The organism is Actinoplanes sp. NPDC000266 (assembly GCF_042899005.1).
Classification (GTDB): Bacteria; Actinomycetota; Actinomycetes; order Mycobacteriales; family Micromonosporaceae; genus Actinoplanes.
In genome coordinates, this window is sequence record NZ_JBIAZI010000015.1 from 136,401 (window position 1) to 191,628 (window position 55,228).

53 protein-coding genes and 1 pseudogene (2 of these 54 only partly in view) are annotated in these 55,228 nt (G+C 70.8%); 28 read left to right on the forward strand and 26 right to left on the reverse strand.

The window, feature by feature from the left end; all coding sequences use genetic code 11:
• From ACFY36_RS44545 to ACFY36_RS44560, 4 genes are all read right to left on the reverse strand, one after another.
• On the reverse strand, positions 1-989 hold the 5' portion of the coding sequence (locus ACFY36_RS44545) for a type II secretion system F family protein (protein ID WP_499751989.1). 244 nt of this gene lie to the left of the window's left edge; the window shows 989 of its 1,233 coding nt (coding positions 1-989); it begins with the start codon at positions 987-989; its stop codon lies beyond the left edge, outside the window.
• A 4-nt stretch (positions 990-993) separates the two neighbouring features.
• Positions 994-2,127: a type IV pilus twitching motility protein PilT gene (locus ACFY36_RS44550; protein ID WP_499751990.1), complete on the reverse strand. Its 1,134-nt coding sequence runs from the start codon at positions 2,125-2,127 to the stop codon at positions 994-996.
• A 111-nt stretch (positions 2,128-2,238) separates the two neighbouring features.
• A complete protein-coding gene (locus ACFY36_RS44555; RefSeq protein WP_499751991.1) occupies positions 2,239-3,903 on the reverse strand; it encodes a GspE/PulE family protein in 1,665 nt (554 codons plus the stop codon).
• Between the two features lie 75 nt (positions 3,904-3,978).
• Entirely contained in the window at positions 3,979-4,977 is a 999-nt protein-coding gene (locus tag ACFY36_RS44560; protein ID WP_499751992.1) for a GlxA family transcriptional regulator, read from the reverse strand.
• Position 4,978: 1 nt separating this feature from the next.
• Here ACFY36_RS44560 and ACFY36_RS44565 point away from each other — a divergent pair, with 1 nt between their 5' ends.
• Positions 4,979-6,319 carry an MFS transporter gene (locus ACFY36_RS44565; RefSeq protein ID WP_499752065.1) on the forward strand — a complete coding sequence of 447 codons (1,341 nt, stop codon included), beginning with the start codon at positions 4,979-4,981 and terminating at the stop codon, positions 6,317-6,319.
• A gap of 50 nt (positions 6,320-6,369) precedes the next feature.
• Here the strand turns inward: ACFY36_RS44565 and ACFY36_RS44570 are convergent, their stop codons facing one another.
• The gene (locus ACFY36_RS44570; protein WP_499751993.1) at positions 6,370-8,064 is read right to left on the reverse strand and encodes a putative bifunctional diguanylate cyclase/phosphodiesterase; all 1,695 of its coding nucleotides are present in this window, start codon (positions 8,062-8,064) and stop codon (positions 6,370-6,372) included.
• A gap of 213 nt (positions 8,065-8,277) precedes the next feature.
• Between ACFY36_RS44570 and ACFY36_RS44575 the strand changes: the two genes are divergently transcribed.
• Both ACFY36_RS44575 and ACFY36_RS44580 read left to right on the forward strand, forming a co-directional pair.
• The gene (locus ACFY36_RS44575; RefSeq protein ID WP_498694772.1) at positions 8,278-8,700 is read left to right on the forward strand and encodes a YbaB/EbfC family nucleoid-associated protein; all 423 of its coding nucleotides are present in this window, start codon (positions 8,278-8,280) and stop codon (positions 8,698-8,700) included.
• Entirely contained in the window at positions 8,681-9,079 is a 399-nt protein-coding gene (locus tag ACFY36_RS44580) for a hypothetical protein (RefSeq protein WP_499751994.1), read from the forward strand. The genes ACFY36_RS44575 and ACFY36_RS44580 overlap by 20 nt, the downstream gene beginning before the upstream one ends.
• Positions 9,080-9,101: 22 nt before the next feature.
• Here the strand turns inward: ACFY36_RS44580 and ACFY36_RS44585 are convergent, their stop codons facing one another.
• Positions 9,102-9,386 carry a DUF427 domain-containing protein gene (locus tag ACFY36_RS44585; RefSeq protein ID WP_097319443.1) on the reverse strand — a complete coding sequence of 95 codons (285 nt, stop codon included), beginning with the start codon at positions 9,384-9,386 and terminating at the stop codon, positions 9,102-9,104.
• A gap of 150 nt (positions 9,387-9,536) precedes the next feature.
• Between ACFY36_RS44585 and ACFY36_RS44590 the strand changes: the two genes are divergently transcribed.
• The 4 genes from ACFY36_RS44590 (at position 9,537) to ACFY36_RS44605 (ending at position 13,081) form a co-directional block, all read left to right on the forward strand.
• Entirely contained in the window at positions 9,537-10,112 is a 576-nt protein-coding gene (locus ACFY36_RS44590; protein WP_499751995.1) for a hypothetical protein, read from the forward strand.
• Complete coding sequence (locus tag ACFY36_RS44595; protein WP_499751996.1) at positions 10,109-11,140, forward strand: hypothetical protein; 1,032 nt, start codon at positions 10,109-10,111, stop codon at positions 11,138-11,140. The genes ACFY36_RS44590 and ACFY36_RS44595 overlap by 4 nt, the downstream gene beginning before the upstream one ends.
• Positions 11,137-12,594 carry a hypothetical protein gene (locus ACFY36_RS44600; protein WP_499751997.1) on the forward strand — a complete coding sequence of 486 codons (1,458 nt, stop codon included), beginning with the start codon at positions 11,137-11,139 and terminating at the stop codon, positions 12,592-12,594. The genes ACFY36_RS44595 and ACFY36_RS44600 overlap by 4 nt, the downstream gene beginning before the upstream one ends.
• Positions 12,595-12,682: 88 nt before the next feature.
• Positions 12,683-13,081, forward strand: coding sequence for a DUF6232 family protein (locus tag ACFY36_RS44605; RefSeq protein WP_499751998.1), 399 nt, complete (start codon positions 12,683-12,685; stop codon positions 13,079-13,081).
• Here ACFY36_RS44605 and ACFY36_RS44610 read toward each other — a convergent pair.
• The 7 genes from ACFY36_RS44610 to ACFY36_RS44640 all read right to left on the reverse strand — a co-directional run bounded on the left by ACFY36_RS44610 (position 13,067) and on the right by ACFY36_RS44640 (position 19,577).
• Positions 13,067-13,396, reverse strand: a complete 330-nt coding sequence (locus ACFY36_RS44610; protein WP_499751999.1) for a nucleoside triphosphate pyrophosphohydrolase family protein — start codon at positions 13,394-13,396, stop codon at positions 13,067-13,069. The genes ACFY36_RS44605 and ACFY36_RS44610 overlap by 15 nt on opposite strands.
• A gap of 135 nt (positions 13,397-13,531) precedes the next feature.
• Entirely contained in the window at positions 13,532-15,319 is a 1,788-nt protein-coding gene (locus ACFY36_RS44615) for a SpoIIE family protein phosphatase (protein ID WP_499752000.1), read from the reverse strand.
• A 182-nt stretch (positions 15,320-15,501) separates the two neighbouring features.
• Positions 15,502-16,176, reverse strand: coding sequence for an SRPBCC family protein (locus tag ACFY36_RS44620; protein WP_499752001.1), 675 nt, complete (start codon positions 16,174-16,176; stop codon positions 15,502-15,504).
• Between the two features lie 59 nt (positions 16,177-16,235).
• A complete protein-coding gene (locus ACFY36_RS44625; RefSeq protein ID WP_499752002.1) occupies positions 16,236-17,084 on the reverse strand; it encodes a bifunctional DNA primase/polymerase in 849 nt (282 codons plus the stop codon).
• 36 nt (positions 17,085-17,120) lie between these two features.
• Positions 17,121-17,930, reverse strand: coding sequence for a beta family protein (locus tag ACFY36_RS44630; RefSeq protein WP_499752003.1), 810 nt, complete (start codon positions 17,928-17,930; stop codon positions 17,121-17,123).
• Between the two features lie 32 nt (positions 17,931-17,962).
• Complete coding sequence (locus ACFY36_RS44635) at positions 17,963-18,241, reverse strand: beta family protein (RefSeq protein ID WP_499752004.1); 279 nt, start codon at positions 18,239-18,241, stop codon at positions 17,963-17,965.
• A gap of 13 nt (positions 18,242-18,254) precedes the next feature.
• Positions 18,255-19,577, reverse strand: a complete 1,323-nt coding sequence (locus tag ACFY36_RS44640; RefSeq protein WP_499752005.1) for an AAA family ATPase — start codon at positions 19,575-19,577, stop codon at positions 18,255-18,257.
• A gap of 554 nt (positions 19,578-20,131) precedes the next feature.
• Here ACFY36_RS44640 and ACFY36_RS44645 point away from each other — a divergent pair.
• Together ACFY36_RS44645 and ACFY36_RS44650 are read left to right on the forward strand one after the other, a co-directional pair.
• Positions 20,132-20,800, forward strand: coding sequence for a hypothetical protein (locus tag ACFY36_RS44645; RefSeq protein ID WP_498657333.1), 669 nt, complete (start codon positions 20,132-20,134; stop codon positions 20,798-20,800).
• A 47-nt stretch (positions 20,801-20,847) separates the two neighbouring features.
• Positions 20,848-21,582, forward strand: coding sequence for an SDR family NAD(P)-dependent oxidoreductase (locus ACFY36_RS44650; RefSeq protein ID WP_499752006.1), 735 nt, complete (start codon positions 20,848-20,850; stop codon positions 21,580-21,582).
• Positions 21,583-21,649: 67 nt separating this feature from the next.
• On the opposite strand, the gene ACFY36_RS44655 is transcribed toward ACFY36_RS44650, so the two are convergent.
• Positions 21,650-22,615: a hypothetical protein gene (locus ACFY36_RS44655; RefSeq protein ID WP_499752007.1), complete on the reverse strand. Its 966-nt coding sequence runs from the start codon at positions 22,613-22,615 to the stop codon at positions 21,650-21,652.
• A 117-nt stretch (positions 22,616-22,732) separates the two neighbouring features.
• On the opposite strand from ACFY36_RS44655, the gene ACFY36_RS44660 reads away from it, so the two are divergent.
• On the forward strand, positions 22,733-27,640 hold the full coding sequence (locus ACFY36_RS44660; protein ID WP_499752008.1) for an arginase family protein: 4,908 nt from the start codon (positions 22,733-22,735) through the stop codon (positions 27,638-27,640).
• A 139-nt stretch (positions 27,641-27,779) separates the two neighbouring features.
• Here the strand turns inward: ACFY36_RS44660 and ACFY36_RS44665 are convergent, their stop codons facing one another.
• The 3 genes from ACFY36_RS44665 to ACFY36_RS44675 all read right to left on the reverse strand — a co-directional run bounded on the left by ACFY36_RS44665 (position 27,780) and on the right by ACFY36_RS44675 (position 31,149).
• Positions 27,780-28,520: an alpha/beta fold hydrolase gene (locus ACFY36_RS44665; protein WP_499752009.1), complete on the reverse strand. Its 741-nt coding sequence runs from the start codon at positions 28,518-28,520 to the stop codon at positions 27,780-27,782.
• Between the two features lie 91 nt (positions 28,521-28,611).
• Positions 28,612-29,442, reverse strand: coding sequence for a calcium-binding protein (locus ACFY36_RS44670; protein ID WP_499752010.1), 831 nt, complete (start codon positions 29,440-29,442; stop codon positions 28,612-28,614).
• A gap of 99 nt (positions 29,443-29,541) precedes the next feature.
• Positions 29,542-31,149: a restriction endonuclease gene (locus tag ACFY36_RS44675; RefSeq protein ID WP_499752011.1), complete on the reverse strand. Its 1,608-nt coding sequence runs from the start codon at positions 31,147-31,149 to the stop codon at positions 29,542-29,544.
• 460 nt (positions 31,150-31,609) lie between these two features.
• Here ACFY36_RS44675 and ACFY36_RS44680 point away from each other — a divergent pair, with 460 nt between their 5' ends.
• The 4 genes from ACFY36_RS44680 to ACFY36_RS44695 all read left to right on the forward strand — a co-directional run bounded on the left by ACFY36_RS44680 (position 31,610) and on the right by ACFY36_RS44695 (position 35,468).
• Positions 31,610-33,325: an EAL domain-containing protein gene (locus ACFY36_RS44680; RefSeq protein ID WP_499752012.1), complete on the forward strand. Its 1,716-nt coding sequence runs from the start codon at positions 31,610-31,612 to the stop codon at positions 33,323-33,325.
• A gap of 19 nt (positions 33,326-33,344) precedes the next feature.
• The gene (locus ACFY36_RS44685) at positions 33,345-33,734 is read left to right on the forward strand and encodes a cupin domain-containing protein (RefSeq protein WP_360244573.1); all 390 of its coding nucleotides are present in this window, start codon (positions 33,345-33,347) and stop codon (positions 33,732-33,734) included.
• 160 nt (positions 33,735-33,894) lie between these two features.
• Complete coding sequence (locus ACFY36_RS44690; RefSeq protein WP_499752013.1) at positions 33,895-34,386, forward strand: MarR family winged helix-turn-helix transcriptional regulator; 492 nt, start codon at positions 33,895-33,897, stop codon at positions 34,384-34,386.
• Positions 34,383-35,468: an S-(hydroxymethyl)mycothiol dehydrogenase gene (locus ACFY36_RS44695; RefSeq protein ID WP_499752014.1), complete on the forward strand. Its 1,086-nt coding sequence runs from the start codon at positions 34,383-34,385 to the stop codon at positions 35,466-35,468. Before ACFY36_RS44690 ends, ACFY36_RS44695 begins: the two co-directional genes overlap by 4 nt.
• On the opposite strand, the gene ACFY36_RS44700 is transcribed toward ACFY36_RS44695, so the two are convergent.
• From ACFY36_RS44700 to ACFY36_RS44710, 3 genes are all read right to left on the reverse strand, one after another.
• Positions 35,465-36,799, reverse strand: coding sequence for an MGH1-like glycoside hydrolase domain-containing protein (locus ACFY36_RS44700; protein ID WP_499752015.1), 1,335 nt, complete (start codon positions 36,797-36,799; stop codon positions 35,465-35,467). The genes ACFY36_RS44695 and ACFY36_RS44700 overlap by 4 nt on opposite strands.
• A 131-nt stretch (positions 36,800-36,930) precedes the next feature.
• Positions 36,931-38,115: a DUF1996 domain-containing protein gene (locus ACFY36_RS44705; RefSeq protein ID WP_499752016.1), complete on the reverse strand. Its 1,185-nt coding sequence runs from the start codon at positions 38,113-38,115 to the stop codon at positions 36,931-36,933.
• A gap of 18 nt (positions 38,116-38,133) precedes the next feature.
• Positions 38,134-39,201 (reverse strand): DNA polymerase ligase N-terminal domain-containing protein, encoded by a 1,068-nt coding sequence (locus ACFY36_RS44710; protein ID WP_499752017.1) that lies wholly within the window; start codon positions 39,199-39,201, stop codon positions 38,134-38,136.
• A 190-nt stretch (positions 39,202-39,391) separates the two neighbouring features.
• Between ACFY36_RS44710 and ACFY36_RS44715 the strand changes: the two genes are divergently transcribed.
• From ACFY36_RS44715 to ACFY36_RS44740, 6 genes are all read left to right on the forward strand, one after another.
• Positions 39,392-40,498, forward strand: coding sequence for an FAD-dependent monooxygenase (locus ACFY36_RS44715; RefSeq protein WP_499752018.1), 1,107 nt, complete (start codon positions 39,392-39,394; stop codon positions 40,496-40,498).
• A gap of 123 nt (positions 40,499-40,621) precedes the next feature.
• Positions 40,622-42,376 carry an aa3-type cytochrome oxidase subunit I gene (gene ctaD / locus ACFY36_RS44720; protein ID WP_499752019.1) on the forward strand — a complete coding sequence of 585 codons (1,755 nt, stop codon included), beginning with the start codon at positions 40,622-40,624 and terminating at the stop codon, positions 42,374-42,376.
• A 97-nt stretch (positions 42,377-42,473) separates the two neighbouring features.
• Positions 42,474-43,049, forward strand: a complete 576-nt coding sequence (locus ACFY36_RS44725; protein WP_499752020.1) for a TetR/AcrR family transcriptional regulator — start codon at positions 42,474-42,476, stop codon at positions 43,047-43,049.
• Positions 43,046-43,699: a lysophospholipid acyltransferase family protein gene (locus ACFY36_RS44730; protein ID WP_499752021.1), complete on the forward strand. Its 654-nt coding sequence runs from the start codon at positions 43,046-43,048 to the stop codon at positions 43,697-43,699. The genes ACFY36_RS44725 and ACFY36_RS44730 overlap by 4 nt, the downstream gene beginning before the upstream one ends.
• 115 nt (positions 43,700-43,814) lie before the next feature.
• Positions 43,815-44,342: a GrpB family protein gene (locus ACFY36_RS44735; protein ID WP_499752022.1), complete on the forward strand. Its 528-nt coding sequence runs from the start codon at positions 43,815-43,817 to the stop codon at positions 44,340-44,342.
• Positions 44,339-44,965: a DUF4241 domain-containing protein gene (locus ACFY36_RS44740; RefSeq protein ID WP_499752023.1), complete on the forward strand. Its 627-nt coding sequence runs from the start codon at positions 44,339-44,341 to the stop codon at positions 44,963-44,965. The genes ACFY36_RS44735 and ACFY36_RS44740 overlap by 4 nt, the downstream gene beginning before the upstream one ends.
• 2 nt (positions 44,966-44,967) lie before the next feature.
• Here ACFY36_RS44740 and ACFY36_RS44745 read toward each other — a convergent pair whose 3' ends face one another.
• The 5 genes from ACFY36_RS44745 to ACFY36_RS44765 form a co-directional block, all read right to left on the reverse strand.
• The gene (locus ACFY36_RS44745) at positions 44,968-45,546 is read right to left on the reverse strand and encodes a TetR/AcrR family transcriptional regulator (RefSeq protein ID WP_499752024.1); all 579 of its coding nucleotides are present in this window, start codon (positions 45,544-45,546) and stop codon (positions 44,968-44,970) included.
• Complete coding sequence (locus ACFY36_RS44750) at positions 45,543-45,863, reverse strand: DMT family transporter (protein ID WP_499752025.1); 321 nt, start codon at positions 45,861-45,863, stop codon at positions 45,543-45,545. The genes ACFY36_RS44745 and ACFY36_RS44750 overlap by 4 nt, the downstream gene beginning before the upstream one ends.
• A gap of 133 nt (positions 45,864-45,996) precedes the next feature.
• Complete coding sequence (locus ACFY36_RS44755; RefSeq protein WP_499752026.1) at positions 45,997-47,277, reverse strand: MFS transporter; 1,281 nt, start codon at positions 47,275-47,277, stop codon at positions 45,997-45,999.
• A 60-nt stretch (positions 47,278-47,337) separates the two neighbouring features.
• Positions 47,338-47,916 carry a nicotinamidase gene (locus tag ACFY36_RS44760; protein ID WP_499752027.1) on the reverse strand — a complete coding sequence of 193 codons (579 nt, stop codon included), beginning with the start codon at positions 47,914-47,916 and terminating at the stop codon, positions 47,338-47,340.
• On the reverse strand, positions 47,913-49,199 hold the full coding sequence (locus ACFY36_RS44765) for a nicotinate phosphoribosyltransferase (protein WP_499752028.1): 1,287 nt from the start codon (positions 49,197-49,199) through the stop codon (positions 47,913-47,915). The genes ACFY36_RS44760 and ACFY36_RS44765 overlap by 4 nt, the downstream gene beginning before the upstream one ends.
• Positions 49,200-49,304: 105 nt before the next feature.
• Between ACFY36_RS44765 and clpS the strand changes: the two genes are divergently transcribed.
• The 5 genes and pseudogenes from clpS (at position 49,305) to ACFY36_RS44790 (ending at position 52,003) form a co-directional block, all read left to right on the forward strand.
• Positions 49,305-49,595: an ATP-dependent Clp protease adapter ClpS gene (clpS, locus tag ACFY36_RS44770; protein ID WP_097319498.1), complete on the forward strand. Its 291-nt coding sequence runs from the start codon at positions 49,305-49,307 to the stop codon at positions 49,593-49,595.
• A 19-nt stretch (positions 49,596-49,614) separates the two neighbouring features.
• Positions 49,615-50,115: a DUF2017 domain-containing protein gene (locus ACFY36_RS44775; RefSeq protein WP_499752029.1), complete on the forward strand. Its 501-nt coding sequence runs from the start codon at positions 49,615-49,617 to the stop codon at positions 50,113-50,115.
• Between the two features lie 47 nt (positions 50,116-50,162).
• Positions 50,163-50,653: pseudogene (locus tag ACFY36_RS44780) on the forward strand (M67 family metallopeptidase).
• 64 nt (positions 50,654-50,717) lie between these two features.
• Positions 50,718-51,032 carry a MoaD family protein gene (locus ACFY36_RS44785; protein ID WP_499752030.1) on the forward strand — a complete coding sequence of 105 codons (315 nt, stop codon included), beginning with the start codon at positions 50,718-50,720 and terminating at the stop codon, positions 51,030-51,032.
• 5 nt (positions 51,033-51,037) lie between these two features.
• Positions 51,038-52,003 (forward strand): PLP-dependent cysteine synthase family protein, encoded by a 966-nt coding sequence (locus ACFY36_RS44790; RefSeq protein WP_499752031.1) that lies wholly within the window; start codon positions 51,038-51,040, stop codon positions 52,001-52,003.
• On the opposite strand, the gene ACFY36_RS44795 is transcribed toward ACFY36_RS44790, so the two are convergent.
• Positions 52,000-52,410 (reverse strand): hypothetical protein, encoded by a 411-nt coding sequence (locus ACFY36_RS44795; RefSeq protein ID WP_499752032.1) that lies wholly within the window; start codon positions 52,408-52,410, stop codon positions 52,000-52,002. The two genes, ACFY36_RS44790 and ACFY36_RS44795, sit on opposite strands and share 4 nt — an antisense overlap.
• A gap of 262 nt (positions 52,411-52,672) precedes the next feature.
• Between ACFY36_RS44795 and ACFY36_RS44800 the strand changes: the two genes are divergently transcribed.
• The 3 genes from ACFY36_RS44800 to rph form a co-directional block, all read left to right on the forward strand.
• On the forward strand, positions 52,673-53,419 hold the full coding sequence (locus ACFY36_RS44800; protein ID WP_499752033.1) for an MBL fold metallo-hydrolase: 747 nt from the start codon (positions 52,673-52,675) through the stop codon (positions 53,417-53,419).
• 46 nt (positions 53,420-53,465) lie between these two features.
• Complete coding sequence (locus ACFY36_RS44805) at positions 53,466-54,683, forward strand: glycosyltransferase (protein WP_499752034.1); 1,218 nt, start codon at positions 53,466-53,468, stop codon at positions 54,681-54,683.
• Positions 54,684-54,809: 126 nt separating this feature from the next.
• Positions 54,810-55,228, forward strand: the 5' portion of a protein-coding gene (rph, locus tag ACFY36_RS44810; protein WP_499752035.1) for a ribonuclease PH. Its footprint extends 310 nt past the window's final position; the window shows 419 of its 729 coding nt (coding positions 1-419); the start codon lies at positions 54,810-54,812; the stop codon falls past the right edge of the window.

Genomic DNA, 55,228 nt, shown 5'->3' on the forward strand with positions numbered 1-55,228 from the left:
TTGCGCAGCGCCGAGGACATGGTGTTGCCGTCCCGGACGGCGTTCTGCACGTCCTTCATGGCCGCGTTGATGACCTCGTTGCCGGTGGTCTCGCCGACCACCGTCAGCGCCTGCATCACCGGCACGCCGACGTTGAGCAGCAGGCCCAGGTTGCGGGAGAAGCGGCTCATGGCGAGCTTGCGCAGGAGCGACCCGAAGACCGGGGTTCGCACCTTGAGCTGGTCGATCTTGAAGCGGAAGTCGGCGCTGGTGCGCATCTGCTGCTTGTAGGTGACGGTCGAGGCGACGCCCACGATGATCACGAGCGGCCCGATCCACACCATGTTGTGGCTGGCCGTGACCAGGAACTGGGTGGGCGCCGGCAGTTCGCCGCCGAGGCTGGCGAACATGTTCTCGAAGATCGGCACGATCCAGATCAGCACCGCGGCGATCATGATGAAGGTGAACGACAGCACGATGACCGGATAGGTCATCGCGCTCTTGATCTTGCCGCGGAGCGCGGTGTCCTTCTCCAGGCTGTCCGCGATCTGCTCGAGCGCCTGGTCGATCATGCCGCCGGTCTCGCCGGCCCGGACCATGGCCACCATCAGACGGGGGAAGATCCGGTCGTGTTTGGCCATCGCGCCCGACAGCGACGCGCCGGCCGACACCTCCGCCCGGAGCTCGCCGATCGCCTTCTTCAGCGGCGGCGCCGAGGCCTGCTCCTCCAGGATCGCCAGCGACCGCAGCAGCGACATGCCGGACGAGGTCATCGTGGCGAACTGGCGGGCGAACAGCGCCAGGTCCTTGAGCTTGACCCGGCCACCGAGTCCCGGGATCTTGAGTTCCCGGTCGAGGCCCTTGCCCGCCTCGCTCAGCTCGAGCGGCGTCTCGCCGCGCTGGCGGAGCAGGTGCCCGGCGGCAGCCTCGTTGGGCGCCTCGACGGTGCCCTTGCCCCGGTGGCCGGCGGCGTCGATGCTGCTGTACCGGTAGACCTTGGTGACCGGCATGTGATCACATCCGTCCCACGAGCCGTTTGAGCTCTTCCTGGGAGTGGCAGAGCTCGAGGGCGGTCGCCATGGTCACGGTCTGCTCGCGCACCTTCTCGGCCAGGTGCTGGTCGAAGGCGAGCATGCCGTCGCCGGCGCCGGCCTGCATGAACGAGGGGATCTGGTGCGACTTGCCCTCGCGGATGAGGCTGCGGATGGCCGGGGTCGCGGTCAGGATCTCGGCCACCACGACGCGGCCCTTGTTGTCGGCCCGCGGCGCCAGCGCCTGGGTGACCACACCCTGCAGCGAGGCGGCCAGCTGGGCGCGGATCTGCAGCTGCTGGTGCGGCGGGAAGATGTCGATGACGCGGTCGATGGTCTGCGTGGCGCTCTGCGTGTGCAGGGTGGCCAGCACCAGGTGACCGGTCTCGGCCGCGGTCAGCGCGGTGGCCGTGGTCTCCAGATCGCGCAGCTCGCCGACCAGGATGACATCGGGATCCTGCCGCAGGGCGTGCTTGAGGGCGCTCGCGAAGTCCTCGGTGTCCGCGCCGACCTCGCGCTGGTTGACCACGCTGCGCTTGTGCGGGTGGAGGAACTCGATCGGATCCTCGATGGTGATGATGTGCGACGCGCGGCTGCGGTTGATCAGGTCCAGGATCGAGGCCAGGGTGGTGGTCTTGCCGGAGCCGGTCGGGCCGGTGACCAGCACCAGGCCGCGGGGCAGTTGGGCGAAGCGGGCCACCGAGTCCGGCATGCCGAGCTCGTCCAGCGGCTTGATCTCGTGCGGGATGGCCCGGAAGACCGCGCCGCAGGAGTTGCGCTGCACGTAGAGGTTGCCGCGGAAGCGCGAGACGCCGGCGATGCTGTGCGCGAAGTCGAGCTCCTGCTTGTCCTGGAACGTCCCCCACTGCTCGGCCGTGATGGCGGCCCGGGCCAGCAGCGCGGTGTCGGCCGAGTTCAGGTTGCCGTAGCCCTGAAGCGGGCGCAGCGAGCCGTTGACCCGGATCATCGGCGGGGTGCCGACGGTCAGGTGCAGGTCGGAGCCGCGGGACTCGACCAGGGTGACGAGCATCTGGTTGAGCACGGCCAGGTCGCCCGGCGCGGGAGCGGCCGGCTCGAGGGGCGCCGCCTGCTGGGGCACCTGCTGGGTCGTGGACATCTGCTGCGGCATCCTTTTCGTTGGGTGGCGCCATCTGTATTCGGCACGCCGGGTGGCCGGTTGAGGGGCTCTTTGGGGCTATTCGGGTGAAGCGCTCAAAAACCGGATAAGCTAAACGGCCACGCGGGAGACCTCCCGTACCGAGGTCAACCCGCCCGCCGCCTTGGCCAGGCCGTCCGCGCGCAGGTCGTACATGCCCTGGTAGAGGGCGACCTCGCGGATCTCGTTGGCCGAGGCGCGGCGGATCGTCAGCGACTCGATCTCCGGGCTGATCGGCATCACCTCGTGCACCGCGATGCGGCCGCGATATCCCGTGTTGGCGCAGTTGCGGCAGCCCTTCGGCGCGTACAGCGCCTCCGGCACGGCCAGGTCCTCGAACGGCCAGCGGGCGCCGATCAGTTCGGCCTCGGTCGGCTTGTACGCCTCCTTGCACCAGTCGCACAGCCGCCGGGCCAGCCGCTGGGCCAGCACGCAGTCCAGCGACGAGCCGACCAGGAAGGGCTCGATGCCCATCTCGGTCAGGCGGGTGACCGCGCCCGGCGCGTCGTTGGTGTGCAGGGTGGAGAGCACGAGGTGACCGGTGAGCGACGCCTCCACCGCGATCTGCGCGGTGGCCGCGTCCCGGATCTCGCCGATCAGCACCACGTCCGGGTCGGAGCGCAGGATGGCCGGCAGCACCGCGGCGAAGGTCAGGCCGGCCTTCGCGTTCACCTGCACCTGGTTGACGCCGCGCAGGCGGTACTCGACCGGGTCCTCGACGGTGATCACGTTGACCTCGGGCTTGCTGATCCGGCCCAGGGTGGCGTAGAGCGTGGTCGACTTGCCGGAACCGGTCGGGCCGGTCACCAGCACCATGCCGTGCGGCTTGGTGAACGAGGCGGCGAAACGGTCCAGGTTGTGCTGGGTGAAGCCCAGCTTGCCCATGTCGAGGTCGATGCCGCCGGTGTCGAGGACACGCAGGACGATCTTCTCGCCCCAGACCGTGGGCAGCGTGGCGGTACGCAGGTCGACCGTGCGGTCGCGGATCATGACCGTGATGCGGCCGTTCTGGGGTACCCGCTTCTCGGTGATGTCGACGCCCGACATGATCTTGATGCGGGAGGTCAGCGCGGCCATGACGCCCCGCGGCACGATGTCGACCTCGTGCAGCACGCCGTCGATGCGGTAACGCACCCGCATGTCGTCCTCGGTCGGCTCGAGGTGCAGGTCGGAGGCGCGGTTCATGACGGCCTGCTCGATCAGGCTGTTGACGTAACGCACGATCGGGGCGTCGTCGGCGCTGGTGGCCTGCGCCGTCATCGCGGACTGGTCGTCCTCCTGGTCGACCATCTCGCCCAGGTCGCTGGCCTCGCGCTGGAGACGTTCGATGATCCGGCGGACCTCGCTGCGGGCGACCACGGCCGGGCGTACGGTCATGCCGGTCGCGGCCCGGACATCGTCGAGCGCCACGACGTCACCCGGGTCGGTCACGCCGACCACGAGCTCACCGTCGGACATCGACAGGCCGATGACGCGGTGGCGGAGCACGACCGGAAGCGGGATGCGCTTGAGCGCGGCCGGGTCGGGGGTGAAGCTGACCAGGTCGACCGTGTTGATGCCGAACGCGGCGGCGGCCGCGGTGGTGAGCTGCTCCTCGGTGACGACGTTGTCGTTGATCAGGACGGCGCGGACCGACCGGCCGCTGCGCTGGGCCTCCTCGGCGGCCGCGTCGACGGCGCGCGGATCGATCCCGATCTGCTTGAGCGCGTCCAGCAGCGGGCGGAAGGTCTGGTCCATGACGTCCTTTGCATCGGCTATCGGTGCTTGCCTCTGCCCATCGGACGTACGCGGACCTAGCTGAGCCGTGCCCGGTTAGGACCCGGTTGGCACCGGTTGCCGGAAGGTTCGCCGGTACGCCGTCGGCGCCACCCCGATCGACTGCTGGAAGTGCTGCCGCAGGGCAGTGGCGCTGCCCAGGCCGGAGCGGCGGGCAACCGTCTCGACACCCAGATCGGTCGACTCGAGCAGCATTTGAGCGTGCGTGACCCGCTGCTGGAGCAGCCACTGCCGGGGGCTGGTGCCGGTCTCCTCGCGGAAGCGCCGGGTGAAGGTGCGCACGCTCATGCTCGCGTGCGCGGCCATCTCCTCCAGGCTGACCGGCTCGGCCAGGCGGTCGAGCGTCCAGGCCCGGGTCGGCGCGGTGCCGTTGTCGGTGGCCTGGGGGACCGGGCGCTCGATGTACTGGGCCTGGCCGCCCTCGCGCCAGGGCGGCAGCACGCAGCGGCGGGCCGCGCGGTTGGCCACCTCGGCGCCGAAGTCGCTCCGGACGATGTGCAGGCAGAGGTCGACGCCGGCCCCGACGCCGGCCGAGGTGAGCACGTCGCCGTCGTCGACGAAGAGAACGTCGAGGTTCCAGAGCACCTGGGGATAGAGCGCGGCCAGGGTGTCGCCCCAGGCCCAGTGGGTGGCGGCCGGGCGGCCGTCGAGCAGGCCGGCCGCCGCCAGAACGGACGCGCCGGTGCAGATCGAGACGATCCGGGCCCCACGCTGAGCTGCCTCGCGCAACGCGGAACGGACGTCCTCCCGAAGAGTTCCGTCGGTGACGGTGCTGCCGGCGTCGACTCCGGGCACGACAATGGTGTCAGCAGTCGATAAAAGCGACAAATCATAATCTGGCGTGACAGTGAAGCCCGATGAGCTGCGAACCGGTCCGGGGCCGCAGACCCGCGTCTTGTAGTGCCTCCGCAGATCGGCGTCGCGGGCCGTACGGAAGACCTGGCAGGCGGTGCCGAGATCGAAAGGGACCACTCCGTCGAGGACGAGGACGGCCACCAGATGACGCGAATCAGGCATGGCCCGATTCTTGCGCATGATGGCCTCTCGGCCACTCGTCGGAACGGGTGAAGATTCGCAGACTGTGTACGTGCTCAAGAACCGCATCCATCCGGCCTGGTACGTCGCCGTGGTCGCCTTCGTCGCGCTCGTCGGTGCGGCCGGCTTCCGCGCCACCCCCTCCGTGATGCTCCGCCCGCTGCACGACGAGTTCGGCTGGTCCCTCGGCACGATCTCGGCCGCGGTCTCGGTCAACCTGCTGCTGTACGGCCTGACCGCGCCGTTCGCGGCCGCCCTCATGGAGCGCTTCGGCATCCGCCGCGTGATCATGGCGGCCCTGGTGCTGGTCGCGGCCGGCTCCGGGCTCACCGTCTTCATGCGGACCAGCTGGCAGCTCGTCCTGCTCTGGGGCGTGCTCGTCGGCCTGGGCACCGGCTCGATGGCCCTCGGGTTCGTCGCCACCATCACCGGCCGCTGGTTCGTCAAGCACCGCGGCCTGGTCACCGGCATCCTCACCGCCGGCGGCGCGGCCGGCAACCTGGTCTTCCTGCCGGTGCTCGCCTCGCTCACCGAGAGCCACGGCTGGCGGACCGCCGCCCTGACCGTCACCGGCGCCGCCCTGCTGGTCGTGCCGCTGGTCTGGTGGCGGCTACGTGATCATCCAGCCTCGCTCGGCATCGGGCCCCTGGGCGGCGAGTATGAGGAGCCCAAGCCGATCGCCCCGCAGGGCGCGGCCCGGATCGCCCTGCGCTCGCTGCGGGACGCGGCCAGGACGCGGCCGTTCTGGCTGCTCGCGGGCGGTTTCGCGATCTGCGGGGCGACCACCAACGGGCTGGTCGGCACCCACTTCATCCCGGCCGCGCACGATCACGGCATGGCCGAGACCACGGCCGCGAGCCTGCTCGCGCTCGTCGGCCTGTTCGACATCGTCGGCACGATCCTGTCCGGCTGGCTGACCGACCGGGTGGACAGCCGCATCCTGCTCGGCGGCTACTACTTCCTGCGCGGGATGTCGCTGCTGGTGCTGCCGTCGCTGTTCGCGGCGACCGCCCACCCCAGCATGGTGCTGTTCATCCTGTTCTACGGCCTGGACTGGGTGGCCACCGTCCCGCCGACGGTGACGCTGTGCCGGGAGTACTTCGGCGACCGCGGGGCCGTCGTCTTCGGCTGGGTTTTCGCCTCGCACCAGTTCGGCGCGGCGGCCGCCGCCACCGCCGCCGGCCTGGTCCGCGACCAGCTCGGCGCCTACACGTGGGCCTGGTACGGGGCCGGGGCGCTGGCCGTGCTGGCCAGCCTGCTGAGCCTGATGCTGTTCGCGGGCAAGCGGATCAAGCCGATCGCCCCGGGCATCGGCCTGGCCGTCCAGCCGGCGAAGGCATAGAAAGGGCCACCCGGCCGGACGGTGGCCGGGTGGCCCTGGGAGGGGAGCGCCTACCCCCGTTGGAGGGCGCTCTGCTTGGTCAGCAGACCGGTCAGCTCGTCGGCCGGCATCGGGCGGGCGAAGTGGTAGCCCTGCGCGTGCACGCAGTCCAGCTCGCGCAGGCGGTCGGCCTGCTCCCGGTCCTCGACGCCCTCGGCCACCGGGGACAGGTTGAACGTGCGGGCGATCTGCAGGACCGCCTCGGCCACCGAGCCGCCGCCCGAGCTCTCGTGCATGGCCTGGACGAACGACTTGTCGATCTTCACCACGTCGACCGGCAGGGCGCCCAGGTGGCTCAGCGACGAGAAGCCGGTGCCGAAGTCGTCCAGGGCGATCCGCACCCCCAGGGTCTTGAGCGAGGCCAGGATGCGGGCCGACTCCTTGAGGTCGGTCAGCGCGACCGTCTCGGTCAGCTCCAGCACGAGCAGCCCGGACGGGATGCCGGTCTCCTCGATCACCGCGCGGATCTCGTCGGTCAGCTCCGGGTTGGCCAGCTGCGAGGCCGAGAGGTTGACGTTCAGCTCGAAGCCGGGGTTCTGGCGCTGCCACTCGACCGCGCGCAGGCAGGCCTCGCGCAGGATCCACAGGCCCAGCTTGGGCATCATGCCGATCGTCTCGGCCAGCTCCAGGAAGGCGCCCGGCGGCAGCAGGCCGCGGTTCGGGTGCTGCCAGCGGACCAGCGCCTCGACGCCGACCGTGTGCTCGCCGTCCAGGTCGACGATCGGCTGGTAGAAGACCTCGAACTGGCCCTCCAGGAACGCCCGGCGCAGGTCGGCCTCGTCGCGGCGGCGCTGTTCCATCTCGGCGAAACGGGCCGGGTCGAACCGGCGTACGACACCTTTGCCGTCCTCCTTCGCCTGATAGAGCGCCTCGTCGGCCTCGCGCAGCAGGGTGTCGACGTCGCGTTCGCCGCCCTTGGTGATGGCGATGCCGGCGCTGGCCCGGATGGTCAGCACCACCTCGCCGATCTCCAGCGGCTGCTCCAGATCGCGCAGGATCCGGCCCGCCACCGTGTCGGCGATCGTGTCGTCGACCAGCCGGGGGAGCAGCACCACGAACTCGTCGCCGCCGAGCCGCGAGACCGTGTCGTTGGCGCGCACGTTCGCGTTCAGCCGCTCGGCGGTGACCTTGAGCAGCGCGTCGCCGGCCGCGTGGCCGTACGTGTCGTTGACGCCCTTGAACCCGTCGAGGTCGAACAGGACCACGGCGGTCATCGTCTGGTCGCCGTCGGCCAGCGCGTCCGTGGCGTGGTCCATGAACATGGCCCGGTTGCCGAGCTGGGTCAGCGGGTCGCGGAACGCCTGCCGGGCCAGGATCGCGCGCTGCCGGGTGAGGTCACGCATGAGCCCCTCGTTCGTGTGCGAACCGAGGAACTGCCGGATCAGGATGATGCCGGCCACGATGATGATCAGCCAGGTCAGCTCGGGATCGGCGCCGCCGAGCTTGCCGTGCTGCACGGCGGCGGTCACGACGGCCGCCGCGACCGGCGCGTACTGCACCAGCGGCCAGGCGTCGGCGAGCCGCGCCACCGCCGCGCCGACCAGGACCACACCCGCGATGGGGAGGATCCAGCCGACCGCGCTCGCGTTCTCCTCGGTCAGCCGCTCGAAGAGCAGCGGCCACGCGAGCGCCATGAGCGAAGCGAAGATCAGGGCGTCGTCGACGCCGCGACGCACCCTGTCCATGGCCTTGCTGGAACGAACCATGGCCGTTCCATCGGCCACCCGGGTGAGGACTTGAGCACAGTCGCGTAACTCGTCGGTGCTGACAGCGGAGGTCGATGTGTTGCGTGGAGGTTACGGTGGTCGCCAGGTCGGGTGACGGCCCGGCGGGCGGGGTAGGGGTGTGCGGCGCGACGTTGCGTCACCGTGATCTCATAGAACGCCAACAGCACGAATGTCGGCAACGGAGGACAAACTGTGCCGAGTGGAAACATCGCGGAGCGCCTCGCGACGCTCAGCGCGACCGCGACGGACGACGACGGGGTCGTCACGGTCACGGTCGCCGGGCCCGGGGTCGTCACCGGTCTGCGGCTCGACGACCGGGTGCGGCAGCTCAGTGGCGCGACGCTCTCGTCCGAGATCCTGCGGACCATGCGCCGGGCACAGGCCGCGCTGGCCGAGCGGGTGACCGCCGCCGTCGACGAGACGGTCGGCGCCGACACCGAGGACGGTAAGGCCCTGTTGGACAGCTTCACCCAGAACTTCCCGGACGAGCCGGAGCCGCCCGCGCCGGTCATGCCCGCGGCGCCGCCCTTCCCCACCTTTCAGAACACGCCGTCGCTGCCGCACCAGGCGCCCGGAAACGGATTCGAGAGTGGTCGTGACAGTCGTGCCCGGTGACAAACCCTCGCTCCCGCGGCGCGGTCCGGCGCCCGCCGTCGACCAGATGTCGAACGCGGAGCTGGCCCGGATGGTCGAGGCCGAACACCCCTACCGGGGCAAGGCGCTCTTCGAGCTCTCCGACCGGATCCCGCTCGACGACGACGCGGCGACCAAGGTCGCGATGCTGACCCGGCTGACCTCGCTGCGCCGGGCGCGGCTGTTCGACCGGGTGTCACTGGCCTGGTCGGGGATCATCGCGCTGCTGGCCGGCGAGACCGAGCACTCCCGGGAGGCCGCGTACGAGGCGTTCGGCGCGCTCGAGGAGGAGGAGCAGCGGGACATGCTGGACTACCTGGAGGTGTCCACGATCGAGGAGGCCCACCCGCGCATCGTGTGAGCGTGAGCGGGCCCCCGGCCGGTCACGCTTCGACGCGAACGTCCTTCCAGAAGGCGACGCGATCGCGTACGGCCTTGGCGTCGGGTTTGGGTTCGGGGTAGAAGAAGACGGCGTCGGGGGTGGTGTGCCCGTCGGCCGTGAGCGTGTAATAGGACGCCTTGCCCTTCCAGGGGCAGACGGTGTGGGTGTCGGAGGGCGTCAGCACATCCTCGCGCAGGGACGCGCGCGGGAAGTAGTGATGTCCCTCGACAACCACGGTGTCGTCGCTCTCGGCGATAACTTCGTCGTTCCAGATGGCCTTAGGCATGCTCCGAAAGTAGCGCGGACCAGGCCGGTCGTCCGATATGCGGAAGTTAATCGCTATCGGGAGTGAAAGGTGATGATCCGTCCACAGGGTGCCGATGCTTTGTACGAAGATCTACCCTCGATCCAGGCCCACCCCCCGAAGAGATGCGGCATGAAGATCCCGATCACGCTACCCAGCGCCGGTGAGCAGGCGCGGCATGCTCTGGTGCTGCTCGGCGCGCCCGCACCGGCCCGGCTCGTGGCGCGGGTGCACGCGGCCCTGTTCGACGGGGATCTGTCGATGCCGGCCCTCGCCGCCCTCGTGCGCGACCGCGAGGCGGGGCTGTGTGCGGCGCTCGACGCCGATCTCGCGGCGGTGCCGGGGCTGATCGCCCTGGCCGACTGGCCGCTCGAGCGCCGGCTGATGACGCCGGTGGCGCGCCGGGCGTCCGCGCTCGCGATGATCATCCGGGTCGTGGAGTTCGTCGGTATGCGGGCCTCGCTGGGTCACGCCGCGGTGGGACCCGCCGAGCACGGGCTGCTGCGGGAGCTGGCCCGGGACGTACCCCATGGGCCCGAATCTGTTGATCTCGCGGACGGGGCGCGGGTGGCGTTGGAGTCGTTGTGCGCGGCCCAGGCCGCCGAGGAGCCGTTGCGCGCGGCGGCGCTCGCGCGCGCCGTTTCCCTCGACGCCGATCAGCTGTTGTACGGGATTCCGGCCGTTCCCCACCAGCGAGGACGCGAGTGAGCCGAGTAGATCAACTGCGGGGCTCCGGGCCGCGCAAACGGCACAACGCGCGGACGATCGCCGCGCTGACCGGCAACCCGGGCTGCACCCGCCGGGCCGTGCTCGACGCCTCCGGTGTCGACAAGCCGCGGCTGGCCGAGACGATCGGCTTCCCGGGCAGCTTCGGGCAGTCACGGTTCGCGCTGGCTCGCGGTAACGCGTTCGAGGCGATGCTCAAGGCCGATGACTGCGCTCTGCTGCGGTCGGTGCTCTCCCTCCCGGAGGGCCGGTACGAGGATCTGGGCGAGGACAGCGACGACACGCTGACCGCCCGGCACTCACGGACACGGGACGTGCTCGCCGACGGTGACGCCGGGCTGCTCGATCACCCGCTGCTGACACTCTCGGTGGCCGGCCAGACCGTCTTCCTGGAGCCCGACCTGATCGCGGTTCAGCGGGGCGAGGTCCTCCAGGTCGTCGAGATCAAGTCGTTCGCCATCGTCGACGGGCAGGCCGAGAGCGCCGCGGTGTCGTCGGCGGCCGTCCAGGCCGCGGTCTACGTGCTCGCCCTGCGCCGGCTGCTCGGCGACGACCGGGTCAGCCATGAGGTCGTTCTCGTGTGCCCGGAGAATTTCTCGCTCCAGCCGGCGGCCGTGGTTCTTGACGTACGCAAGCAGTTGTCGACCCTCAAGCGGCAGCTCAGTCGGCTCGCGTCGGTGTCGTCGCTGATCGACGAGCTGCCCCCGTCGGTGACGTTCGACGTGGCCCAGCCCGTGCCGGCGCTGCTCGAATCGCTGGCCGCGGTCGAGGCGCGGTACGCGCCGGAATGTCTGTCGACCTGCGAATTGTCGGTCTACTGCCGGCACGAGGCGACCGGGTCGACGGCCGCTCTGGGCCGGCCCGTGCGCGACGCCCTGGGCGGGGTGGCGACGGTCGACGAGGCCCTCGGGCTGGCCGCCGGCACGGTGGTGCCGGCGCCGGAGCAGACCGAGGCGGCGGCCCTGCTGGCGGCGGCGGCCCGGCTGCGCAACGAAGCCCTTTCGGCGTGAGTACGCTCGTCGCGCTGGCCCGGGCGCAGGCCTTCGCCTCCGGGCGGGCGCAGCCCATCGCCACCGTCCGCCACCTGCACGTGAGCGACGATCCGCTGGTGCTGATCCCGCTCGCGATGGCGGGTGAGGCCAACGCGCCGCTGGCCGCGATGATCGGCACATCGGCCGAGAAGCCGCGCCTGCTCGTCGTCTCGCAGCCGCGCAACCGCGACGAGCGGTTCGCCTTCACGGCTGCGCTGGCCGGGGAGCTGCTGCCCTATCTGGAGTCGTTCGCCACCGAGACCGAGGCGGTCGCGGTCGACCGGGGGCGCGACGTGCGCTACCGCTACGTCGACGCGCCGCAGGTCTGGGTGCCGAACCCGGGCGGTGCCGACTTCCTCCGGCTTCTCGGGCGATCAACCCGATTTCGCCGTACGGACGGCGACTACCCGGTGCCGCCGTCCGTCCCGCTGCTCGGGCAATGGCTGACCTTCCTGGCCTCGGCGGCCGAGATGCCGGGGTCGATGTTGCTGGCCAACACGGTCCAGGCGCTGGGCATGCACTGGACGACCGGGCAGAGCGCGGCCGAGGACGCCCAGCTGGGTTCGCTCTTCGCCTGGATCACGGAGGGGGCGGCGGCGGCCCGCGAGGCCGAGAACGGGCCGGTGGCCGGCCCGGCCACCGATCCCGAGTTCGACAACAAGGTGCTGGCGCCGCTGATCGCCGACTCGTCGCCGCGGCTCGAAGAGGTGATCCGCGAGCTGATGACACCGACGTGGGAGCGGATGTGGCGCTCGCTCGACCTGCTGCGGGCGCTGCCGGCCGGGGCGCGGGTCGGCACGCGCTGGGACAGCGACCGGGACACGTACTCGGCCTTCGTCGAGCACCTGGCCTCCGACGGCGCCCCGCAGCCGCGCCGCGACGGGGCGGTGGCCGCCGCGTCCCGCCTCCAGCGGCTGGAGAACGCGGCCGCCCGCTACGCGGTACAGCGCGCCTTCGACGACCCGCTGATCATGGCCGAGCATCGCCTGACCGGCGCGGCCTTCGCCGGGGTGGTGACGCTGGCCAACCCCGACCGGATCGACGACTCCGGCAAGCGGCCGGTCCTGCGGCCGCGGATCATGGTGGCCACGACCGAGCCGGTGCGGGTCGAGGCGGGCGCGAACCTGACGTCGCCGGCCCGGCCGTCGCAGAAAGCGAAGGTCATCTCGGTGACGCCGACCGCTGACGGGTGCGACGTGCTGCTCGAGCTGTCCGGCGGGATGGGGCGCAAGCTGGTCGCCGAGCCGGGCAGCGTGCCCGCGGTGGGCGAGCGGATCCTGCTGACGACCTTGAGCGAGGCGTACCGCCCGGGTGCGGCCTTCCCCGACCCGGCCGACACACCGTGGACCCACGGCGGCCCCCCGTCCAACCACCCCGCCGCCACCCTTGACTCGAGTGAACGCTCTCCTTCGGTGCCCGTAACATCCGCGTAACACGCACCCTCGGAACGCTGTCGATCATGGAACGGCGTCGATAAGGTGACGCTGTGTGCTCCACAATGATGTTGGGCTCGGCGAATTCATGACGGTCTACTATCGCGGGCCCGCCGGGACGGTGACCGAGAGTCACTTCGTGACGCATTCCCCGGACGGCTCGGCGTACGACCTGAACGATCTTCGAAACATCATGCGCGCGCGGCGGCGCGGCCCCCGGTTCGCCGCGCTGACGGCCGCCGCCGTCACGGTGATCCTGGCCGGGGTGATCGTGGGCTGGGTCATGAGCGACATGGTCAGCCTGGTGGTCGTGCTCGTGGCCGTCGTGGCCGCGGTCTTCGTGCTGCGGCTGGCCAGCCCGGTCTACACACTCCGGGCCGACCATCGGGACCAGCCGGTCGAGCTGTATTCGACGACGGACAAGGTCGACTTCGAACGGGTCTGCCGCAACCTGGAGCGGGCCCTCGAAGATCTACGCCCCGCCTGACGCCAGATAGCGCTCGATGCCGTCGGTCATGCGCTGGAACTCGGCGCCCAGATCGACGTCGTAGTGCTTCGCCAGCACCAGCACCGACCACAGGCAGTCGGCGAGCTCGTGCCCGAGCGCGTCCCGGGCGTCGTCGCCCTGGTCGGCGCGGCGGCCCTCGGCCGCCATGACCAGCTTGGCCAGATCGCCGACGTCGCCCACGAAACCGGTCATGAACTGCTCGGGTCCCCAGGCCTGGCGGCCGGCCGCGAGGTTGTGCCGGTCGTAGAGAGCGGCGATGGCCAGGGCGCGTTCCTGCATGTGCTGGAGGTCCATCGGGGTCTTCCTTTCGTCGCAGGACAGCCCGGCGGCCGCGGCGGAGAGGGTGACCACGACGGCGCCGGGCCGCCGAAGCGTAACGACTTGTGGCCCTCGCTGTGCCTCGTCCGGGTGCGGCGAGAAGGCGTACCTCTAAAGAAGCCGAGCCAGGAGAAGAGCGATGTCATCGTCGCGGCGGCGAGCCGTTCTGATGAGATTTGTGCAGATCTCCTCGGCGGGACGGGTGGGTGCGCCGCGGAGGACGTTGTGGAGGCGCGCGATGCCCTCGTCGATGAGGTGGGCCGGGTCCTCGACCAGGCCGTCGGTGTAGAGGACCAGTGTGGAGCCGGCCGGCACGCGACGGCGATGGGTGGTGCGCGGGTCGCGGGGGAGAAGGCCCAGCAGCGGCTCGGGGATCTCCCACCAGATCTCCACCTCGCCGTCGGGACGCAGCAGCAGGGGCGGGGGATGGCCGGCGTTGGCGAACGAGACCAGATAGTCGTCGCCGTCGCGGCGCAGGCGGGCCAGGACGGCGGTGGCGGCGGCGGGCACGTGCAGGCCGTGCAGGGCCCGGTCGAGCTGGGCGAGCAGCGGGCCGGGCGCGTCGTCGCGGCCGTAGGCGTCGCCGCGCACGAGGTTGCGGACCTGGCCCATGGTCGCGGCGGCCTCGATGTCGTGGCCGGAGACGTCGCCGACCGCGAGCATCAGCGTGCCGTCGGGCTGGGCGAAAGCGTCGTACCAGTCGCCGCCGACCTCGGCCCCGGCCTGCGCGGGCAGATAGCGCCCGTGCAGGTCGATACGGTCCACTTTGGGCAGATCGGGCAGCATGCTCTGCTGGAGGACCTCGGCCACGTGCCGCTGGTGACCGTAGAGCCGGCTGTTGTCGACGGCCATGCCGGCCCGGCGGCCCACCTCGGCCGCGGTCTGCTCGGCGGCGTCGGTGAACGGGGTGGCGTCGTTGGCCAGCAGGACGACGCCGTGGACGCGTTTGGTGACGGGCGCGGTGATCGGCACGACGAGCAGGGACGAGACGCCCAGCTCGGCGGCGGTCTCCGCCAGCTCCGGCGCCTGCTGCCGGAGCAGATTGACGCCCCCGTCCCGCCGGATCGGGCGGCCGGCGCGCTGCGCCGACCGGAGCAGGGGCTTGAGGTCGGTGGTGCGGGCCAGGCTGGTCAGCCGGCCGGCCGGTTCGGCGTACGCGGGGTCGTGGTGGGCGGCCGACATGTGCCGGATCGAGCCGGACGGGTCGGCGAGCGCGATGAAGCACCAGTCGGCGAGGCGTCCGGCGACGAGGTGACCGAGCTTGGTCAGCGCGGCGTCGATGTCCATGGTCTCGGCCAGCGCGTCGGTCAGCTCGCCGAGCAGAATGAGCTGGTCGTGCGCGGACTCGGCATGCCGGCGGGCCTCGTCGGCGATCTCCCGCGCGATCCGCAGGCGCAGCTCGGACGAGCAGACCTCGCCCAGCTCGACCAGGAGCGCGATCTCGCTGGACGTCCATTTCCGCGTCTCACGGTCCATCACCGCGAGCGTGCCGAGCACCAGCCCGTCCGAGTCGGTGAGCGGCACGCCCGCGAAGGCGACCGCCCCCAAGTCCCGAATGGACAGGTTGTCCCGCATGATCGGGTCATTTCGTACATCGGCGACGATGAGGGGCTGACCCGCCGCGACCACGTGCCGGCTGAACGAATGCTCGAGCCCCATCTCCCGCGTCCCGGCGAACGGCGCCGGCAGCCCCACCTGCCCTGGAAGGTGCTGCCGATCAGCGGTCAGCACAGTTACCAAGGCCACCGGCGCGTCGATGAGCCGCTCGACGATGCCCGCGATCCGGTCGAACGCCGGATCGGCCCCCGCGCCGAGCCCCAGCCGAGCCACCGCTCGCAGCCGCGCGGGATCGCCGATCACACCGTTCGGCGCACCCGCGGCCAAGTCTTCGCGCAGCACCAATCGCTCCCGGGCCAGAACCCCGCTTGCTAGCAGGTCGGACCTGCCACGTTACCGGGGCCACGCCCCCGTCAACGACCCTCGGCCCGCTCCCTCCCACATCCCGCGCCATCCGCCATGTCGCCGCCGGCCCGCGCCCGCGCCGGCCCGCGCCGGCCCGCGCCGGGTCGGCTCTTGGCGGGTCAGCTGTTCGGCGCCGGGTTCTCGGCCGTGGTCAGGTTGGCGTCGGCGGCCATCGGCGCCCAGCGTTTCGCCCAGGTCTCCCGTACCGTCTCGAAAGCCGGGTCGTCCAGGCCGAACGTGGAGATGGTCACCTCGAAGCGAGCCGCGGACGGGGCGTCCAGGGGAAGATGCCCGGCCACCACGACGAGGTGGCCATCGCCGTCGACCGTCGAGGCCACACGCGGGCCGAAGCGCTGCCAGTCGCCGGTGGCCAGCGTCAAGGCCTGGCGGCCCGTGGTCTCGCCGGTCAGGTAGATCGTGCGGCGCTGCCCCGCGGGGCGTTCCCGCAGCAGGAACGCCAACTGGGTCAGAAACGCACGCCAACCCTCCTCGATCGCGTCATAAACCTCCTCGGCCACCGGACCGGAACCCTCGCGGGCCACCCGGATCCGGGCGCTGTCGTCGTCGCCGGCGACCTCCAAAGAGGACCCGTCGGCCCAGCCCATCCGCTCCGGCGCCCAGAGCGTCGCCTCGTCGATGAAGATCTGGCGGATCTCCGCCTCCAGCCCGTCGTAGTCCCACCCGAACCACTGGCGCAGCACCTCGGGCCGGGTGACGGCCTCCCAGGCCTCGTCACGTCCCACCGGCACGGAGATCTCGACGTCGTAGGGCTTGAGCGGGCGTCGGTCGGTCATGCCGGGCCCCCGGCTGTAGTCACGTCGGTCATCACCCCATCTTTGGGGTAATGCGGCAATCACGCCACGCGGCGGCCCGGCTCATGCGCGAACGGACTGCGGCGGCCCGCGGTCATGCCTGAACGGATCGTGGCGCGGGTCTCGGCCCGGCGCAGCCCGGCGAAGGCAGCGGCCGTCTCGAGCTCTCGTGTCACCTCGGACGCGTCGAGCAGGCCCGCCCCGACGAGGCGGCCCAGCGCGAACGCCGCGCGGTTCAGGGTGTCGTTGCGGCCGCCGACCGGGGCGCGGGCCACCCGGTCGGCCTCGGCGGTCAGCGCGGCCCGGGCGTAGCGGTCGGGGTGGGCGATCGGGGCCCGCCGGTGACTCGGCGGCGGTGGGCCCTCGATGAGCTCGCGCAGGGCCGGTGGGCCGCTCGGCAGGTCGTCGCCCGGGCGGTGCACCCAGCGATAGTCGCCGCCGCTCACGTGGCGCGAGGGCGGGGCCACCACATAGCCACCGGAGCCACGCCAGTCGAGGCCGGGCAGCAGGCGCACCCGGTTGCCGAAACCGGTCGGGTGGAACCAGAAATGCCAGCCCCCGCTGCCCGTACGCACCAGCGGGCCGCCGGGCAAAGAGCCGCCGAGCACATGACACAAGCCGTGCCAGCCCTCCGCGGAGTCGACGTCGGCCACATCCATCACGACTCCGGTGCGCAAGCCGACGTTGGCCGCCGGCCAGCGATGCCACCAGAGGTCGATCAGTCGTGGGTCGGTGGTCGCCTCGGTCAGGCCGTGGCGCAGATGAGGGTGTTTGCCGGGGTGATCGCATCGGGCTCCTCTGTCGCAGGAACAGCCGCCGGGGCCAGCCGTGTGTACCGGCAGGACGGGAATCCCGTGCCGGGCGTAGGCCAACGCGGCTGTCAGCAACATTAGAACAAGCGTACGACAGAAATCTGCCCCGGCGGCTCAGACGACGAGGGTTCGCAGGACGTGGGCGATGTGGTGGCTCGTGCTCCACGACATCCAGCTGGCCGAGCTTCCGCCGCCCCGGGCCGTGCGGGCCCGGCGGGCCAGCTCGGCGTCACCCCACGAGAACCGGGATCCGGGCCAGTGCGGGGAGCCGACCAGCGTGCGGCACAGGTCGTGGCAGCGGTCGTCGCTGCGCCCGCCCCGGCGGGACCAGCGGTAGATCCACCAGTCGTGGTCGTCGGTGTAGCGCAGGGTGGGCAGCTGGCGATGCCGCTGTACGCCGCGCCGGCGTACCGGGGAAGTGACGCCGTAATCGGCGTATCCCACGCCGGGCTCGCCCAGCCGTTGCCACACACGCGCGTCCAGGCGGCCCACCGTGACCGGGCGGTCGGTGGGCAGATCGTCCAGGTTGGCCGGCATCGAGCCGGAGGCGACGCTGACCGAGCGCCACGGCATCGAGCGCGCCCATCGCAGCACGCGGCGGCATTGCTCCTCGACCTTGTCGGCATGTGACACGCAGGCCGTCTCGGCCAGGTCGATGAGCAGGTCGACCTCCTCGGCCTCGAGCTTCGCGCCGCGCAGCATGTGGCCGGTGACCTCGTCGGCCTGGGCCGGGTTGGCCGCGTCGACGTGCGGCTGGAGTCGCAGGACGGCCCGGCCCAGATGCATGCGGGCGGCCAGGCCGTGCGCCGCCAGGCGGCGCCGGCTCTCGTGGGCGCGCAGCACCGGCAGCATGGCCACGCCGAGGGCGGCCAGCTCCTCAGCCAGCGCGAGCGAGGCCAGGCCGGGCGAGGCCAGCCCGGGCAAGGCCAGCCCGGGCGAGGTCAGCCCGGGCGAGGTCAGGCCGGGCGAGGCCAGATCGGGCGAGGCCGGATCGGGCGAGGCCAGGTGAGCGTGCGCATGTCGCTGGAGTCGATGGCCACCGCCCCGGTGCGCGGCGGCAGCTCGCGGAGCAGCGCCACGACGCCGGGACTTTCGTCGAGCTCGAGGATCGGCATGACCCGCAGGGCGTCGCCCGGCGTCAGGTGGGTGAGCGCCGCCAGCTCGCCCCGGCGCGGGCGCAGGATGGGCCGGTAGACACCGTCCCGCGTGGACCCGGCCGTCGTGAATACCGCCATTCACTTACGGTAGCTATCCCTGTCGGCTAAGCGACATCGCTCGATGCAAATAAGCCAGAATAGCCTGATTTGCCTCCCATCCATCGGGAAACTTCACGGGCACGTTCAGATGAACCGGCTCGGTTGAGGGGTGGGCGTCGAGCAGTTCGGCGATGCCCTGCCGGGCCACCACGACGCAGGCGTGCCGGTGGCGCGAGGTGAGCACGCACAGCCGGCCCGACTCCAGGTGGAACGCGGTCGCGTCCTGCCGGCCGGAGAGCGGGTGGAGCACGACGGTCAGGTCGTACTCGCGGCCCTGGAGGCGGTTGGCCGTGTCGACGGTGATGCCGGCCGCCTCGGGCGGCAGCAGCGACCGGATGACCGCGACCTGGTCGCGGTGGGCGGCGCCGATGGCGATCCGGTCGGCGGTCAGCGGGCCGGTGCCCGACTCGGAGGAGGTCACGGCGCGCCGGGTCAGAGCCCGCACGGCCAGGGTGGCGCAGGCCGAGGCGGCCTCGGCGTCGGTCCGTACGGTGAAGCGGGCGGGCAGTTCGTGCAGGCCCCAGCCGGTCTCGGCGGCCACGTCGAGCACCTCGTCGAGCGGGTCGCCCGCTCTCTCGGTGAAGGCGAGGCGGCGGTCGCCCGGCCCGGTGCCGGAGCGGAATCCGGTGAAGGGGTAGAAGGCCTCGGCGACGACCGGTGCGGCCGTGTGCGGCAGGCGCCAGGAGACCGGCAGGCGATGGACGGGCAGCTCGGGGTTGTGGCGCAGCAGCACGTTGACGGCACTCAGCATCGGGTCCCAGGACAGGCCGGTCCAGCGGTCGGTCTCGACCGTCGAGAAAGGATCGAGCTGGCCGGGGTCGCCCACGAACAGGGCGCGGACGAAGCGGGAGGCGACGCGCAGCAGGGCGTCGGAGCGCATCTGGTACGCCTCGTCGACGATCGCCCACGGCCAGGAGCCCTCGGTGACGGTCGCCCACTTCGCGGCCGTGCCGATGGTGACGGCCGGGGAGTTGAGCTCGGCGACTTTGGCGCCGACGCGGCACCGGGGATGGTCACGCACCCGCTCGCTCGGCTCGTAGTCGACGGCGGAGAGCCGCCCCACCTCGACCTCGGGCGACCGGGCGCCGAGCCGCGCGATGAGGTCGTCGACCTGCTCGTTGGTCTGTGCCACGATCATCAGAGGCTCGCCGGAGGCGGCCAGCTCGCCGGCCGCGCGCACCACGAGGGTGGACTTCCCGGCGCCCGGTGGCGAGTCGACCACGACGCCGCGATGAGCGCCCTCGCGCAGGTCACGCAGCACGGCGTCGATGACGGTGGCGGCTTCCGCGGCCGGGCTCAAAGGGTGCGATGTCACCGGGGCACCGTAGCGCGGGAGCGGGAAGTGTCTTAGTTTTTGGGCGTTCTCCTCAGGCTGGCACTGACGGAAATCTGACAGCGTGCCGGTCGTGGATCGGCTAGCGACCCCGTCGCCGCCGGGCGCTTTTCGCGAACTGATCAATCAGTTGATCTCGATTGCTCCGGGGCACCGAAATGGGAGCGTTCACATTTTCTCGCGCGGTGATTGCGGTCCAGCCGTGGTGTCGCAGGTGAGAGCACTGTGGATCGTCACTGTGAGTGGATGTTTGCCTGCTGGTCACGGCTTTGAAATATCCGGGTGATTGACTGGGCGCACTGGTCGAATTGCGAAGCCGACATGCAACTTGCATGCGCGGTTCGCCGTGCAAGTTGCATGTTTCGCAAGGTTCCGACCTGCTGCTCCGTCGCCGTAGCAACGTTTTGATCGTCGCTCTCGATTTCATTCACGGGCGTTTCTGGGATCAAGCAAAGCGAACCCTTCCAGTCGATCACCGGAAGTGGAACTCTTCTAGCCAGCAGTAACGCCAGCGACACGGACGGTGGTGGTAACGAATGCGCCCAGACGTTCTGGTCGGTCCGAGCGAGTGGGTGGTCGAACAGTTCGGCGACAAGGTTGCCGGCGAGCTGTGGACCCGGGTGCCGGAGGCGTTGAGCACCGCGATCGATCGCGAGGTTCACGCGCACCCCGCCATGACGCAGACTACGGAACGAGTGCTCGCCAATCCGCGGTGGCCGCTCCCGTACGAGGAATTGGTGCTCTTCCTGGGCACGCTTCCCGGCGCCGAGATCATCAGCGTGCCGAAATCGGTGTACCAGCTGGTGGTTCTCAACGGGCACGTGGTCGTGCCGTGGTGCTACGGGCAGTCGGCCCGCGACTCGATGCGCGACGCGGCGGTCGGGCGGTCCTTCGGCCGGCTGGCCCGCGAGCTTCTCCGCCGGTTCGGCCCGCCGTGGCGGCGTTCCCAGGCCGAGGCGCCGCTTCCGCTCGACGCCGTCGACGAGCGCGAGGTCGCCAAGATCTGCGCGGCGATCGCGGCCATGGAGCCGAGGCCCGAGGTGATCATCGCCGGTTTCGCGGGCGCCCCCAACCTGGGCCTGCTCCGCGCCTGCCTCGGCGAGGTCAAGTCGACCGACAACGGCTCGCTCAACTGGAGCCACCTCGACGACCTGCCCCTTCCTCCCCCCGTCATCCCCCGCCCACGTCGCATGCAGTTCCCCTGATTCGCGGAGAGAGCGCCCCCGGGGCGCTCTCTCTATATAAAGGACGCATGAGCTATGTGGTCACCGGCGGCGGGCGGGGCATCGGCCGTACGATCGTCGAGCGTCTCCGGTCGACCGGCGCGACCGTGGTGGTCATCGAGACCGAGCCCTTCACCGGGGGCGACGGGATCGTGCCGATCATCGGTGACGCCCGCGACGAAGAGGTGGCACGCCGGGCCGCCGAGGCCGCTTCGCCGCTCAAGGGCTGGGTGAACAACGCCGCGATCTTCACCGACGCCTGGCTGCACGAGACGCCGGCGTCCGAGATGAGCGCCCTGATCGCCCGCAACCTCGATCCGGTGCTGACCGGTTGCGCGGCCGCGCTCCACGCCTTCCTGGCCGGTGGCGAGGGCGGCGCCATCGTCAACATCTCGTCCCATCAGGGACAACGGCCGGTGCGGGGCGCTTTCGCGTATGCGACGGCCAAGGCCGCCGTCGAGGGACTGACGCGTGCGCTCGCGGTCGATTACGGTGCTTCGGGTGTACGGGTGAACGCGCTGGCCCTGGGCTCGATAGCGACCGAGCGGTCGGCGTCCTATCTGTCCGGCCTGTCCGATGAGGGGCGTGCGGCGTTCGACCGCGAGATCCGCCTGCTCCAGCCGCTCGGCCGGATGGGACGCCCCGAGGAGGTCGCCGACGCGGTGGCGTTCCTCCTCTCCGATCAGGCGGCCTTCATCAGCGGCGCGGTCATCCCCGTCGACGGCGGCCGATCGGCGGTCGGCCGCGACCCCGAGGAGGCTTAGGGTCTGTCCCGCCGGTCAAGCGGGGCTGCGGCGTGGTTCAGGCGGCGCCTGACCGGCGGGACAGACCCTAGGCGGCCAGCTGGGCCGTCGTGAACGGCTCACGGCGTGCGCGCAGGTCGGCGTACGTGGTCAGCAGGAACGGGGCCAGGAAGACGCCGGTGCCGATCGCGAAGGCGACGGACACCGCGATGCCCGTCACGCCGGTCGGGTCGAGCCCGGCGATGACGCCGACGATGCCCTCGGCCACGCCGAGGACCAGCTGCACGCCGAACAGGGTGGCGACCCGGCCCGCGGAGGCGCCGAAATCGGCGTGGAACAGATCGAAGGCGCGTCCGATGACCCGGCCGCGTTCGGCCAGGATGATCACCGGCAGCGTGACCATGACCGCGGCCACGTAGATGCCGGGCAGCAGGCAGAAGACCGAGCCGAGCGCGATGAGCAGGCCGGCCGGTATGCCCCAGCCGATGAACGCGGGCAGCCGGCGCAGGCCGGTCCGCAGGGCGTCGCCTACCGAGACGGGGCGGCCGGTGACGTGCTGGACCGCGATCTCCACCGTCGCCAGTTGGACGATCAGGGCGACCAGGATCGCGATCAGGATGATCGGGATGATGACGGACAGCGTGGCGGCCGGGTTCTCGATCCACTCCTGGTCGGAGAAGCCGTTGTAGGTGACGGGCACGGCGGCGATGCCGCCCAGGACCAGCAGCGGCCCGTTGCCGATGAGCTGGACCAGCGCCATCGGCTTCCAGAGCTGCCTCAGCAGGAAGATGCCGCGCTGCCACCAGCCGCTGTAGTCGCCGCTGACCAGCGGGTCGTACGGGCCGGCGTGATAGGCCGCGCGGGCGCCCTTCGACCAGTCGGGCGGCGGGGCGTAGGCGGGCGGCGGCGGGTAGGCGGGCGGCGGCGGGACGTAGCCCGGTGGGATCGGCTCACGCGGCGGCGGAGGGAAGTAAGCGGATGGCTCGTCTGAAGGCGTCCTATTGGTTGAGGGGTCTTCGTCTTCAGGTGAGGGTTTGTCATGAGGGTCATTCACGCGGCCACGCTCCGGTTCAAGATCAGCGGGCGTCACAGTAGCGGTTACCGGACCGAGCGTGGGGGCGCGCCGGTCGCGAGACGCCCGGACGGGCCCGGGCGTCCTAGACTTCGGAGGATGTCCGAGCAGATCGAGTCGCCCACGACGATCCGGGACAGGGCCGTCGCCGTCGCCGACTATCTGCTCGCCGTCCGCGCCCAGATGGACCGGCCCGCGCGGGTGACGCCGGCCGACGCGTACCGCCTCGACGTTCTCCCCGACCATCCGGCCTGCCAGGTCGGCCCGGCCGGCGACGACCCGTCGTGGCTGCGGGTCGGGCTGCCCTCCCTGCCGCCGCCGGTCACGGTGCCGGCCGCCCTGCGCCGGCGTCTCCGCGGCGACGTCACGGCCGGCGAGGAGCCGACCTCCGACGAGGCCGGCGCCGACTTCGAGACGTGGCGCGATCAGGCCTGGCGCCCGTGGGCGCACGCCACGGCTGAGGCCGAGAAGACCCGCGCGCTGCACCGGCAGCTGTTCGACCTCATGCACCAGATCGACATGACCGCGGCCACCACCGAGCTCGTCTGGGGGCACGGCCTGCTACAGACCGTCGTCAACGGTGAACGGGTCCGCTACCCGCTGGTGGCCACGCCAGTGCTGATCGAGTACGAGCCCGACCGCTCCCTGGTCACCGTCTCGCCGGCCGGCCCCTCGCGGTTGCAGACCGACGCCCTGGCCGGCCTCGACGAGCGCTATCTGAGCCAGCTCCTCGGCCTGGCCGGCCCGGCCGGCACGCTCGAGGTCGACCTGTGGAGCGACCTGGAGCGGCGGGAGCTGTTCGAGCGGGCGCTGGGCCGCCTCGGCTACGACCGGCTGATCACCTCCGAGGAGACCACCGAGCCGCATGTCAGCGACGTCGGCGTCCTGTTCGCGCGGCCCAAGCAGCGGCTCCTGCGCGGCTTCCTGGAAAACCTGCGCAACCGGCTGCTCGACGGCGACAAGGCCAGCGTGGGCGCGCTGGCCGCGATCGTCGCCCACGAGCCCAGCAAGCTGCGGATGCCCGACGACCGGCCGGAGAGCTGGCATCGGGTCGGCGAGCGGCTGCTCATGCCGCTGCCCACCAACGAGGCGCAGGAGTCGATCGCCCGCCGCCTGGCCCAGCATCGCAACGTCGCCGTCCAGGGCCCGCCCGGCACCGGCAAGACCCACACGATCCGCAACCTGATCTGCCACCTCATGGCCAACGGCAAGCGGGTGCTGGTCGTCGCGCAGAAAGAGGACCCGCTGCGGGTGCTCCGCGACGGCCTGCCCGAGGAGATCCGGGCCCTCTGCCTGGCCGTGCTCGGCCGTACGACCGACCAGCTCGTCCAGCTCCAGCTGGCCGCCCGCGAGCTGGCCGACCGGGCCGCCACCCTCGACAAACAGGCCGAGGCGCGCCGGGTCGAGCGGCTCACCGGCCTGCTCGAGGAGGCCGAGCGCGAGCTGGCGGCGGCCCTGGGCGGCCTGCGCGCGATCGCCGAGAACGAGGCGGTCACCTATCCGATCGACGGCGCTCCGCTGACCCCGGTCGAGGTGGGAGCCTGGCTGCGGGAACGAGCCGCCACCCGAAGCGGCATCCCCGATCCGGTCGACGGGCCGCCCCCGCTCGACGGCGCCGAGTTCCAGGCGCTGCTCGAGACGGCCGTGCGCGTCTCGCCGGCCGATCGGGCCGCGGCCCTGCGGCGCCTTCCGCCGACCGGTGATCTTCCGGACGCCGCCGAGGCGGCCGCGGCACGGGCGTGGCGGGACTCGCTCGCCGTCCGCGTGTCGCGCCTGGCGTCGGCCGGTCTCGACCTTCAGACCGTACGGGGCGAGGACGTCACCGCCGTACGGTCCGACCTGCACAACGCGCTGACCTGGCTGCGCCGCCGTGAGGGTTCATGGACCGACCGGCTCGGCCGGCTCCTCAACGATCCGCACTGGCGCACGGTCTGGGCCGATCACGTCGGGGCGACCGAGGCGCTGCTCGCCGAGCTGGCCACCCTGACCCGGACGCTGGCCGGCCATCCGGTGACCGTGCCCGGTCCGTGGGCGGCCGAGCCGAAAAGGCTGCTCGCCCAGCTCGACGAGATCCGCCAGCGGTTCGCGGGCGGCCGCGGCCTGAGCCGCCTGCTCCAGTCCGGGCTCTACCGGCTCGCCGACGAGGTCCGGGTCGACGGCGAGCCGCTGCGCACCGTCGAGGACGTCGACGTGGCGTCCGCGTGGGTCCGGCGGGAAAGGGCGCGGCAGCGTCTCGGCGGCCACTGGACGGAGTGGATCACCCGGCTGGCCGTCCCGGCCCCGGCCGGCGATCCGGAGATCTGGGCGGGCTCGCTGCTGGCCGAGGCCGGGCAGTCGCTCGACTGGGACGTGCGCCATTGGCCGGTGCTGGCCGAGCGCCTGAGCCGGCTCGTTCCCCAGCGCGAGCTCGATCTCGACTCGGCGCGGCTGGCCGAGGTCGCGGAGCTGCTCGACGCGGCGGACGCGGTCGCCGAGCTGGACACGCTCGACCGGCGGCGCCGCGAGATCGCCGAGCGGGTGGCGGTGTGGAAGCCGCTGGCCGGGGCGTGGGAGGCGCTGGACGGCTGGGACGAGGAGCTGGCCGAGGTGCGCCGGCTGGAGGGGCTGCGGCCCGAGGTGGAGAGATACGCCGCGCTCCGCGACCGGCTGGCGCCGGCGGCGCCCCTCTGGGTGGCGTCCGTCGAGGCCGGACGGGTGCCGGCGGTCTCCGGCAAGGCCTGTCTGGACGCCTGGCAGTGGCGGCGGGCGCAGACGTGGTTCGACGAGGTGATCGGCGGGGTCGACCCGGCCGTGCTGGCCAAGCGGGTCGAGAGCGCCCGCGAGAAGATCCGGAAGCGCACGGCCGAACTGGTCGTCGCGTCGGCCTGGCTCGAGGTGTCGCGCAGCCTGGACGACCGGCGGCGGGCCGCGCTGGCCGACTGGACCACCGCCCTCCGCAAGATCGGCAAGGGGACCGGGCGCACGGCCGCGGCCTGGCAGGCGCACGCGCAGCGGGCCATGGAACAGGCGGTCGACGCCGTGCCGGTCTGGGTCATGTCGGTCGACCGGGCCATCGAGCAGTTCGCCGGCGGGGCCCGGTTCGACGTCGTGATCGTCGACGAGGCGTCACAGGCCGACCTGTTCGCGCTGCCGGTGCTGTCGCTGGCCGAGCGGGCCGTGGTGGTCGGCGACGACCAGCAGATCGGGCCGCAGCTCGGCTTCGTCGGCACGGTCAGCGGCCTGATACACAGCCACCTCGGCGACGTGCCGTCGGCCGAGCACTTCGATCCGGAGTCGTCGCTCTACGACCACGCGGTGCGGCGCTCGCCCGAGCGGATCCTGCTGACCGAGCACTTCCGCTGCGTGCCGCAGATCATCGAGTTCTCGTCCCGCCACTACTACGACGGCAAGATCATGCCGCTCCGGGCGGACCGCCCCTCGCTGGCGCCGATCCGCACGGTCTTCCTGCCCGACGGGGTGCGGCAGCCGATCTCCGGCTTCGGCGACGTGAACAAGGCCGAGGCGCACGCGCTGGTCGAGCAGGTCGCGGCGATCGTGCGCGACCCGGCGTACGCGGGACGCACGCTCGGCGTGATCTCGCTGCTGAGCACGAGCGGCCAGGCGTCCTATCTGCTGGGTCTCCTGCGTGCGGAGATCGGCGAGGACGAGATCCAGGCGCGGCGGCTGCGGGTCGGCGACGCGTACACGTTCCAGGGCGACGAGCGCGACGTCGTGCTGGTGTCCATGGTGGTCTCCGACAACGACCCGCGCGTGGCGGCCTTCACCAAGCGGGAGTACCACCGGCGGATCAACGTGGCCGCGTCCCGGGCCCGCGACCAGCTGTGGATCTTCCATTCGGTGCGGCCGGGCTCGCTGCTGGCCGACGACGCGCGGGGGCTGCTCCTGTCGTACGCGCTCAATCTGACGCCGGCCGAGGAAGCGGCCGACCTGGCCCGGCGCTGCGAGAGCGACTTCGAGCGTGACGTGCTCAAACGGCTGCTGGCGCGCGGATACCGGCCCATCCCGCAGTTCCGGATCGGCGCCTACCGCATCGACTTCGTGCTGAACGCCCCCGACGGCCGCCGCCTGGCGATCGAGTGCGACGGCGACGCCTATCACGGGCCGGAGCAGTGGGAGAGCGACATGCGCCGCCAGGCGGTGCTGGAGCGGGTGGGCAACTGCGTCTTCGTGCGCATCCGGGGCAGCATCTACGCCCGGGAGCCGGAGGCGGCGATGAGCCCGGTCTGGCAGCGCGTCGACGAGCTCGGCATCGTGCCGCCGCCACGCCGGACGGTCCTCGAGGTGGGCCAGTGGCAGGGTTCGGGCTCGCCGACCGCGGGCCGCCTGGCCGAGGGGGCGGCCGCGCTGGCCCGGATGATCCCGGGCGATCGGCGGGTCCGGGTGCCGGTGACCGACTCGCTGGCGGACAACCTCGCGGCGATCAGGGCCGCGGTGACCGACCCGCCGATGGTCACGGCCGGCGGCGACTGCGGGGTCGAGCTGGCGCCGATCGAGGCGGCCCTGGAACGCCACGGCGACGGACTCGTGGTGGTGTGGTTCGACGCCCACGGCGACCTCAACACACCGGAGTCCTCACCGTCCGGCGCCTTCCACGGCATGGTGCTGCGCACGCTGCTGGGCGAGGGCCCGGCCGACCTGAAGCCGCGCCGCACCCTGCGGCCGGCGCAGGTGGTGCTGGCCGGTGTGCGAGCGCTCGACTCGTCGGAAAAGGAGTATATTTCCGACAATGGCGTGGTGATGGCGGCGCTCGATGAACTGCCCTCGGTGGTGGCGGCCGCGGGAGCGCGGGCCGTCTATGTCCACATCGACCTGGATGTGCTCGACCCGTCGACGTTCTCGTCGGTCGGCAGCCCCGCGCCGGGCGGCGTCACCCCGCGGCAATTGGCGGCGGCGGTGCGGGCCTTGACGGAGCGCTTCCCGTTGGCCGGCCTGGGAATCACCGAGTACGAGCCCGCCGACCCGGCCGACGAGGAGGTCCTCGCCGAACTGATCCGCGCGATCTGCTGACAGCCCGCGCCCCGACCTCAGCGACCGGGCCGGCGCGTGGAGCGTACGTGGCCGAGCAGGCGAGTGGCGCTTGGCCGGCCGATGGGGGTGGCACGGGCGTCGGCTCCCAGCTGACGGGTGGCGGTGATTGTGGGGCGGCTCAGGGCTCGGACAGGTAGGCGGTGATTGCGGTGGCGGCGCGTTGAGGTGAGGTGGTCAGGGCGTTGTGGGCGGCGCCGGGGATCGTGACTGAAGTGCCGCCGGTCATCTCGGCCACGGCCGTTCGCCACGTCAGTGGGGCCACGGAGTCCAGGGAGCCGCCCAGCACCAGTGGAGCGACCGGCAGGCGCAGCAGGTCCTTCTCGACCTCGTTGTGCACCGAGTGGCCTACCGTGGCCAGGACGCGCCAGGGCTTGGCGTCGGCTACGTCGCGGGCCAGGATCGGGGCCTGCCATGGGGCCTCGACCAGGGTGTCCAGCAGCCAGCGGCCGATCAGGCCGCGGCGGGTGCGGGCCCGGGGGTCCGCGGTCGGGCTCGCCAGCACCACGCCGGTGACCGCGTCCGGGTGGTGAACGGCGAGGCGGGCGACCACCTCGGCGCCGAACGAGTGACCGATCAGGCAGACCGGGCCCAGGCCGCGAGCCTGCAACCAGGCCGCCAGGTGGCCGGCGTGCTCGGCTACGTCGTAGGCGTGTGAGGGCTTGTCGCTGAGCCCGAAGCCGGGCAGGTCCGGGACCACGACGGGATGCCGGGCGGCCAGCGCACGGGCCGTGGGCATCAGGTAGCGGTGCGAGACGGCCAGGCCGTGCACGAAGACGATCGGCACGCCTGGTGCGTCCTCCGCCGCGATGTCGTGGATCCGCAGCCCTCGCGCGAGGGTCCAGCGGCGGCGGAGGATCATTGTGCTGCTGTACCCGCCGCTCGGCCGGATATGCCGCGGAAAAGGCCGGCGGGTGCCCGGCCTCGTGGAGGCTGGGCACCCGCCGGGTGCGTTACTGGGTGATGGTGTTCCGGCCGGCGCCACCGACGAGGATGTCGTTGCCCGGGCCGCCGTTGAGGCGGTCGTCGCCGTCCTGGCCGTAGAGGCTGTCGTTGCCCTCGAAGCCGTCCAGGACGTCGTTGCCGGTGCCGCCGTAGAGCTTGTCGTTGCCCTTGTGGCCGACCAGGCCGTCGTTGCCGGGGCCGCCGTAGATGGTGTCGTTGCCGTCGATGCCGTTCAGGGCGTCGTTGCCGGAGCCGCCGAGGATCCGGTCGTTGCCGTAGCCGCCCAGGACGGTGTCGTTGCCGGCGCCGCCGTCGAGCCAGTTGTTGCCCCACGGGTCGTCGATGTAGTCGTTGCCGGGGCCGCCGGAGATCGAGTCGTGGCCGCCCTTGCCGTACAGGTAGTCGCTGCCGGTGCCACCCAGCAGCCGGTCCCAGCCCGAGCCGCCGACCATCGTGTCCACGCCGGCGTGGCCCTCGGCGTACATGTGCACCGCGGTCTTGTTGGTGACCTTGTCGTTCTTGTCGCCGAGCAGGACGCTGACCTCGACCGGCTTCGAGGCGGTGGTGCACCGCACCTTGGTCGGGTCGCCCTTGACCGCCTTGCAGCCCTTGCCGGCCTTGACGGCGACCCGGTCGTCCAGCGTGATCGTGCGGCCCGAGAGGGTGATGACCAGGGCGTTGGACTGGCCGGTGGCGGCGGTGAACCGGACGGCGCCGCCGTCGACCCGGGCGTTGGCGGCCGCCGCGGCCTGAGCCGGAGAGGCGAGCAGAGCCGTCGTGGCCACCGTCGCGCCGACGACTGCGGCGGCGGCCAGCGACTTACGGTTGAGCAAGAACATGAAATCCCCCGTGGATTGAGCGATCCCGCGGCCTCGTGCGCCGCGATGCCGAAATCCTATGGAGACTGATCAGCTCCTCAACTCACCGTTTCGTGCCACTCACGCTGTGACGGTTTCGGTCAGTTCGATGCGGGCCTTCACCCGGCAGTAGTTCGACAGGAGAGTGACCAGCGCCGGTCCGTCGATCAGCTCCAGCGGGCGGCCGGCCAGCGCCTCGTACGCCTCGGGCTCGATGCCGCCCAGCGAGACCAGGATGCCCTTGGTGGCGCCGGCCGCGCTGACCGCTCCGGCCAGGGCGTGCACCGCGGCCGATCCGGCGGCCGGGCCCCGGGTCGCGAAGACCACCACCGGGCCGCCGAAGATGGGGCGGGGGTCGGTGCACAGCCAGCGGGTGCCGGCGCCGGTACGCGCCGGCGTGCCCATCTGCAGGCCCATCACGCCGAACAGGTCGGTCAGCTGCTGCTCCCAGGCCACGTCGGGCAGGGTGACCAGGTTCGGGCGCTCGTCGATCTCGGCCAGGACGTTGAACTCCTCGGTGAAGTCCCGGTCGGCGTCACGGTCGAAATCGATCTTCGGGGAGATGCCGGCCAGCTCGTCGGGGCTGGGGGACAGGGTGCCTTCGAGGTGCTTCACGCAGGCCACCGGGTCGACGCGGCGCAGCTTGATCGCGGCGAACGTGTCGCGTTCGGTCTGTACCGAGACCAGGCACGGGCGGACGAAACGGCCGGTGCGCTTGTCGATGCTGTCCACGATGCCGTTGAACGACACCTGGCGTACGAGACCGCCCCGATCGGCCTCGATGATCTCGTGGATGGTCCGCAGGGTCACCCGGGCGATCACCTCGACGTAGCGGCGGCGGATCTCGCCCTCGTCGCGGGGCACCGCGGTCAGGTCGTCGCGGGTGCGGTCGTAGCGGTACTCCTTCACGATCGGCACCACCTCGATCGGTGGCAGGTGGTACTCGACCAGCAGGTGCTTCTGCTTCGGCAGATAGGCCAGGCGGAAGTGCTGGGGGAAGTCGTCCGGATAGACCGAGTTGCCGAGCACCATCGCGAAGTACTCGACCACCGACGCCGGGTCGGCGCCGGCCACCGCCGTCGCGAAGCGGTCCACCTCGGCGTTGTACGCGGCCATCTGCTCCTGGTGCTTGCGGATGCTCTCCTCGTACTGCCGGCGCCGGGCCTGCAACTGCCGCTGGCGCCGCTGTTCGGACTCGGCCCACCGGGCCCGCGCGTCCTCGTACGCCCGGCGGGCGCTGGCCGTCTGCTGCTGACGCAGGCGGTCCCCGCCGATGATCTTGCCGACACCGCGCTGCGGCGGCGGCACGTAACTGTCCCATCTCGGCTCCGGCGCCGGCCGGCCGAGCGGACCGGGATCGAACGGCGGCACGACCGTCGGCTTCTTGAAGATCTGCAGGTCGATGTGGTCGTCGACGTCCAGCGTGGAGAGCAGCAGCGCGTCCAGGTCGCTGAGCCGCCCCCGGATCTCGGCGTTGGCCGCCGCGGCGTCGGCGTTGCGCGCCTCGACGTACAGCCGGCGGCGCTCCCGCTGCCGGTCGGTGTCGGAGGCGGCCTGCTGCGCGGCCGCGATGGCCAGGTCGGCATTGCGCCGGATCAGGTCGCGCTGCTGCGCCGCGGCGGTGTTGGCGCGATGCTCGGCCGCCGCCTGCGTGGCGTGCACCCGCTGCATGTTCCGAATGATGCCCATGCCCTGCCCTTGCCTCACTCATCAGGTCCAGTGAGAATGCTCGCGACGGTGGAGACCCGGCGATCTGCCGTCGGCTCAGCGCGGCTTGAGGTCGGTCGCGAGCAACCCTCAATAGCCACCATATCCATCCTTTCCGGATCTGGTTACGTGGCGCGTCCCTCGAAGCGCGTAGCGTGCATGCCAGTCGGCCCGGACGGGTAGGAATCGCGGTAGGTTCCACGATCGGCACGCGTAGTAACTGTCCGTCATGGAACTGACGGTATTTGGCAGCGATAATCACGCAGCGCAGTGGTCAACCGATCGGCTAATTCCCTACTCTGATCGGGCGAGAACCAGCAGCTCGTGGTTTTGTTGGCAAGCCGCGCAAAACATTGGGGCGGACGTCCACTGTTATATCGACCCCGTGACGGGTCGTAATAGTTCAGGGGTTCGGGAGACGCCGGGGGAGGTGGCGGGCGCGATGGTGGCACCGGATGAGCACCGGCATGTCCAGCCGAGGCTTCCGGAGCAGCGCACCGCCGCCGATGACGAGCCCGGCGAGCGTTCGGCCTGGTTCTCGTACACGGCCAGCGGCGACCGCATCGTCTGGTCGGCCGCGCTGCGCGCGATGCTGGGTCACCCGCCGGCTCAGAACGAGGTGAGCCGCAAGGTCCTTGTGCGCTATGTGCACCGTGACGACCACGCCCGGGCCCTCGGGGCGATCACCTCGACCTGGACGAGCGGCTCGATGGTGCGCACCACGCTGCGGCTCATGCGCGCCGACGGCGGCTGGTTCGACGTCGACTGCCGCATCGAGCCGGTGAAGAGCCCCGACGGCACGGTCCGCGGCATCCGCTGCACGGTGACCGACGTCTCGGCCCGGGAGCGCGCCCGCCGTGAGCTGGCCCGCCTGGCCCGCCGGGGCGAGACGGTGCAGGATTCGCTGATCGAGCCCGACCCGGCCACCGGGCTGCTCACCCGCGCCCGCTTCGCCGACGAGATCGACCGGGCGCAGCGCCGGGGCGGCGGAGCGGTGCTGGTCATCCGTGTGCAGCCGGAGAGCGGAAGCGGCCAGGCCGAAAGCGGAAGCCGCCCCGAGCGCAACGCCGACCTCCTGCATCGCGCCGCCCGTGTGCTGGAGGGTGTCGTGCAGGAGGGCGCGCTGCTCGGCCGGGTCGGCCCCAACGAGATCGCGCTGCTGCTGGCCGGCACGTCCTGGCCGATGGCCCGGCGCGAGGCCGAGCTGCTGGTCCAGGCGCTGCGCTCGCAGACCTTCGTGCTGACGGACACGTGGCTGCGGGCCGAGGCGTGGGGCGGGCTGGTGCGGTTCACCCCGGACGGCGACGCCGGCAGCCACGAGCTGCTGATCGACGCCGAGCAGGCCTGGCGGCAGTCGCGCGAGGCCGACCGGCCGCTCACTCACGTCGCCCATCCGGTGCCGGCGCGGGACCGGCAGGGCTCCTATCGCAGCCGGGTCGCCGACGCCCTCGACACCGACCGGTTCACCCTCTACGCCCAGCCCATCCTCGATCTTCAGACCAACACGGTGACCCGGCACGAGCTGTTGCTGCGGGTGCTCGACGAGGCGGACGGCCCGCAGTCGCCGACCCAGGTGCTCGACACGGCCGAACGTCTCGACGCGGTCTTCGACATCGATCTGTGGGTGGTCGAGCGGGCCATGCAGCTGGCCGCCGAACAGCCCTCGAACTGTCTCCAGATCAACCTGTCCGGTCGCTCGGTCGGCGATCCGCGGCTGACCGACGAGGTCGAGCGGCTCATCCAGCAATATCGGGTCAAGCCCGAGCAGCTCACCTTCGAGATCACCGAGACCGCGCTGATCGGCAACCTGAGCGAGGCCCGCCGGTTCGCCGACCGGGTCCGCGACCTCGGCTGCGAACTCGCCCTCGACGACTTCGGCTCCGGCTACGCGTCGTTCCGCTACCTGCGGATCTTCCCCATCGACCTGGTGAAGATCGACGGGGAGTACGTGGTCGATCTGGTCGACAACCCCCAGGACCAGGTCCTGGTCCGTGCTCTGGTCCAGGTCTGTCAGGCGTACGGCATCCACACCGTGGCCGAGTTCGTCCAGGACGAGCCGACGTTGCGGCTGCTGCGCGAGCTCGGCGTCGACTATGTGCAGGGCTATCTGATCGGGCGGCCCGCGCCCGTCGTGGACGGCCGATTGCATACGCCCTGAGCGGGGTATATGGCCTTACATGGAGCACTTCACGATCGCCACCGTAGCCGAGAAGAGCCCGGACTTCCGCCGGGTCCTGTGGACCGGTAAGCACACCCAGCTGGTCATCATGACGATTCCGCCGGACGGCGAGATCGGTGAGGAGGTCCACGAGGTGGACCAGATCCTCACCTTCGTCAGCGGCACCGGCAAGGCCATCGTCTCGGGGCAGACCCGCAATGTCGCCCAGGGTGATCTCGTGGTGGTGCCGGCCGGGCACAAGCACAACTTCCTCAACACCGGCCCGAACCCGCTGGTCCTCTACACCGTCTACGGCCCGCCGGAGCACGCCGACGGCGCGGTGCACAAGACCAAGGAAGAGGCCGACCGCCTCGAGGAGCAGGGCAAGGACGAGCCGCCGCAGAAGTAGCGCGAAGCACGACACCGGGACCGGCCGTGGCCCCCCAGCCAGCCGGTCCCGGCATCGTGCGCTGGGGAAAGTATCCGCGCAGCGTACCCAAGCCAGAGCCGAGCGTCGATGTCTTGACCCGGATCGTGACCTACGCCCGGCGCGCTACTAACCTCTCTGCATGACAGAGCCCGCGCCGCGATGGTTGAGCGACGAGCAGCAGCAGACGTGGCGCCGCTTCGTCGAGGTGCTGATCAGAGTGCCCGCGGCGCTCGAGGCTCAGCTTCAGCGTGACGCCGGCCTGACCCACATGGGTTACATCGTGCTGGTCTACCTGTCCGAGCAGCCCGGCCGCCGGCTGGCCATGAGCCGCCTGGCCAAATCGGTCAGCGCCTCCCTCTCCCGCCTGTCGCACGTCGTGGCCCGCCTCGAGGGGCAGGGCTGGGTCCACCGCGAGCGTGATCCCGCCGACGGCCGCGTCCAGATCGCGGTGCTCACCGACGAGGGATTCGCGAAGGTCGCCGAGACGGCGCCGGGGCATGCTGAGGCCGTACAACAACTTGTCTTTGATCGTCTGAGCCCGGCCCAGACGCGCCAGTTGGCCAAGGTCGCCGCCGCGTTGCTCGAAGAGCCGCTGACTCCGGGCGCGGCCCGTCCTACGCTGAGCCGATGAGTCAGCGTGTGCAGGGCGTCATCGCCCGCGGCAAGGGTGCTCCGGTCGAGTTGACCACCATCGTCGTCCCCGATCCCGGTCCCGGCGAGGCCGTGGTCAAGATCCAGGCGTGCGGCGTCTGTCATACGGATCTGCACTATCGCGAGGGCGGCATCAACGACGACTTCCCGTTCCTGCTCGGCCACGAGGCCGCGGGCGTGGTCGAGTCGGTCGGCGCCGGCGTCACCGAGGTCGTTCCGGGCGACTTCGTGGTGCTGAACTGGCGTGCCGTCTGCGGCGAGTGCCGGGCCTGCCGCAAGGGCAAGCCGTGGTACTGCTTCGCCACCCACAACGCCACCCAGAAGATGACCCTCGAGGACGGCACCGAGCTGTCACCGGCCCTGGGCATCGGCGCGTTCGTGGAAAAGACGCTGGTCGCGGCCGGACAGTGCACAAAGGTCGATCCGCGGGCCCGGCCGGCCGCGGTGGGCCTGCTCGGCTGTGGCGTGATGGCCGGCATCGGCGCGGCCGTGAACACCGGCGGCGTCACCCGCGGCGACTCGGTCGCGGTGATCGGCTGCGGCGGTGTCGGCGACGGCGCGGTGGCCGGGGCGGCGCTGGCCGGCGCGACCACGATCATCGCGATCGACACCGACGAGCAGAAGCTCGAATGGGCCAAGGGCTTCGGCGCCACCCACACGATCAACGCGCGTGGCACCGATGTGGTCGAGGCGGTGAAGGAGCTGACCGGTGGCTTCGGCGCCGACGTGGTGATCGAGGCGGTGGGGCGCCCGGAGACGTACGAGACGGCCTTCTATGCCCGTGACCTCGCGGGCACGGTGGTCCTGGTCGGGGTGCCCACGCCCGATATGAAGATCGAGCTGCCGCTGCTCGAGGTCTTCGGCCGCGGCGGCGCGCTCAAATCCAGCTGGTACGGCGACTGCCTGCCCACCCGCGACTTCCCCATGCTGACCGAGCTCTACCTGCAGGGACGGCTCGACCTCGACGCCTTCGTGACCGAGGAGATCGGCCTGGGCGACGTCGAGGCCGCGTTCAAGAAGATGCACACCGGTGGCGTGCTGCGCTCGGTGGTTCTCTTCTAAGCTGCCTTGGCGTACGCCGGCACGGAACGGTCGGCGAGCAGGTCGAGGGCCAGGGCGGCCGTCCAGCTGAAACTGGGCGCCCCCAGGCCCTCACCGGTCTCCGGGTGGAAGTATTCGAAGTGGCCGTTGCGGTGCACGAGCCGGACCATGGCGGCCCGCAGGTCCTCGGCCTCGTCCCGGCGACCGTGCACGAGCAGCCCGCGGCGCAGCAGCCAGTTCACGTTGATCCAGACCGGGCCACGCCAGTAACGCAAGGTGTCGAAGTCCGCGGCCGTACAGTCGTAGCTCGTCACCGGCAGCCCGAAACGCTCCGAGCGCATGGCCGCCAGCACGCCCTCGACCTGGCCGGCGGGCAGATCGGGAAGCATCAGCGGCACCAGGCCGCTGACGCAGCGGGCCGGGGTCAGCTTGCCGGTGTGCACGTCCCGCGCGTGGAACATGCCGGTGTCCGGGTTCCACAGCCGGGCGACGATGGCCGACGTGATCCGCTGAGCCCGCTCCCGATGCGCGTCGGCCGCCGCGGCATGACCGAGCACGCCGGCGATCTGGGCCAGGGACAGCTCGGCGGCGCCGAGAATGGCGTTGAAGGAGGGGCACTCGACGGCGAAGGCGTGCCACTCCAGCAGCCCGGTGTCCGAGTAGTCGGCGGCACGGTAGCTGAGCACCAGTCCCACGTACCGCGCGTAGTCGGTGTCGGTGGGCCGGTGCGAGGCCTCCGAGACGGCCAGATCGCGGCGGCGGTAGACGTTCAGCAGCGACAGGTCGGCCGGCACGTTGGCCATGGCGTCGTCCCAGGCCGGGCTGTTGTCCAGCCCTGTCTCCCACGGGTGGACGACGCTGGCCAGACCGCCGCCGCCGAGGTCGCGGCGGTCGGTCAGATATTCCTGCTGGGCGACCAGACGCGGATAGAGCCACTCCAGCTCGGCCTGTGCCTGCTGCGAGGCGGCGGCGCCGTGCGCGGCCGCCCGCCGGTAGACCTCCCAGGCCGCGACCGCGTGCAGCGGCGGCTGGACGATGCCGGTGCTGCCGTGTGCGGGCCTTACGCCGTACGCCGGAACGCCCCAGAAAGCGGGCCCCGGGAAGTAGTCGGCCTCGGACATGGCCGGGTCGAAGACGATGTGCGGCACCCGGCCGTCCGGCCACTGCGCCTCGAACAGGCTGCGCAGATCACGCCAGGCACGGGTGGGGTTGACGTAGGCCAGACCGACCGCGATGAAGGCGGCGTCCCAGCTCCACTGATGTGGATAGAGGCGGCGGGAGGGGACCATGTGATCGCCGGCCCAGTTCGTCTCGAGGACGCCGGCGGCGGAGTTCCAGAGTTCGGCAGACATCTCAGTCACAGGTGCGGTCAGGGGTGGGTCGGGGTGCATCTAACCAGAAGACCTTTCCGCTTCAGAAGCCGGTAAACCCCTGAAGGGAACCCCTTGTTCGCCCGTGGTTCACGGACCCTCGGTGCGAGACCTCATTCCAGGTAGCCGAAGTTGTCGCAGGTTCGGCGTTGCAGGACGCAGTTCTTGGTGCGCTTGTTCATGGCGTCCTGGTCCCACATGACGAAAGCGTCGCCGTGCATGGACGAGGCGCTCTTCACGTCCTTGTCGGAGGAGAGGTAGTAGCCCTGGGTGGTGCCCTTCACCCCGTACTGGATGTCGAACGTGATGGCCGGGATGCGCACGGGATGGGACGCGGGGCAACCTTGGCCGTTGCCGAAGGCGACGTGGTCCTTGTGGTTGGGGCTGTCCAGATGCTCGCCGTCCCAGCAGTCGGGGAACTGGAGCATGAAGTGCAGGGTGGCGTCGCCGCCGCAGATCGGCCAGTTGCCGTTGGCGCTGCGGGCGATGCCGTCGAGGTCGCCGGGACCGTAGAAGGCGCAGTAGAACTGGCCCTGGGCGCCGCGCGGGGTGGGCACCTTCTTCTTGGCGTCCCCGGCGACCATGCGCAGACCGTTGGGCACGGGCATCATGCCCTTCGAGCTGTCGCGCAGCGAGCGGTAGTACACCCGGAAGCCGGTGGTCTCGACGGGCTTGTTCGTGGCGTTGTCATAGAGCGTCGGCACCCAGTACGCCGAGTGGTCCTGCACGGGCTTGCAGGTGGTGGCCGTGAACTTCGTCAGGTCATCGGCCGTGGTTGCGGCGTCCACCGCCTTGTTGCCGACGAAAGAGTGCATGTGTGAGGCGCCGGGCAGGCCGGGCAGCACGATCGGGTCGTCGGCCAGCCGGTGGCTGTACTGGCAGTCGGCGCGGAACTCGGGCAGGTTCCCGACGCCGGCCGGGACAGGATCGATCTTGCGGGAGTTGTACGCCTCGACCTGAGCCCGCCAGACCGTCTGGTCGACATTGATCCAACCGGGCTTGGCCGGGGCCTGCTGCTGCTTCGTGGGCTTCGTTGCTTTGACTGGCGCGGCTTTCGAGGTGGACGGCTTCGGCCCGGCCGATGCCGGCGCCGAGGCGGAAGCGGAAGCCACAGTGGGGGACGGGACCGTCGCCGCGACCGCCTCCGGTGTGCTCTCGTCGTCGCCGCCGCGCGTCGAGACCGCGGCCACCGAGAGGGCGACCGCGATCACGGCCGCGCCGGCGCTCAAGGCGATGACGGCGCGGCTGGGCTTGCGCCGGTGACGTCGGGACGGCTGGGGGATCGTCGTGTTCGACACGACAGGGAGACGGGCGGCTCAGCGCGCGATAACGGAAAGCCAGAGCCGGCTTCGCCGTCCCGGGAGGTACGGCGAGTCGAGCCGCTTGGCGACGATACCCTCCAGACCCTGGGCCCGGGCCGTCTCCAGCGCGAACTCGCCGCCGCCGGGGAAGTAGGGCGGTGTCTGCCAGTGGTCGCCCGCGATCGACAGGCCCTCCAGCAGCTCGCGACGTTCCGCGTACCGCACCAGTTCGACCGTGCTGTGCCCGTCGAGCCACAGCAGGTCGTACACCAATAAATGCACCGGCGTCCGCTCCGCCGCCCGCCTCGCCGCCGCCGGGTCCTTCGGCGCCTTGCGCCGGGCCAGCAGCTCGGGCGAGGGCCGGGGCCCGTCGAACGCCACGATCTCGCCGTCGAGGACGGCCTCGACCGGCGCCAGCGCCGGGCCCAGACCGCGGATCTCCGGATACCAGCTGGTCACCTCGCTTCCGGCCATCAGTCGCAGGCGTCCTCCGGAGACGTACGCCTGGACGCGCCGGCCGCCCCACGCCAGCTCGTAGCCCCAGTCGGCGTCGTCGGACGGAAGCTTGGCCGCCGGCACGGGCACCATCGGCGCCACCTCGTCGGGCATGGACTCCCAGCCCGGCTCGGGCGGGTCCATCCGGCGGACCATCCAGTCGTTGCCGCCGGTCTGGAAGAAGACGTAGCGCCCGTTCGTGCGATCGCCGTGAAAGGTCACACCGATCTCGTCGTCGCGCCACTTGTCGGTCTCGTACGTGCCCTGGTCGAAGATGGTCATCCGGCCGCCGCCGTACTCACCGGCCGGGATCTCGCCGGAGAAGGCGAGATATTCCAGCGGATGGTCCTCGGTGTGCTTGGCCAGGTTGTTGCGGGCCTGATCCCTGGGCAGGCCGCGGGGAACGGCGAACGAGACCAGCACGCCGTCGCGCTCGAGCCGGACGTCCCAATGCAGACTGCGCGCGTGGTGCTGCTGGATGACGAAGCGGTTCTCGTCCTTCCGGGCACGCCCGGCCTGCCTCGGGATGGGCTCCGGCGTGCGCCGGGCGTCCCGCTTGTTCCGGTACTCCGCCAGACGATCCGTCATGACCCTATTTTTTCCCGTGGTGACCGAAAATACACCGATGTAATTTGTCATACGCCTGTGCCAGGGTTGGCGACATGGCGAGCCTTCTGAACAATTCGGACGCGTCGATGATCGCGGGTTTCCCCGATCGGTGGCGCGGGGTAGTGTCTTGGCTCCAACGCGTGTCCGACCGGTGGGAGGCAGTGCTGCGATGACGTTGCGCATCCTCGTGGTGGGCGCCGGAATCGCCGGGCTCGCCGCTGCGCGAGCCCTGCGACTCGCCGGCTTCCGGCCGGATGTGGTGGAGGAACTGCCCGCGACCATGCTGCCGGGCGCCGGCATCTACCTTCCCGGCAACGCCTCGCGTGCCCTGCGCCAGCTCGGGCTGGACGCGCCGCTGAGGCCGCTGGGCGATCTGATCTTCCGGCAGGTCTTCCTCGACGCCCGCGGCCGCGAGCTGTTCGAGATGGACGTGGCCGGGCTCTGGGCCGGCGTGGGCGAGTCGCGGGCGCTGTCGCGGGCCGACCTCCAGCAGGTGCTGCTCACCGGCGTGGGCGGCGAGGTGCGCTACGACACCGCCGTGCGCGACCTGGAGATCTTCGAGGGCGCCGCCAAGGTCGAGTTCGGAGACGGCAGCGTCGCGGAATACGACCTGGTCGTCGGGGCCGACGGCCGCCGCTCGACGATCCGCACCAAGGCCGGGCTGGGTGCCGCGGCCGACCCCACCGGCCAGATCGTCTACCGCTCGGTGGTCACCGGCGGGCCCCCGCTCAGCGACTGGACGGCCCTGCTCGGGCGCCGGTCCTCGTTCGTGGCCATGCCCATGGGCGGCCGCAAGATCTACTGCTACGCCGACGAGACCGCGCCCGACTCGCCCAACCCCGAGGACCCCAAGGCCCACCTGCGGGAGCTGTTCGGCACGTTCGGCGGCCCGGTGCCGGCCATTCTCGACGCCATCGAAAAGGTCCAGGTCGCCCGCACCGACGAGGTTGTTCTGCGAAGCTGGTCACGTGGCCCTGTCCTGCTCGTCGGTGACGCGGCGCACGCCACCGCCCCGACGCTCGCTCAGGGCGCGGCCATGTCGTTCGAGGACGCGGTCGTGCTCGGCGAGGAGCTTCGCGCTGCCTCAGGTGACGTCGCGACCGCGCTACAGGCGTACGAGAACCGGCGTCGTCCCAGGTGCGAGTCGGTGCGTGACCGCACCCGGGAGCGCGATCGCACGCGCGATGTGCCGCCGGCGTTGCGTGATCCGATGCTCCGCAGGCGCGGCCTGCGGATCTTCACCGATCACTACCGCCCGCTGGTATCGCCCGCCTGATCTAGAAGACCTCTTTGGTCACCCCGCGCCCGCCGGAGGTCGGTGGGGGACTATTCTGCCTGCGAGGTACGCCTTTGACCATGGGCGCACCGAGTGGGACGTACGAGACGACGGAGGCTATTCGTGACGACCGTTGCGCCTAAGCCGATCGTGACCCGGCCATACCCGGTCCGGCGGCAGGTCAAGGGTTCGGCATTTGCCCGGATCCTGCGCACGACGGATGCGAAGCAGATCGGGATCATGTACATGATCACGGCCTTCGTGTTCTACATGCTCGGCGGCCTGATGGCGCTGCTGATGCGTACCGAGCTGGCTCGCCCGGGCATGCAGTTGCTGTCCCCGGAGCAGTACAACCAGCTGTTCACCATGCACGGCACGATCATGCTGCTGTTCTTCGCGACGCCGATCGTGTTCGCCTTCGCGAACTTCGTGGTGCCGATCCAGATCGGTGCGCCCGATGTGGCCTTCCCGCGCCTGAACGCGTTCGCCTACTGGCTCTACCTGTTCGGCGGCACCATCACGATCAGCGGGTTCATCACTCCCGGCGGCGCGGCCGACTTCGGCTGGTTCGCGTACACGCCGCTGAGCGACTCGCTGCACTCGCCGGGCATCGGCGGCAACATGTGGGTGGTCGGCCTGGCCCTGTCCGGCCTGGGCACCATCCTCGGTGGTGTCAACCTGATCACCACGATCCTGACGCTGCGCGCGCCCGGCATGACCATGTTCCGCATGCCGATCATGACGTGGAACATCCTCGTCACCAGCCTTCTGGTGATCATGGTCTTCCCGTTCCTGGCCGCCGCGCTGTTCGCGCTGGCCGCCGACCGTGTCCTCGGTGCACACGTCTTCGACGTGCAGACCGGCGGGCCCATGCTTTGGCAGCACCTGTTCTGGTTCTTCGGCCACCCCGAGGTGTACATCGTGGCGCTGCCGTTCTTCGGCATCATCACCGAGGTCATCCCGGTCTTCAGCCGCAAGCCGGTCTTCGGCTACAAGGGCCTCGTGGCGGCGACGCTGCTCATCGCGGCGCTGTCGATGTCGGTGTGGGCGCACCACATGTTCGTCACCGGCCAGGTCCTGCTGCCGTTCTTCAGCTTCCTGAGCTTCCTGATCGCGGTGCCCACGGGCATGAAGTTCTTCGTGTGGATCGGCACGATGTGGCGCGGCCAGATCAGTTTCGAGACGCCGATGCTGTTCGCGATCGGCTTCCTGGTGACGTTCCTGTTCGGTGGTCTCTCCGGCGTCCTGCTGGCCTCGCCGCCGATCGACTTCCACGTCTCCGACTCGTACTTCGTGATCGCGCACTTCCACTACGTGCTGTTCGGAACGATCGTGTTCGCGGTGTTCTCCGGCATCTACTTCTGGTTCCCGAAGATGTTCGGGCGGATGCTGGACGACCGTCTCGGCAAGGTCCACTTCTGGCTGACGTTCCTGGGCTTCCACGGCACCTTCCTGGTGCAGCACTGGCTGGGCACCGAGGGCATGCCGCGGCGCTACGCCGACTACCTGCCGAGCGACGGGTTCACCTTCCTGAACACGTTCTCGACCATCGGGTCGTTCGTGCTGGGTCTGTCCACGCTGCCGTTCATCTACAACTGCTGGAAGTCCTACAAGGTCGGCCAGCTGGTCACGGTGGACGACCCGTGGGGTCACGGCAACAGCCTGGAGTGGGCGACCTCGTCCCCGCCGCCGCTGCGCAACTTCGACCGCATGCCGCGCATCCGCTCGGAGCGCCCGGCCTTCGACCTGAAGTTCCCGGAGCTGGCGGCCGGCGAGCAGTCGATCGCCGGACCGCCCGAGGGTGGAGCCCGCCCGCTGACCAAGGAGTCAGACGGGGGAGCCACCTACAACGAGGACACCGACAACAAGAAGCACTGACAAGAGGCGCTGAGAAGCCCGCCCTCCGCATCCGGAGGGCGGGCTTTTTCTCGTACGCCTGTAGACACTGTCTACGTCGGCCTGGTAGACACTGTCTATGGATCTGAGGGCCCGGCTCGTGCAGGTAGGCGGCGAGCTGCTGGACAGTGAGGGCCTGGCCGCCCTGTCCCTGCGCGAGATCGCCCGCCGGGCCGGCGTCTCTCACGGGGCGCCCCGCCGCTACTTCCCCACCCACCTCGAGCTGCTGTCGGCCATCGCCCGCGAGGGCTTCACCGACCTGGCCGCGCGGGCGGAGACCGCCCTGACCGACACCCCGGCCGGCCCGCGGGCCCGGTTGGGCGTGCTGGCCCGGATCTACCTGGACTTCGCCGTCGAGAGGCGTCACCGCTACGAGCTGATGTTCCGCCACGACATCCTGAAGAGCGGCCACCTGGGCCTGCGCGACACCAGCCTCCCGCTGTTCCACCTGCTCACCGACCTGGTCGCCCAAGCTCTTCCCAGCTCCGCGCAGCCGTCGGTTGTCGCGGCCGCGCTGTGGGCCAACCTCCACGGCATGGCCGAGCTGTGGAACTGGGGGAGTCTGACCTTGGCCACCGGAGCGACCGATCCCAGCGGGCTGCTGGAGGCCGCTCTCACCGCCCACCTCGGGCCTTCCCCCGGAGGCGACGCATGACCCCACCCCTCTACGCGCTGGCTCATCGAGCGCTCGGCGGCTACCTGCGGGCGACCTGGCGCCCCGCGGTCAATGGGCTCGAACATCTGCCCGAGACCGGCGGCGCGATCCTGGCGCCCAACCATCTGTCGATCGGCGACCAGGTGTTCCTCGGGGTGCTGACGCCCCGGCACATCGCCTTCTGGGCCAAGGCCGAATACTTCCGCGGCACGGGCCTGCGCGGCGGCCTGACCCGGCGCGTCGTCAGCGGCCTGGGCGCGATCCCGGTCGAGCGCGCCGGCGGGCGGGCGGTCCTCACCGCGTTCGACGGCGCCATCCCCGTACTGAAGGAAGGCGGTCTTGTGGCGATCTTCCCCGAGGGAACCCGCTCACCGGACGGCCGCCTCTACCGGGGCCGCACAGGCGCGGTCCGGCTGGCCCAGCAGGCGGGCGTACCGATCATCCCGGTCGGCATCCGCGGCACCGGCCACCTGCGACCCCCGGGCCGCCGTCTCCCACGCCGCCACCCGGTCAGCGTCGCCTTCGGCCCGGCGATCCCGGTGCTGGCCGACACCCCGGCCGACATCCGCCGCGTAACCGACACCGTGATGGCAGCAATCCAGTCGTTGACCGGCCAGGAGTACGTCCCGCGCTACGCCCGCCCCAACTGACCGCAGCCGAGATCCGCGCCCTGCTGCCCACGCCCCCCGGTAGCGGCAGGTCGCACGGAGATCGGCCGGTGTTCGGGTTGTGTGTGTTCCCGACCGGGTGGGGGACTATGGCGGGGTGATCGTTGACTACGACCCGCGGTGGCCGGAGCTGGCGGCGGCCGCGATGGCCGAGCTGCGGCCTGTGCTGACGGGAGTCGTCACCGAGATCGAGCACATCGGGTCGACCGCCGTGCCCGGGCTGGCCGCCAAACCGACCATCGATCTCATGGCGGCCGCTCCCCGCCTGGAGCTGGTCGCCTCGCGGGACCCCGCGCTGGCCGAGCTCGGCTATCGGCCGCACTCCAACGGGATGACCGATCGGCTGCTCTATGTGCGCTTCGCCGGCGCCGCGCGCACCCACATCGTCCACGTGGTCACGCTCGCGTCGTGGCCCACCCGCAACCAGCGGCTCCTCCGCGACCATCTTCGGCGGCACCCGGGCGAGGCCGAGCGCTACGGGCGGCTCAAATGGGAACTGGCCGCGTCCGGCGTCCATCCCCGTGACTATGCCGCGGCCAAGACCGCCCTTGTCCAGGAACTCACCGACCGGGCCCGGGCCGCGGCCGGCCTGCCGTCGGTGCCGGTGTGGGAGAAGGGTCCATGAGCTACCTACCCGATCTTTCGGCGCTCCTGGTGGACGGGGGCGGCGGTCCGGCGTACGTCATGGAAGCCCGGACCCTGGACGCCGTGGTCCTGCCCACCGGTCGTGTCGTCGGGTGCGACCCTCTTCTCGGCGCCGACACGGCCGAGCCGTTCACCGTGACCGTCGCGCCTGGCACCTATGCGCTGCGTGCGTGGATCGCGCTGCTCAGGCCGGGCCGGGGTCTTCCGCAGACCCGCACGGCGGCGCTGCAACTGGTGATCAGCGAGCGGCCGGCGGCGCGCTGGGAGATGGCGCTGATCCCCGAGCAGGATCCGGCGGAGCTGCCCGGCGACGGCTTCTTCGGCTACAAGGTCGAGGCGAGCGCGGGCGCCCTGGCCGACGAGGTCGCGGTGCGGGCGTTGCGCGACTGGACGTACGACGACTACGAGGGCGTCTTCATCGCCGACGAGCTTCCGCCGCCGCCGAGCGCCCTCGGCGGCGTCACGGACAAGCCCACCGGCGCCAACGTCATCTCCGTCAGCACGGGCTGGGGCGACGGCGTCTATCCGACGTACATCGGCTACGCCGCCGGTGGTGAGATCACCAGCTTCGTCACCGACTTCCTCGTCGTGCCGGCCTACTGATCTCAGGTGCCCGCCAAGCGGCGGATCGTGGCGCTCAGGGACCCGGCGTCGACGTCCTGGCCGGTGATCAGCGCTTGCAGCATGACGCCGTCGACCAGGGCGATCAGGTCACGGGCGACGGCCGCGCCCAGATGGGGTTCGAGGAGTTCCTGAAGCCCGGTCAGCCAGGCCAGCGCGAGCGGCCGCAGGGCGACGTCGCGTCCGGCGGCCACGTAGAGCTCGCACTCGATCTGGGCCCGCTTGCGGTCGGCCAGATAGTCGGCGATCAGCTCGGCGAGCGCCGTCGGCAGGTCAACGGCCGCGCGCAGCCGGGACCCCCACAGTTCGAGGTCCTCCCGAAGGTCGGCGGCCGCTTTGTGCAGCCCGGCCGCGATCAGGTCGTCGAGCGTCGGGAAGTAGTAGGTGGTGGCGCCCAGCGGAAGCCCGGCCCGGGCCGCCACCGCCCGATGGGTGGTCCGCCCGATTCCGGCTTCGGCGATGACCTCGACAACGGCCGCCGCCAGAGCTCGCCGACGAGCTTCCGGGTCCCGGGCCCGTTGAGCCTTCCGGCCCGGACCGGCGGTGGTGGGGGAGTCGGTCAATGGGCACCGCTCAGGTTGACGATGATGACGCCGGCGATGATCAGGCTCACGCCGATTACTTTGGGCAATGTCAGGGGCTCACCGAGGAACGCCGCGCCGATGGCGACGATGGCGGCGGTGCCGATGGCCGACCAGACCGCGTAGACGACGCCCACCGGCAGATCGCGCACGGTCAGGGCGAGCATCAGGAACGAGACGGCGTAGCCGGACAGACAGGCCAGGGTGGGCCACAGCTTGGTGAAGCCGTCGGTCGTCTTGAGCAGGCTGGTGGCGGCGACCTCGGATGAGATGGCGAGCAGCAGGAACACGTACGGCACGACGACTCTCCCGACTTGTACGTCTGTACAAGAGCGACCGTACAAGAAAACCTTTCACGAGTCACTGTGGCGAAATTTGGTCCCTCCAGCCCCACCGGCCCGCGGCGGGGTGGGAGGTGGCGGCCGGTGAAGGTCAGGGGTGGGCGGCCGGTGTTCGAAGGTCGTCGGCGGTGTCGGCGGACACCGGGGCATCGGCCGTGTTGGTGGGCTGGGGGTCGGGCACGTCGTCTGGGACGGGGGCGATGGTGCGGCGATGGCGGAGCTCGGCCGGCAGGACCAGCAGGGCGATCAGCACGCCCAGACCGCCCACCGCCACGAAGCCCCACGGTGGGGACAGCGTGTCGGCGGCCAGGCCGGCCAGTGGGCCGCCCAGGGCCACGCCCACCGTCAGGGCCGAGTTGTGCAGGCCCATGGCCTCGCCCCGGGCGGCGGCGGGAGTCATGCGGCTGACGGCGTCGGCGCTTGACGTGATCAGCGGGGCGCACAGGGCGCCGGCCGGGAGCAGGAGCAGGGCGATCAGCCACCAGTGGGACGAGCCCAGGCTGACCACGGCGGTGGCGATCGCCATGGGCGCCAGCAGGACGATCGGTGGCAGGCCGCGGCGGATGGTGCCGTAGGCGAAGCCGCCCAGCAGGGAGAAGAACGCCCACAGGGTCATCACCAGGCCGGTCCAGCCGAGCTCGCCGTTCTCGCGCAGCACCGCCACGACCGCCACGTCGGTGCCGGCCAGGACGATCGTGGCGGCGGACGTGATGGCCAGGATGGCGACGAAGCGCGGGGTGAGCCAGCTGCGGCGCGGGACCCGGGCGCCGGACTCGATGGACGCCTCGTGCGCGGCCCGGACCGGCGGGTTGAGCAGCCAGAGGCCGACGCCGGAGACCAGGATGCCGGCGCCGATGGCCAGCATGGCCCAGCGCGGGCCGGCGCTCGTGGCGATCAGCACGCCCAGGGCGGGGCCGGTCATGAAGCTGAGCTCGGTGGTGATGGAGTCGAGGGCGAAAGCCGGCAGCCGTTGCGACTCCGGCGTCATCGCCGCGATCGCCTGGCGGGCCACCGAGAACGCGGGCAGCGCCAGGAAGCCGCCGACCAGCGCGATGACCAGCAGCACCGGGAACGGCACGGCTTGGGCCAGCGACCAGAACAGCACCTCGGCGATCGTGGTCAGCACCAGCACCAGCCGCAGGCCCCGCCGGTCGATGAGGCGGCCCATCACCGGAGCGCCGACCGAGCCGCCGATGGTGAAGGCGGCGCCGATCAGACCGGCCGCCCCGTAGCCCCGGTCGAGGTCGTCGACCACGTGCAGGGTGAGGGTGACCGCCCCGGCGGCGATGGGAATGCGCGCGAGCGTCGCGACCGCCAGCAACGATTTGATGCCGGGCAGCGCGAGCGTCTCGCGGTAAGGCGTGAGCAGCATGTGGATCCTGACCTCCGGGACACATCCTGCCCCGGGGGTACGACAGAAAACCAGCGGAGATCAGCTGGAGACGACCGGTGTGCCCGTCGTCTCAATCGCCGCCGTACGCATCTCCTCCAGCGCCGCCGCGGTCGTGCCCTCGGCCACGCCGGCGGTGAGCTCGAGCAGCACGGTCGTCGCGAACCCCTCGGCCTTGGCGTCGAGCGCGGTCGCCCGTACGCAATGGTCCGTGGCGATGCCGACCAGCTCGACCTCGGTGACGCTCCGTGAGCGCAGCCAGTCGGCCAGGGTCTCGCCGCTCTCGGTGTGGCCCTCGAAGCCGGAGTACGCCGCCTTGTGCTCACCCTTGTGGAAGACCGCCTCGATGCGGTCGGTGCTCAGCTCCGGGTGAAACTCGGCGCCGTCCGAGCCGACCACGCAGTGTGCCGGCCACGTGGCCTGATAGTCGGGGTGGTCGCTGAAGTGGCTGCCGGGGTCGATGTGCCAGTCCTTCGTGGCGACCACGTGGTCCCACCGGGCGCCCGCCTTGCGCAGCACCAGCGAGATGCCCTTGGCCACGGCGGCGCCGCCGCCGACGGCCAGTGAGCCGCCCTCGCAGAAGTCGTTCTGAACGTCGACGATGATCAGCGCGCGTGTCACGGGACCCCCACGATGGTGACCGGAATGGCCGGGTCGCCGGCCGACAGCTTCAGACCCTCCCACGGTATCGAGATCAGGCACTGCCGTAGATGTTCACGGGATTCCCGCAACGCCGGCGGCTCGATGATTTGGCCCGCGGCCACGATCGGGTGCTGCAGGAGCCGGTCGTTCGGCTCGTGATCGGGCACGCCCTGGGACACGATGATCTCCTCGGTGGCCGTGCCGGTGGGCTTGTGCCGCCGCACCGCGGTCTTGCGGCCGCCGACGGTCGCCTTGTTCTCCGAGCGCTTCACGACCGGGCGGCCCTCGACCTCGACCAGCTTGTAGACCAGGCCCGCGGTCGGCGCGCCGGAGCCGGTGACCACCGCCGTGCCGGCGCCGTACATGTCGACCGGCTCGGCCGCGAGCGCGGCGATCGCGTATTCGTCCATGTCGCCCGAAACGACGATCTTGGTCTCGGTGGCGCCCAGCGAGTCGAGAAGCTCGCGGGAGTGCTGCGCGAGCACCGACAGGTCGCCCGAGTCGATCCGGACCGCCCGCAGGTCGGGGCCGGCCACCGCGATCGCGTTCCGGATGCCCTGGGCGATGTCGTACGTGTCGACCAGCAGCGTCGTGTTCTTGCCGAGGGCGGCAACCTGTGACGCGAAAGCCGCCGGCTCGTCGTCGTGCAGCAGGGTGAACGCGTGAGCCGAGGTGCCGGTGGTCGGGATGCCGTACCGGGCGCCGGCCGCGAGGTTGGACGTCGAGGCGAAACCCGCGAGATAGGCCGCGCGCGCCGCCGCGACGGCGCTGTCCTCGTGCGTACGCCTCGAACCCATCTCGATGATCGGGCGGCCCCGGGCCGCCGTGACCATGCGGGCGGCCGCCGAGGCGATGGCCGAGTCGTGGTTGAGCACCGAGAGGATGAGCGTCTCGAGGACCACGCACTCGGCGAAGGTGCCCGAGACGGTCATGATCGGCGATCCCGGGAAGAAGAGCTCGCCCTCGGCATAGCCGTCGATGTCGCCGCTGAAGCGGTAGCCGCGCAGCCAGGCGGCGGTCGTCTCGTCGACGATGCCCGCCTCGCGCAGGAAGCCGACCTCGGCCTCGGTGAAGCGGAAGTCGCGGATCAGCTCGACCAGACGGCCGGTGCCGGCGACCACGCCGTACCTCCGCCCGCCCGGCAGCCGCCGCGCGAAGACCTCGAAGACGCACTGCCGGTCGGCGGTGCCGTCCTTGAGCGCGGCGCTGACCATGGTCAGCTCGTACTGATCGGTGAGCAGCGCGGGGGCGAAGGAGTTCACGACCCCACCCTATTGCGCCCGGCGGCCCCTTACGAACTGCCCGCTGACCTGCGGTTCGGCGTTCCGGTTCACCGATGCGGCAAATCCGGTGGCAACATGGGGGGCATGGCGTTGCCTCAGGTTGCTCCCGTCGAGACGCCGGAGATCCAAGAAGCACCGGAAGACGACCGGCCGTGGGTGACCATCGTCTGGGACGATCCGGTCAACCTCATGTCGTACGTGACCTGGGTTTTTCAAAAGCTCTTCGGTTACAGCAAGGAGAAGGCCGAGGCCCTGATGCTGGACGTGCACACGAAGGGTAAGGCGGTGGTCAGCATCGGTGCGCGCGAGCGCATGGAGATGGACGCCAACCAGCTGCACGGTTACGGCCTCTGGGCCACGGTCGACCGGTCCTGAACACCGCGGGAGAGGGCAGATGTTCCGACGCAACGGCAGCCAGTGTGTGGCCACCTTCGCGGTCGACGAGGTGCGCGTGTTGCGCAAGGTCGCCGGTGAGGTGGTCGGTCTGCTGACCGACGGCATGGACCACGGCGACCCCGTGGTCTCGCGCCTGTTCCCCGACATCTATCCGGACCGCCCGGACGATTCGGCCGAGTTCCGCCTCTACACCGAGGGCGAACTGAAAACCGGCAAGATCGACCAGGCCGGCGCGATTCTCGCGGCTCTGCCGGACGGGGACGAGGGGGAGGTACGCCTCGACGGCGAGGCCGCCGAGGCCTGGCTGCGCGCCATCAACGACGCGCGCCTGGCCATGGGCACCCGGCTCGACATCAAGGCCGACACCGATCTGAGCGAGGAGCTCGAGACCGCCGTCGTGCGCGATCCCGGCTCGAGCCGCGTCTTCCAGCTCAGCGTGTACGCCTATCTGGGCTACCTCCAGGAGTCGCTGCTCAACGCGCTGCCCGAGATAGAGTGAGCCCCGCCACGCTCGGGGTGGGGAAATCTCACGGTAATGTGAACAACGTGCTGACCATCGACAGCGCGATCGTCGACGCGATCGTCGCCCATGCCCGCCGGGACCACCCCGACGAGGCCTGTGGCGTGGTCGCCGGCCCGATCGGCGGCGACCGGCCGGCGCGGCTCATCCCGATGGACAACGCGGCCCGCTCGATGACGTTCTACGAGTTCGACTCCATGGAGCAGCTGCGCGTCTGGCGCGAGATGGACGACAACGACGAGGAGCCGGTGGTCATCTACCACTCCCACACGGCCACCGAGGCCTATCCGTCGCGGACCGACATCTCCTTCGCCGGCGAGCCCGGTGCGCATTATCTTCTGGTCTCCACCCGCGAGCCGGATTCCGAAGAGATCCGGTCGTTCCGCATAGTGGACGGCGTGGTGACCGAGGAAGAGATCAACATCGTGGATGCGACGGTAGACGCGTGATGGCGAGCGCTGTGCAGTCGTACATGTTCGGGCAGAGCCCGGTGTCGGTCTTCTACGAGTGTCGCTGACGACATTCGTACGTCCAGAAGACCCTGCCCTCAGTTCGTTCTTCCATTTGGAGCATTCACCGCCATGGCTATCGAAGTTCGCGTCCCGACCATCCTGCGCAGCTACACCGGCGGCGCCAAGACCGTCGAGGGCGCCGGCTCGACCCTCACCGAGCTGATCGACGACCTGGACGCCAAGCACAACGGCTTCAAGGGCCGGCTGATCACCCCCGAGGGTGGCCTGCACCGGTTCGTCAACATCTACGTCAACGACGAGGACGTCCGCTTCCTCGGCGCGCTCGACGCGAAGCTCAACGACGGTGACTCGATCACCATCCTGCCGGCCGTGGCCGGCGGCGCCCTGGGCTTCGCGGCGGCCGCCGCTCTCCTGGGACGTTAGTCGTCATGGCTCGCTTCGAGAGCCTCCTCGACGCTCTGGGGGGCACGCCGCTCGTCGGCCTGCCCCGCATCTCGCCGGCGGTGCCCGAAGGGGCGCCGCCGGTGCGGCTTTGGGCCAAGCTCGAGGACCACAACCCGACCGGCAGCATCAAGGACCGCCCGGCGTTCTTCATGGTGCGCGAGGCCGAGGAGTCGGGCCATCTGCGCCCGGGTGACACCATCCTCGAGCCGACCAGCGGCAACACCGGCATCTCGCTGGCCATGGTGGCCAAGCTGCGCGGCTACCGCCTGGTCTGCGTGATGCCCGAGAACGTGTCGGCCGAGCGCGTCCAGCTGCTCCGCATGTACGGCGCGGAGATCATCTTCTCGCCGGCCGCCGGCGGCTCGAACCAGGCCGTGGCCACGGCCAAGCAGATCGCGGCCGAGCACCCGGACTGGAAGATGCTGTTCCAGTACGGCAACCAGGCCAACGCCCGTGCGCACTACGAGACCACCGGTCCCGAGCTGCTGCACGACCTGCCCACGATCACCCACTTCGTGGCCGGCCTGGGCACCACGGGCACGCTGATGGGCACCGGCCGCTTCCTCCGGGAGAAGGTCGAGGGCATCCAGATCGTCGCCGCCGAGCCGCGGTACGGCGAGCTGGTGTACGGCCTGCGCAACATCGACGAGGGCTATGTGCCGGAGCTGTACGACGCCTCGGTGCTCGACCGCCGCTTCTCGGTCGGCACCCGCGATGCCGTGCTGCGCACCCGCCAGCTCGTCGAGGTCGAGGGGATCTTCGCCGGCTTCTCCAGCGGCGCCATCCTGCACGCGGCCCTGGCCGTGGCCCACGAGGCGGTCAAGGCCGGCAAGCGGGCCGACGTCGCGTTCGTGATCGCCGACGGCGGCTGGAAATACCTTTCGACGGGCGCCTACGGCGGCACGCTCAACGATGCCGAGGACGCCCTCGAAGGGCAGCTCTGGGCTTAATAGAGGGCTGCGATCAGGACGTCGACGGCCAAGGGGCCGGTGGCGCCCAGAAGTAGCAGCCACGGTAGGACCGGGCGGTGGATCGAGAGGAACGAGCCCACCGCCAGTCCGACGCTGAGAAGTCCGAAAAGGGTCAGCACGGGCACGTACCAGAAATCGGCGCCGCCCAGCACCGTGACGAATGCCCGGACACCGACTCCCATGCCCGCGAGTCCGAGCACGGCGGCGTAGAGGGACAGAATCAGCAATCGCGCCGTTCCCGGCGCGGGATCGTCCGGCGCCGGGAAGCGAAAGAGCGTTTCGTTATCCCCGAATCCGGTCGGAGCCGGTGTAATCTCCCAGCCACCGAACGGCATGATCTCCGCCGCCTCGGTCTGCGTGGGGCGGCTTCTCTCGGCCGTGGTCACGTGTTGCCTCCGCCTGTTCCGTCCGCAAAGTCGTCACTTCGTGCAACGCAAACGACTCACCGGACGTAACGGGAATTGCGTTAATGGCCGAGGTCACGGGCGGTGTGATGTACGTTGTCGATTTAGCGACAAATCGATCAGACGTTTACATGGCGCGCAGGTCCCGGCGTACGCTTCGCTCCGTGATTGACTGGTCTGACGACTCCAGCACGGACCGGTCGGGCGGGGCGTGTAAGACCCAGTGTGAGCCAGAGGGACCCGCATGCGACTGACCGTTCTCGGCTGTGCCGGCAGTTTTCCCGGCCCCGAGTCGGCTTGTTCCGCCTATCTCGTCGAGGCTGACGGCTTCCGGCTTCTGGTCGATTTCGGCTCGGGCTCGTTGTCCGCTCTTCAGCGCTACTCGGACATGAACAAGATCGACGCCATCGTCCTGACGCATCTGCACTGCGATCACGTCCTGGACGCCTGTACGTACATCGTGGTTCGCCGCTACGACCCGGCCGGCGCGCTGCCGCCGGTGCCGGTCTACGCGCCGATGGGCGCGGCCGAGCGGATCTCCTCGGCGTACAGCCAGGAGAACGAGGCGATCGACGACGTGTACACGTTCTACGGTCTCCAGCCGGGGACGTTCCCCATCGGCCCGTTCTCGGTCACGGTCGACCGGGTCAACCATCCGGTGGAGACGTACGGGGTGCGGATCGAGCACGGAGGGCGCGTGCTCGCCTACTCTTCGGACACGGCGCCCTGTGAACCGCTGCTGCGACTCGCCGCCGGCGCAGATCTTTTTCTGTGTGAGGCGAGTTACGCCGACGGGGTCGAGAACCCTCCCGGCCTGCACCTCACCGGCCGCGAGGCGGGCGAGGCGGCGACCAAGGCGGACGTCGGGCGACTGTTGCTCACGCATCTGGTGCCCGCATGGGTCTCGGAGGCATCTATTGTGGATGCCGCCGTGGCCGCATTTGCGGGACCGGTTGAGGTCGTGCGCCCGGGTGCCCGTTACGATCTCTGAGCCGGGGGATTGAAGCACCAGCGGATCGTGATCTTGGAGTTGTTGCATGCGCATCGTTCGCCTGGCCAACTTCGTGACGCCCCATACGGGTGGCCTGCGGACCGCACTTCGGAACCTCGGTGAGGGCTATCAGCGCGCCGGTCATGAGGCCGTGCTGGTGGTGCCCGGTCGCGAGCGTTCCGACAAGATGACCAGCCAGGGCCGCGTCATCACGCTGCCCAGCGCCCCGCTGCCGCGCACCGGCGGCTATCGCGTGATGACCGGCCGCCGCGAGCTGGCCAAGCTCCTCGACGACCTCGAGCCCGACCGCATCGAGGTCTCCGACCGCACCACGCTGCGCTGGACCGGCAGCTGGGCCCGGCAGCGCGGCGTCGGCTCGATCATGGTGTCGCACGAGAGCCTGGCCGGGCTGCTCGGCGAGTGGGGCATGCCCAAACGCGAGCAGCTGGCCGACAAATACAACCTGCGCACCTCGGAATTCTTCGACCAGATCGTCTGCACGACCTCCTTCGCGGCGGCCGAGTTCCGCCGCATCGGCGCGCCCAACCTGATCGAGGTGCCGCTCGGCGTCGACCTCGACGCCTTCCACCCCGGCCGCGCCGACGAGGCCGTCCGCTCCCGCTACGCCCGGCCCGACGAGACGCTGGTGGCCTTCTGCAGCCGCCTTTCCGGCGTGAAGAAGCCCGAGCTGGCCGTGGACGCGCTCGCGGTGCTGCGCAACGACAAGGTGCCGGCTGTGCTCGCGGTGGCCGGAGACGGCGTACGGCGTGCCGCCCTGGCCTATCGCGCGGCCCGCCTGCCGGTGCGCTTCGCCGGTCACATCAGCGACCGCTCGACGATGGCCGCCCTGCTGGCCAGCGCCGACGTGGTGATGGCGCCGGGGCCGGTCGAGACCTTCGGGCTGGCCGCGCTCGAGGCGCTCGCCTGCGGCACGCCGGTGGTCGTGAACGAGTCGAGCGCGCTGCCCGAGGTGGTCGGTGACGGCGGCGTCGCGGTGGCGGGCACGGCCGAGGCCTTCGCCAACGGCGTACGCACCCTGCTGGAGCGCCCGGAAGCCGAGCGGCGAGCCGCGGCCCGGGCCCGCGCCGAGCACTTCGGATGGCCGGCCGCGGTCGACGGATTCCTGCGCGCGCACGGCGCCCTGCCCGAGGTCGCGGTCGCGGGCACGCCGGTCGGGCGTCAGCGGCCCGCCGCGGTGCTGCGCCCGGCTGTTCCCCGGCCCGTCGCCGGCGGCGACCAGGCATTCACAGGTTGGTTCGGCTGAGAAGCTCATGCCGTCCACCCTTTCGCATCCGCGAGAGGCGGCCCGAGTTGTCCACAGCAGGCTTCGTTATCCACAGGAGCCGGGGCGGCTGAGGCGCGCCGGGTCCGCTGCGCATAAGGTTTGGGCATGTCACGACCCGACGGCCGAGCGGCCGACCAGCTGCGACCGGTGACTCTCACCCGTAAATGGAGCATCCACCCCGAGGGCTCGGTGCTCGTCGAGTTCGGCGACACCCGGGTGCTCTGCACGGCCAGTGTCACCGAGGGCGTTCCCCGGTGGCGCAAAGGCTCCGGCCTCGGCTGGGTCACCGCCGAATACGCGATGCTGCCCCGCGCCACCAACACGCGTGGCGACCGCGAGAGCCTCAAGGGCAAGGTCGGCGGCCGTACGCATGAGATCTCCCGCCTGATCGGCCGCAGCCTCCGGGCCAGCATCGACCTGAAGGCGCTGGGGGAAAACTCGATCGTCCTCGACTGCGACGTCCTGCAGGCCGACGGCGGCACCCGCACGGCCGCGATCACGGGGGCCTACGTGGCCCTGCACGA

Excerpts from the sequence above, each read along its gene's own strand:
- ACFY36_RS44620 (WP_499752001.1), bottom strand. The coding sequence starts at position 16,176 with ATGACCGACCGACGCCCGCTCAAGCCCTACGACGTCGAGATCTCCGTG.
- ACFY36_RS44610 (WP_499751999.1), bottom strand. The coding sequence starts at position 13,396 with ATGGACCTCCAGCACATGCAGGAACGCGCCCTGGCCATCGCCGCTCTC.
- ACFY36_RS44665 (WP_499752009.1), bottom strand. The coding sequence starts at position 28,520 with ATGATCCTCCGCCGCCGCTGGACCCTCGCGCGAGGGCTGCGGATCCAC.
- ACFY36_RS44685 (WP_360244573.1), top strand. The coding sequence starts at position 33,345 with ATGGAGCACTTCACGATCGCCACCGTAGCCGAGAAGAGCCCGGACTTC.
- ACFY36_RS44585 (WP_097319443.1), bottom strand. The coding sequence starts at position 9,386 with ATGCCTAAGGCCATCTGGAACGACGAAGTTATCGCCGAGAGCGACGAC.
- ACFY36_RS44740 (WP_499752023.1), top strand. The coding sequence starts at position 44,339 with ATGAGCTACCTACCCGATCTTTCGGCGCTCCTGGTGGACGGGGGCGGC.
- ACFY36_RS44790 (WP_499752031.1), top strand. The coding sequence starts at position 51,038 with ATGGCTCGCTTCGAGAGCCTCCTCGACGCTCTGGGGGGCACGCCGCTC.
- ACFY36_RS44550 (WP_499751990.1), bottom strand. The coding sequence starts at position 2,127 with ATGTCCACGACCCAGCAGGTGCCCCAGCAGGCGGCGCCCCTCGAGCCG.
- ACFY36_RS44805 (WP_499752034.1), top strand. The coding sequence starts at position 53,466 with ATGCGCATCGTTCGCCTGGCCAACTTCGTGACGCCCCATACGGGTGGC.
- ACFY36_RS44715 (WP_499752018.1), top strand. The coding sequence starts at position 39,392 with ATGACGTTGCGCATCCTCGTGGTGGGCGCCGGAATCGCCGGGCTCGCC.
- ACFY36_RS44725 (WP_499752020.1), top strand. The coding sequence starts at position 42,474 with ATGGATCTGAGGGCCCGGCTCGTGCAGGTAGGCGGCGAGCTGCTGGAC.
- ACFY36_RS44800 (WP_499752033.1), top strand. The coding sequence starts at position 52,673 with ATGCGACTGACCGTTCTCGGCTGTGCCGGCAGTTTTCCCGGCCCCGAG.
- ACFY36_RS44660 (WP_499752008.1), top strand. The coding sequence starts at position 22,733 with ATGTCCGAGCAGATCGAGTCGCCCACGACGATCCGGGACAGGGCCGTC.
- ACFY36_RS44710 (WP_499752017.1), bottom strand. The coding sequence starts at position 39,201 with ATGACGGATCGTCTGGCGGAGTACCGGAACAAGCGGGACGCCCGGCGC.
- ACFY36_RS44755 (WP_499752026.1), bottom strand. The coding sequence starts at position 47,277 with ATGCTGCTCACGCCTTACCGCGAGACGCTCGCGCTGCCCGGCATCAAA.
- ACFY36_RS44695 (WP_499752014.1), top strand. The coding sequence starts at position 34,383 with ATGAGTCAGCGTGTGCAGGGCGTCATCGCCCGCGGCAAGGGTGCTCCG.
- ACFY36_RS44560 (WP_499751992.1), bottom strand. The coding sequence starts at position 4,977 with ATGCGCAAGAATCGGGCCATGCCTGATTCGCGTCATCTGGTGGCCGTC.
- ACFY36_RS44700 (WP_499752015.1), bottom strand. The coding sequence starts at position 36,799 with ATGTCTGCCGAACTCTGGAACTCCGCCGCCGGCGTCCTCGAGACGAAC.
- clpS (WP_097319498.1), top strand. The coding sequence starts at position 49,305 with ATGGCGTTGCCTCAGGTTGCTCCCGTCGAGACGCCGGAGATCCAAGAA.
- ACFY36_RS44670 (WP_499752010.1), bottom strand. The coding sequence starts at position 29,442 with ATGTTCTTGCTCAACCGTAAGTCGCTGGCCGCCGCCGCAGTCGTCGGC.
- ACFY36_RS44590 (WP_499751995.1), top strand. The coding sequence starts at position 9,537 with ATGAAGATCCCGATCACGCTACCCAGCGCCGGTGAGCAGGCGCGGCAT.
- ACFY36_RS44565 (WP_499752065.1), top strand. The coding sequence starts at position 4,979 with ATGGCCTCTCGGCCACTCGTCGGAACGGGTGAAGATTCGCAGACTGTG.
- ACFY36_RS44680 (WP_499752012.1), top strand. The coding sequence starts at position 31,610 with ATGGTGGCACCGGATGAGCACCGGCATGTCCAGCCGAGGCTTCCGGAG.
- ACFY36_RS44555 (WP_499751991.1), bottom strand. The coding sequence starts at position 3,903 with ATGGACCAGACCTTCCGCCCGCTGCTGGACGCGCTCAAGCAGATCGGG.
- ACFY36_RS44775 (WP_499752029.1), top strand. The coding sequence starts at position 49,615 with ATGTTCCGACGCAACGGCAGCCAGTGTGTGGCCACCTTCGCGGTCGAC.
- ACFY36_RS44570 (WP_499751993.1), bottom strand. The coding sequence starts at position 8,064 with ATGGTTCGTTCCAGCAAGGCCATGGACAGGGTGCGTCGCGGCGTCGAC.
- ACFY36_RS44785 (WP_499752030.1), top strand. The coding sequence starts at position 50,718 with ATGGCTATCGAAGTTCGCGTCCCGACCATCCTGCGCAGCTACACCGGC.
- ACFY36_RS44645 (WP_498657333.1), top strand. The coding sequence starts at position 20,132 with ATGCGCCCAGACGTTCTGGTCGGTCCGAGCGAGTGGGTGGTCGAACAG.
- ACFY36_RS44730 (WP_499752021.1), top strand. The coding sequence starts at position 43,046 with ATGACCCCACCCCTCTACGCGCTGGCTCATCGAGCGCTCGGCGGCTAC.
- ACFY36_RS44690 (WP_499752013.1), top strand. The coding sequence starts at position 33,895 with ATGACAGAGCCCGCGCCGCGATGGTTGAGCGACGAGCAGCAGCAGACG.
- ACFY36_RS44650 (WP_499752006.1), top strand. The coding sequence starts at position 20,848 with ATGAGCTATGTGGTCACCGGCGGCGGGCGGGGCATCGGCCGTACGATC.
- ACFY36_RS44675 (WP_499752011.1), bottom strand. The coding sequence starts at position 31,149 with ATGGGCATCATTCGGAACATGCAGCGGGTGCACGCCACGCAGGCGGCG.
- ACFY36_RS44605 (WP_499751998.1), top strand. The coding sequence starts at position 12,683 with ATGACGGTCTACTATCGCGGGCCCGCCGGGACGGTGACCGAGAGTCAC.
- ACFY36_RS44625 (WP_499752002.1), bottom strand. The coding sequence starts at position 17,084 with ATGTTGCTGACAGCCGCGTTGGCCTACGCCCGGCACGGGATTCCCGTC.
- ACFY36_RS44635 (WP_499752004.1), bottom strand. The coding sequence starts at position 18,241 with ATGGCGGTATTCACGACGGCCGGGTCCACGCGGGACGGTGTCTACCGG.